The sequence below is a fragment of the Azospirillum isscasi genome (assembly GCF_030849505.1).
Taxonomy (GTDB): Bacteria; Pseudomonadota; Alphaproteobacteria; order Azospirillales; family Azospirillaceae; genus Azospirillum; species Azospirillum isscasi.
Genome location: NZ_JAUJFI010000036.1, coordinates 1 through 40,829 on the forward strand (window position 1 = coordinate 1; position 40,829 = coordinate 40,829).

Below are 40,829 nucleotides of genomic sequence, written 5' to 3' on the forward strand. Positions count from 1 at the left end.
CGACAGCTCCTGCCCGGCTTCATTGGCGAGCTGTTTCAGGCGGATGGCCGCGCTCAGGCCCGACGGGCCGGCACCGATGATCAGAACATCAAACTCCAGGCTTTCGCGTCCGCTCATCAGTAATCCTCATGGGTGGGGCTCGGAAAATCGGGCGATTGTCTCGATCGTCGCCAGACATCGAGTGGCGCCCTTCTGAAAAAAGAGCCGGGCGTTGTACGCCCGGCGCAAGTGCCGCACTCCATAGGGAGGAAATACAGAGCACGGGGGAAGTTGTGGATCGAGTCAGCGGTCCCGGGTGCTGTGTCCCCAAATCAATCCGCCAGAACGAGCATCAGGTAAAGCCCCGCACGACAAGGTATCGCCGTCGCCTATACCCCCTCGCAGGCCAAGGAACTGTCGAGCGGTTGATGATTTCCCGGCGGTATTTCAAAATACATCCGTGGGTGCGAAGCCCTCGCTTGAACGGCCATCAGAGGACCGGCAGGTCAGCGGCACGGACCTCCGCCCCGGACGATCCGGTGCCGGCCCGCGGGTGTCGCGGCCAAGCCCCTTCCGTCGGAGCATTGAACTGGAAAAGACGCCCCACAAACGGTCGCTTCTGCACGACCCGACGTTTCGCAATCCCTGGCTTGCGGTCGAATTCTCGTTCCTCGGGATGTTCATTCATGTGGTTGCGGGAAGCTGGCTGATGGCCGAACTGACCGGTTCGGCGCTGTTCGTCTCGCTGATCCAGACGGCCTATGCCCTGCCGATCGTGCTGTTCTCGATCATCGCCGGAGTCCTGGCCGATACGGTGGACCGCCGGTCGAGCATGGTGTGGTCGCTGCTGGTCTGCCTGCTGGCCTCGATCCTGCTGGCCGCCACGGCGGAGCTGGACCTGCTGAGGCCCTGGGGAATATTGGCTCTCATCGTCATCGTCGGGTGCGGCGTCGCGCTGTTCACCCCACCCTGGCAGGCGGCCCTGGGCGACATCGCGCCACGCGACCAGTTGGTCGAGGCGGTTTCGTTGCACGCCATCGGCGCCAACGCGATGCGCACCATCGGGCCGTCGCTGGGCGGACTCCTGGTCTCGATGACCGGGGCGACGGTGGCCTTCGCCGCGGGGGCGCTGACCTACCTGCCAGCACTCCTCCTCATGCTCTTCCGGCCCCCGAAGCTCACGGAAATCACCGACCGGGAACGGTTCGGTTCCGCGCTCGTCCTGGGAATGCGCTATCTGACGGTGGCGCCCAACCTCGAACTTCTGCTGCTGCGCGCCTTCTTCTTTTCCTTCGCGGCCATGTGCGTCATGGCGATGCTGCCGCTCGTCGCACAGGCGCAGTACGGTCTCGGCGCCGGCGCCTACGGTTTCCTGTATGGCGGTTACGGCCTGGGGGCGATACTCGGCGGCATAGGCTTGAAACGCCTTCGCAGGCATTTCTCAATGGACCGGATCGTCGGTGCATCCTTTCTGCTCACCGGCGCCGCGATGCTGGCCTTGGCATTGAGCCGCCAACTTTGGCAGGGGCTGATCTGCACGGTGCTGGCCGGGGCGGCCTGGCTTATCGTGCATTCGCTGCACAACAGCGCGTTGCAGCTTTCGACCCCGCGTTGGATCGCCGGGCGGATCGTGGCGACGTTCATGACCTCGGTCTATCTCGGTCTGGCGATCGGCGGCTGGGTTTGGGGGGCGCTTGCCGGATGGCTGGGCGTCGATGGTGCCTTGATCGCGGCGGCGGTCGCGGCGCTGATCCCCTTCGCGCTGGCGCTGCGTTTTCCGCTGCCCGGCGCCCCCGCCCATGACCTGGAGCCGCTGGCCGGCTCGGTCATCGCCACGGACGAACAAGGGAACGGACTGAAAGGCGGACCGCTTTACATCGTCATCGAGCACGACATCGACCCGGTGAACAGCCCGTCCTTCCTTGCGCTGATGGCTCAGAGGCGGCGGCATCTGACGCAGCTGGGCGCCAGTCACTGGATGGTCCTGCGCGACATCCGCAATTCCGGGCGCTGGACGGAATCCTTCTACACCGCAAGCTGGTCGGATTACCGGCGCATGATGGCAAGACACAGCGCCGAGACGGCTTTCCTGCGCAAGTCCGCGGCCGAGTTGCAGCGGAACGGCAAGGAACCGTGCGCCCGCCTGATGCTTTACGAGCCGGTCACCCGCTCGCTGTCGGCACCGATCCTCAGAACCTGACCGCTCTATGGCACCGGCGCTCTTGCCAGAATGCGGGCCGCCCGCGCCTTGACCGGGGCGTCCACCATTTCGCCATCCACGACGGCCACCCCGTCCCCCGCGGCCATCACCCGCCTTGCCCAGGCAAGCTGGGCCTGGGACGGCAGGAACGCCTCGCCGATCTCGGCGATCTGGGCGGGGTGAACGGCGAGCTTGCCGCCCATGCCCAAGGAGCGCGCGTGCTCGGCATCGGCGCGGGCGGCGCCCGGAGTCCGCACGTCCGCCGTCACCCCGTCGATGGGGGCGGCGATGCCGGCGAGCCTCGCGGCAAGAACCAGTTCCATCCGCATCGGATCGAGCACCGGCCGGATGTGGTCCGCGCCCACATCGACACAGAAATCCAGCGTCCCGAAGGCAAGCCCCACCACCGCGGGGTGCGCGGCCAGGAGGCGCGCGGTGGCGATGCCCCGCGCCGTCTCGACCAGGGCGATGATCGGCACGCCCGGCACGCCGGCGGCGAAAGCGTCGAAGGCGGGTCCGGCCTCGGCCTTGGGCAGCATCACGGCGTCCGGGCGCATGCGCTCCAGAAGCCGCACATCCTCGGCATGGGCGCCCGATCCGATCGCGTTGATCCGCCAGACGCAGGGAATGCCGGCGAGGCCGGAAACGATCGCCGTCCGCGCCGCGGCCTTGTCCGCAGGGGCCACCGCATCCTCAAGATCGAGGATCACCGCCGAGGCGCCGGACGCCGCCGCCTTGGCAAACCGCTCGGGGCGGTTCGCCGGCACGAACAGCATCGAGACCGGACCGCGCCGCAGGACATCCGCATTGTTTTCCACCGACATGACCGCACCTCCTCACGCCACCGCGACCAGACCCTGATCGACCAGCCGGCCGATCTCACCGGAACCGAGCCCCAGATGCTCGGCCAGGACACGCTCGGTATCGGCACCAAGCCGCGCCGCCGGTTTCGGCGGCTGCCGCGTGAGGCCCTCGAACCGCGCCAGTGCACCGGGCACGGGAGCGACGGCGCCGCTGACCTGACGGATCTCGGCGAAGATCGCGTTGTCGCGGACCAGCCGCGGGTCTTCGGCCACCGCCTCGCGCAAGGTTCGATAGGGTTCCCAGCAAACCCCGCCCCGTTCGAGCAAGGCCGCCAGATCATCATAGTCCAACCGGGCGCAGCCGAGGGCGAACAGCGCGCCAAGCGCCTCGCGATGAATGAAACGCTGGCCCTCATCGACCGCGAAGCTGACGTCGAGCCGGTCCTCCAGCGCCGCGACGTCCGCAGCCACCCCCAGGGCATCGACGAGACCCCGCCATTGCTTCGGCGTGATCGCCACGATCATCACCTGGCGGCCGTCCTTTGCGGCGAAGTTGCGCCCGAAGGCGCCGTAAAGCGCATTTCCGAAGCGGCCCCGGTCGCCGCCCTGCAACACTTCGGCCACCTGCCCCAGATGGGCGAGCGAACCGATGGCGATGTCGCTCAGCGCCACGCGGATTTCGCCGCCCTCGCCCGTCCGGCGCCGCCGCCGCTCAGCGCACATCAGCGCGAACGCGCCGTAGGCACCGGCCAGAAGGTCCCAGGCGGGCACGGTGGAATTCACCGGGTCGGCACCGTTCTGACGGTCGTCACCCGTCATGTAAGGGACACCGACCGCGGCGTTCACCGTGTAGTCCACACCGTTGCGGCCGTCCGGCCAGCCTTGCACGCGCAGCGTGATCAGATCAGGCCGATGGACGGCCAGGTTTTCATGCGAGAGAAAGCCCTTGCGCGGATAGTTCGTGACGAAAAGCCCCCTGCCCTCCCCCGGCGCTGTGACGATTCGGATGGCCAGCTCACGCCCCTCGGGGCGGGCGAGGTCGATCGCAACGGACAGTTTGCCTTTGTTCAGGCTTTCCCAGTAAAGCGAATCCCCGGACGGGCCTTGCGGCCATCGCTTGTGGTCCGGCCCGCCGCCAATCGCGTCGAAGCGGATGACGGTGGCGCCGAACTGTTGCAGATGCAGCGCGCAGGAAGGGCCGGCGATGAAGGACGCCCCTTCGACCACCACCAGATCCTTCAGAATATCGTACATCGCATGAACCTCCCTCGTGGACCGGGCCGCCTGCACGCGCCGCGGAAAGGGGCACGGGTCGCTTGAAAAGGTAAAAACGCACGGTGTCCCGGCAGGCGAAGGCCCTCCGGGACACCGTTCTTCGAGCCCTTGGACCCGATCAGTCCGCCGCGGAACGCGGGATGAACACCTTGAAGGTTGCCGACGCCTTGGCCACCAGAGTTCCAGCCTCGTCCCTCACCGAAGCCTCCAGGAAGCGGATGCTCCTGCCGCGGCGCTGCCAGCCGGAGGTGCAGGTCAGCCGTCCGCGCGCCGCGGCGAGATAGCTGACGTTCAGCATCAGCGTGGAGCTGGATGTGCCCGGCGGGTCTCCCTCGGTCGCGGCGAAGCCCAGGGTCGTGTCGATCAAGGTCGCCGCGGCGCCGCCGTGGACATCGCCCTTGCGGTTCTGGAAGCGCGGCTTGTCCGGCAGAACCATGACCACCCTTTCCGCGCTGCGCTCAAGGATCTCAAGCCCAAGGTCGTTGACGAAAGGGGCAATGTCACGATGAACCAGCAGACTTTCCGCCATGGCGTCCTCCTTGCGTGTTCGCCGGGCCGGCATGGCCTCACACCGGCGGCGCCTGAACGCTTCCATCGAGCGCCGCCGCTCGTATCAGTGGGTCGGATTGATGCCCATGGCGGTGACGACGGATTTGCCGTCCTTGCCCACCCGCGCCATTTCATTGAACCACTCCGTGACGACATGCTGGACCTTGGCCGTCCACGCCGCCGATTGCTCGGGCGTCAGCGTGATCATCTCCATCTTGAACTCCTCGACGAAGCGCTTGTGCAGTTCGGCGTCGTGCCGGTCCAACCAGGCGCAGAGCCGATTCTGCGTCTCCACGCCGATGTCGGTCAGGGCCTTCTGCGCCGTGGGGGAAAGCTTCTTGAAGGAACGCTCGCTGATCGTCATGACCGCGCCCGCCGAACCCATGTGCAGGCCGGTCAGCACATGCTTCAGATGGGTTTCCAGCGAATAGGGCAGGATGCCCGACGCTGGGAAATACATGCCGTCGATCGTGCCCCGGCTCACCGCGTCGTAGCTTTCGGACGATGCGAGCGACACCGGCACCGCGCCGAGGCTGCGCAGGCTTTTCGAGATGGCCGCTCCGTTGCCGCGCAACTTCAGTCCCCGGATGTCCTCGGGCGTGACAACCTTCCTGCTGGTCGTGAACACGTCGTAGGGCGCCATCATGCCGATGTAGAGCACCCGATAGCCCTGCGGCGCGTATTCCTGCTTGTCGAGCACGCCGCCCGGCTGCAGGATCGTCCACAGCCTCTGAGTGCCGTCGCAGGAGGAACGGAAGAGCGTCGGCAGTTCCATCACCGAGGAGAGCGGGAATTTCTCGGCTTCAAGGGACGGCACGATATAGGCCAGATCGACCAGCTTGCTCTTGATCAGTGCGCTTTGCCCCTTTCCAAGCTGCGATGCGGGAAAGATATCGATCGACACCTCGCCGTTGGTGCGCTTCTTCACCTCTTCGGCAAAAGGCTTGATGCCTTCGACCGACAGGTAATGGGTGTCCGGGTAGGTGTGAGACAACTTCAACGTGACAGACTCGGCACGCGCCGGCAGCGCCGCGAATGCAAGAAGCGAAGTTGCAAGCACAGTCGTCGCAGTACGGAAACGGGTCTTCATAAATCACCTCCCCAGGGCACGACCCGCCATTTCCTTAGGGCCGCACCGTTTGATGTTATAGGCTGTCCGCCTCTATTCTCCCCGCTGAAGGCCCGGAGATCGCAACTCTGAGGCCAGCGCTGGGCAATTGACAAGCAAGGAACTGGCTTAAGGTCCGACAGGATGCGCCTATGGCAGAGCCGTTCAGGCGCCGCATCCCGAGGCACGGTCACGCCGTCCCCCGTTGCACGAAGGCGCCGGAGGCCAAGCCCTCTTCGATCTCCACGGGAGCGAACCCCCAGTCCGCCAGAACCGCGCGGGTGTCGGCACCATCGGGCACCGGCGGCGAAGAGATCCGCGGTCGGCTGCGTGAAAAGCGCGGTGCCGGCGCGGGGTGGCGGATGCCGGCCAGTTCCACCACGGATCGGCGCGCCTGGTTGTGCGGATGCGACGGGGCCTCGGCCAAGGACAGGACCGGCGTCACGCAGGCGTCGCTGCCCTCGAACACCACTTCCCATTCGGCGCGGTTCCGGCTCGCGATCCGCAGGGCGATGATCCGGCGCAGTTCCGGCCAGGACGCGCGGTCGTTCTGAGGTGGCAGCGTCGCGGGATCGAGGCCCAGCCCTTCCAGGAACAGACCATAGAACCTCGGTTCGATGCAGCCGACCGCCAGATGAAGCCCGTCCGCCGTCTCGTAGGTGGTGTAATAGGGCGCGCCACCATCGAGGATGTTCTCACCCCGCCCGGGCCGGAGCCGGCCCGCCGCCAGAAAGCCATGGAAGACCGCAAGCAGGCTGTTCACGCCGTCCAGCATGGCCGCATCGACCATCTGGCCCTGGCCGGAGCGCAGAGCCTCGACATGTGCGCACAGGACGCCGAAGGCCAGATACATCGCCCCGCCGCCATAATCCCCCACAAGGTTGAGCGGCGGAACGGGCGCCCCGCCGGCCGGACCGATCATGCCCAGCGCCCCGGACAGCGCGATGTAGTTGATGTCGTGACCCGCGGTCATGGCGAGCGGCCCGTCCAGCCCCCAGCCGGTGGCCTTGCCATAGACGATGCGGGGCTGGGCTCGGCGGCAATGCTCGTATCCGATGCCGAGCCGTTCCGCGACACCGGGGCGCCAGCCTTCCAGCACGACATCGGCTTGCGCCACCATCCGCAGAAAGGCGGTGCGGCCTGCCGGGGACTTCAGGTCCATCGCCACCGAGCGTTTGTTGCGGCCCCGCAGTTCGAACTCGATGGGCCGTTCGATTCCCAGGTCCGCCGTGGTCACGCGGTCGATGCGGATCACCTCGGCCCCCATGTCGGCCAGCATCATCCCCGCGAAGGGCACCGGCCCCATCGCGGCGATCTCAAGAACCTTCAAACCGGCCAGCGGACCCATCTTTTCCTCCCGATGAGATCGTCGGGGAGCGTCGGCGAGGCCCCCGTCTCCAAAAGCGGTGTCAGAGCGTGGTGGCGAAGCCGCCATCGACCGGGATCACCGCACCGGTGACATAGGCGCCGGCCATCGACGCCAGATAGATCGCGGCACCGGCCATATCGCTCGCCCCGGTCAGGCGCTTCAGGGGGATCGGCGCGGTCAGAGCCTCCTCGCCCTTGGACTCCAAGGTGCCGGCCAGCATCTTCGACGGGAAAAGCCCCGGCGCGATCACGTTGACGGTGATGTGTTCGGGGGCCAGCCGATAGGCCAGATGCGCCGAAAGCTGGTGCACCGCCGCCTTGGACGAGGAATAGGCGAAGGTCTCGTGCTTGGGCACATGGAAGGCGTCGATCGAGCCCACGTTGATCACCCGCGCCGGCGCGCCATGCCGCCCCGCGGCCTTCAGCATCGGCACCAGATCGCGGATGAAGAAGAAAAGCCCCTTCACATTCAGATCGAACACCTTGTCCCAGCCGTCTTCGGGATATTCGGCAAGCGGAGCGGCCCAGATGGTGCCGGCGTTGTTGATCAGAACGTCGAGCTGGCTTTCATGCTGCTGCAACGCCGCGATGAAGGCGTCGCGGCCAGCCTCGGTCGACAGATCCGCCGGGATGCCGCGACAGGTTCCAAAGGCCGACAGCCGCGCTGCCGTCTTCTCGACTTCGGCAGCGCGGCGGGCGCAGATGTAGACCCGCGCGCCCGCCCTGACGAAGGTTTCGGCGATCGCCTCGCCGATGCCCCGGCTGCCGCCGGTTATCACCACGCTCTTGCCGCCGACTCCGAACAAGTCCTCAATCACGGACATGCCTTTCCTCCCGATGATGTCATGTTGGTTGCGGTGCGGGGCGCTCTACTCCGCCGCCTCGGGTGCGGGCTCGTACGACCGCAGCACGCCCGCCCCGATCAGCGCTTCGATCTCTTCGGCGTTCAGGAAATCGCGCATGACCGTGCGCGTGTCGGCGCCGAGTTCGGGAGCCGGTTTCCGCCGGCGCGCCCTTTCGCCACCAAAACGCCATGGCGGGCGGACCAGCGTCTGGCCGTTGCTCTCGGGCTCGAACAAATCCAACCACTGTGTCTGGGGATGGCGGATCGCCTCTTCCACGGTCAGGACCGGCGCGAAAGGCACGTCGGCGGCATCGAGGATCGCCTCCCATTCCGCGCGGCTGCGCTTCAGGAACTCGGCCTCGACGATGGACTTGAGCAGCGCATAATGCGCTTCGCGGTCCGGGAAGCGCGCGAATTCCGGGCGTTCCAGCAGATCCGCCCGGCCGATCGCCGCGGCGAAGGTCTGCCAGAACTTCTCGGACGAGGACAGGTGCAGCGTGATCGAGCCCCCCTCCTTCGTCAGCAGGCAGAAATTCTGCGCCTGGGGATGGCGGCTTGACCGTGTCGGGCTGATCCCGTCGTCGCTGTGCTGGGTGATCGCGTCGATGGTCAACGCCGACATCGCTTCCAGAAGCGACGTCTCGACCAGCCGCGCGCCGCGCCCCGCGCCAAGCCCGCGCCCGACCAGCGCCGCCAGGATGCCCGTCGCCGAGATCACCGCCGTCATCAGATCGGCGACGCAGGTGCCCGACAGCCGCGCGTTTCCTTCGTCGTTCATGATCGAATAGAAACCGCTCATGCTTTGCCCGATGGAATCGTAGGCCGCCCGATCCCGGCAGGGTCCGCCCTCGCCGAAGCCCGAGACCGTGGAATAGATCAGGTCGGGGTTGATCGCCTCCAGCGCCTCGCGGCCAAGGCCGATCGCCGCCATCTTGCCGGGGCGCAGATTCTCCATGAACACGTCGAAGTGCGGGACCATCCTCTTGACCAGCGCCACACCCTCGGGGCGCTTCAGGTCGATGACCACGCTGCGTTTTCCGGCGTTGTACTGGCAGAAATACTTCGATCCGGTGCCCACGTTGCGCCGGAAGGCATCGCCCGAAGGCGGCTCGATCTTCACCACGTCTGCCCCCAGGGCGGCGAGCAGCGACGAGGCGTAGGGGCCCGAGATGTAGGCCGTCACATCCAGAATTCTCAACCCTTTGAGCGGCAGGCTCATGACGGGTCTCCCTTGTTCGTCGGGCCTTCGTTCATTGGCCCCTTGTTTGTTTGCCTTGTTTATTTGCCGCCGGCCTGTTCCAGCAGGCGGCGCGCGATCACCTGGGCCTGGATCTCGCCCGCGCCCTCGAAGATGTTCAGGATGCGCGCGTCGGCGAGCAGCCGCGAGATGACGTACTCCTGCGCGAAGCCGTTGCCGCCGTGGATCTGAAGCGCGTTGTCGGCGACTGTCCAGGCCACCCGCGCCGCCAGCAGCTTGGCCATGCCGGCCTCCAGGTCGCAGCGTTCGCCGCTGTCCTTGCGCCGCGCCGAAAAATAGGTGAGCTGCCGGGCCAGCATGATCTCCGCGGCGGCGATGGCCACCTTGCCCGACACGCGCTGGAAGGCGCCCAACGGGCGGCCGAACTGCTTGCGCTCCTGGCTGTAGCGCAGCCCCTGCTCCAGCGCGGCCTGGGCGACGCCGACCGCGCGGGCGGCGGTCTGGATGCGCGCGCTTTCGAAGGTCTGCATCAGCTGCTTGAACCCCTGCCCGGTCACACCGCCCAGCAGATTCTCTCCCTTGACCCGGAACCGGTCGAAGGACAGTTCGTATTCCTTCATGCCGCGGTAGCCGATCACCGGGATTTCGCCCCCCTGGATGCCGGGCGACGGGAAATCCTCGCCCTCGCGCATCGGCTCCTTTTCGGCCAGCAACATCGACAGGCCGCGATGGTCGCGGCTTTGCGGATCGGTGCGCACCAGAAGCGTCATCAGCGAGGCCCGCGCGGCGTGGGTGATCCAGGTCTTGTTGCCGGTCACCAGCCAGTCGCCGTCCGCGTCCGGCTCGGCCCGCGTGCGCAGGCTGCCCAGGTCCGAGCCGGTGTCGGGCTCGGTGAAGACGGCCGTCGGCAGCACCGCGCCCGAAGCCAGGAGCGGCAGCCATTTCGCCTTCTGCTCCTCGGTGCCGCCGCCGATGATCAGCTCGGCGGCGATCTCGGCGCGGGTGCCGAGACTGCCCACGCCGATGTAGCCGCGCGACAGCTCCTCCGAGACGACGACCATGGATTCCTTCGACATCCCCATGCCGCCATGCTCTTCCGGGATGGTGAGGGCGAAGACCCCCATCCCGGCGAGATCGGACAGGATGTCCGCCGGGATCAGCGCGTCCTTCAGGTGCCAGTCGTGCGCGAAGGGCACCACCTTGTCCTCGGCGTAGCGGCGGAAGGTTTCGCGGATCAGGTCCAGCTCTTCGGATTGCCGGGTCGCACCGAAACAGGACACCGGCCCCGCCACGGCGACGCTGTCATACAGGGCCTGACGGGTTTGCGGGGTCGAGCCGTGCGCCAGGAACCAAGCCGCCTCGTCCGAAGGCTGCCAGTCCACGCCCAGATCCGGCAGGCGGGCGTATTCGCCCTGCCACATCGGAATGCCGCCACGGACATGATGCAGGCTTTCCCCGAAGGACACGGCGAAGATCTGCGCCTCGACCGGTCCGGCCTTGCCGTCGGCGACGAGTCCGCCGGCCCACTCCCGCATCTGGCCAAGCGCGGTGACGTAGGTCACGAGCCAGGCCAGCGCATGGGCCGCGTGCTGGTTCGCATCCAGCCTTTGGCCATCCACACGCCCATCGACCGCGACCACGGCCCTGAGAGCCGCCGTGGCGGCCTCGGCCAGCCGTTCGAGTTCCGCAACGACGGGAACCGCCCGCGCGACGAGCTGGCTCAGATCGAATTCGGTGGCTTTCAGGTCCGTCACCGCGGCGCTCCTTCTCAGATCGGGTCCCAGGGAAAGATGTCGGCGGAGACGTCCATGCGCGTGAAGCTGCCGCGCAGGGCGGGCAACGCATGGTCCAGCACCGCGTCCTCGGTCCAGCCGTCCCCCCGATGCACGGACCGCAGCGGGCGTATGTGGTTCATCAGGAAGATCTCGTTGTTGCGCACCGAGAAGACCTGACCGGTCACATCCGCCGCCGCGTCCGAGATCAGCGCGTTGACCAGGGGCGCGATCTTCTCCGGCTTCATCCGCTTCAGCCGGCTGACCCGCTCCTCCTGCTCGGGCGTGTCGACCTTGATGTTGGAAATCATCCGGCTCCACGCGAAGGGCGCGATGCAGTTCGAGCGCACGTTCCAGCGCGCCAGATCCAGCGCGATGGATTTCGACAGCGCCACCATCCCCAGCTTTGCCGCCGAGTAGTTGGCTTGCGCCAGATTGCCGATCAGCCCCGAGGTCGAGGTCATGTGCACGATCGCGCCGGAATTCTGCGCGCGGAACACGTCCGCCGCCGCCCGGCTCATGTTGAACGATCCGTAGAGGTGGACCTTGATGACCGCATCGAAATCGGCCAGCGTCATCTTGTGAAAGAAGCCGTCGCGCAGGATGCCGGCGTTGTTCACCAAGCCGTCGAGCCGGCCGAAGCGGTCCACCGCCGTCTGCACCGACGCGGTGGCCTCCTCGGGATCGGTGACCGAACCGGTGGTGGCGATCGCCTCGCCCCCGGCGGCGATGATCTCGTCCGCCACCCGCTGCGCCGCGCCGCGGTCGTCGCGCTCGCCCTGCAGGCTCGCACCGATGTCGTTGACCACGACCTTGGCGCCCGCCGCCGCCGCACCGAGCGCAAGGGCCCGGCCGATGCCGCCCCCGGCGCCCGTGATCAGAACCACCTTCCCATCGAGCATTTTGTCTTCCTGATGTCGTGCGCCGGGGGCGCGTCTTCTCTGTGCGCTCAAGGCGCGTCCTGGGGGCGGCGCCTTACAGGGCGCCGGTCATCTCGGGCACGGCCTCGAACAGATCGGCGACGAGGCCGTAGTCGGCGACCTTGAAGATCGGGGCCTCTTCGTCCTTGTTGATGGCGACAATGATCTTGCTGTCCTTCATGCCGGCCAGATGCTGGATGGCGCCCGAGATCCCCACGGCGACATAGAGGTCCGGCGCAACGTTCTTCCCGGTCTGCCCCACCTGCCAGTCGTTGGGCGCAAAGCCCGAGTCCACCGCCGCGCGGGACGCACCCACCGCCGCGCCCAGCTTGTCGGCCAGCCCTTCGATCAGCGCGAAATTCTCCTTGGAGCCAAGCGCCCGACCGCCCGAGACGACGATCTTCGCCGCCGTCAGTTCCGGGCGTTCGGAGACGGCGATGCGGTCCTCCACCCAGGCCGAACTGGCCGACGCCTTGGCCGCGACCGGAACCGGCACCACCTCGGCGCCGCCGCCCGCGCCCGCGGCGGTGAATTTGGCGGTGCGCAGGGTGAAGATCTTCACCGCGTCCGTGCTCTTCACGGTTTCGACCGCGTTGCCGGCATAGATCGGGCGCGCGAAGGTGTCGGCATCGACCACCTGGATGACGTTGGTCAGAACCATCACGTCCAGCATGCCGGCAAGGCGCGGCAGGATGTTCTGGGCCGAGGCCGTCGCGGGCGCGGCGACATGGCTGTAGCCCGTGGCGAGAACGGCCAGCAAATCCGCCACCGGCTCGGCCAGTTGGCGGGCGTAGGCCGGATCGTCGGCGACCAGGACCTTGGACACCCCCTGCAGCGCGGCGGCCTCCGCCGCCGCGGCGGCGACGCCATCGCCGGCGACCAGCACATCCACGTCGCCGAGACCGGCCAGGGCCGATAGCGCCCTGGCGGTCGCATCGCGGCCCAGCGCCGCGCCGTTCACGTCGGCAACCAGAAGAACGCCCATCAGATCACCCCCGCTTCGTCCTTGAGTTTCGTCACCAGCTCGGCCACCGAGCCGACCCGGATGCCGGCCTTGCGCGCCGCGGGCTCGGCAACCCGCAGCGTCCGCAGCCGCGGCGCGGCATCCACCCCGAGATCCGCCGCGGTCCTGGTCTCAAGCGGCTTCTTCTTTGCCTTCATGATGCTGGGCAACGAGGCGTAGCGCGGCTCGTTCAGGCGCAGATCGGCGGAAATCACGGCGGGCAGCGCCACCGACAGGATCTGAAGCCCGCCGTCCACCTCGCGCGTGACCCGCACCCGCTCGCCCTCGATCACCACCTCCGAGGCGAAGGTCGCCTGGGGCCAGCCCAGAAGGCCGGCCAGCATCTGCGCGGTCGCACCCAGGTCGTTGTCGATGGCCTGCTTGCCCGCGATGACCAGCCCCGGCGCCTCGGCCCGCACCACCGCCGCCAGCACCTTCGCCACGGCCAGGGGTTCGATGTCGCCCTCTCGGCCCGGATCGACGAGGATCGCGCGGTCGGCCCCGATGGCCAAGGCCGCGCGCAGCGTCTCCTGGGCCGCCGCCGGGCCGACCGAAACCACGATCACCTCGGTTGCCTGCCCTTTTTCCTTCAAGCGGACCGCTTCTTCGACGGCAATCTCGTCGAAGGGATTGATCGACATCTTGACGTTCTGCAGATCGACACCCGATCCGTCGGGCTTCACGCGGGCCTTCACGTTGTAGTCGATCACCCGTTTCACAGGGACGATGATCTTCATCGGTTGTTTCCTGTTTTCTGATTTTCGGACGCCATGGCCCCTGGGATCAGGTCGCCTGCGCTTGCATGCAGATTTTTCCGAACTGGCGGCTTGTCACGGTGACGCCACCCCCGGCGTCCGGTTCGGCCACGAAGGACAGCGGGCGCCCCGCGAAGGCGGGGGCCTGACCGCGGTAGCGGAAGCTGTGCAGGGGGCGGCCGAGCGCCACCGCCGCCCGGGCGGCCAGAAGCGTGGCCTGCAACGGCCCATGCACCACCAGGGCGGGATAATTCTCTTCGTCCCGGGCATAGGGCAGATCGTAATGAATCCGGTGGCTGTTGAAGGTCAGCGCCGAATAGCGGAACAGCAGCCGGCTGTCGGGCAGGATCCGGTCCCCGCCCGCCGCAGGCGCTTCGGCATCGGGAAGACCGGCGGGCGGTGGCGCCGTGGGATCGGCGGAGCGGTAGACGATGTCCTGCCGCTCGCGGATGGCGGGATGGCCCTCGGCCCAGATCTCATGCGCCACGGTCACGAAGACCAGCGCACCGCTCTTGCCGGCCTTTTCGCTGACGTCCGCGATGGTCGAGCGGCGCTCGATCTCCTGCCCCACCGCAAGCGGCCGCAGCAGCTCAAGACTGCCGCCCGCCCACATGCGGCGCGGCAGTGGAACCGGCGGCAGGAAGCCGCCCTTCGGCGGGTGGCCGTCCGGCCCGAGCGCCAGGGTGGGAACGGTCTCGACGCCCACGCACCAGTGGATGCCAAGAGGCAGCGCGGCGGGATCGACGGCCACGCCCGCATCGCCGAGCGTGGCGGCGAAGCGCGCGACGAGGTCGGAGTCCAGCCGTGCCTTTGCGCCGGTCTCACGCCCGATATGATCGTGCCATGACGACATCTGGTTCATTTTCCTTTACCCCGCCAACCCGCGGCAAAGTCCTGGCGGCGCGCCCGAAGGCACGTGAGCAGACGCTTTGAAACCGGGGTCGTTCGGGTGTCCTCCCGCAGGGTGCTTCCCGCACCTTGTGATCGAAGTCTAGCGGCCCGGCCCCTCGATTGACCAATAGGCTGTGCCGATACCGCGGCCTGCGGTTGCCTATCGCCGGTCGTCACGCGTCGCGCACAGCCGCGCACGCATCGCATAGAACGGATCATCGGAATCACGCCGGCCAAGCTGACCGGCCATGGCGGGTTCATCCCCCGCGGCCCAGGATGTCCGGGTCAGGTCGTAGACCACTTCGCGCGCCGCCACCGCCCAGCGTCCGCCACGCCGTTCGAAATGGTCGAGATAGCGCCCGATCACCGTGTCGTCGCGGGCCCTGCCGCCGCTGTCCTCGGGGTCGGCCTCGCGCTTCATCGCGATGAAATAGGTTTCGACGAGGACGCTGTGGGGGGAAAGCCAGTCGAAATGCACATTACCCAGGAAATGCACGGAGCGCCGCGTCTCCGCGTGGCGTGCGCGGACCCAGTCGATGAAGCCGTCCCGTCCACCGCGGTAGGCGCCGTGCCAGTCCTCGGCATCGGGAAAATAGCAGTCGCGCACCGCCTCCCAGTCGCGGCGGTCGACCGAACGCGCGTAGCGCGCCAGTTGCCCGCGGATCTCGGCCTCGGCCAGAAGCCGCGCAACGGCGGCCTGTTCATCCCCGGTCATGCCCCCTCCCTTTCGGTATGAAAAAAGAAAAGGCGCATCCGAAGATGCGCCTGTCACAGTTCAGGGGACCTCATTGACGCCCGGGGGCCTTCAGACCGAAGCGCGCCACATGGGCCAGTGCCCTCACCCCTCTCGCGGGATCGGTGTAGCAGGGCACGCCCGCGGCGAGCAGAGCCTGCCGCGGACGGCCCGAGCCTCCCGTCCAGACGACGGCGAAGGGCTTTTCGGTGGCGCGGAACCCTTGCAGAATCCCTTCGACGATGGCCTCCGACCCGCGGTCGGCGTTGCCCAGGACGACAAGGATCATGTCGGTTTCCCGGCTGGCGACCAGCCGGTCCATCGCGCGGGCCATCAGCGTCGGGTCGGTCAGCAGCGCCCCGGTCAGATCCAGCGGATTCAGCGACGACCCGAAGGCCGGCAACAGATCCGCCAGCCGCTCCCGCGCCTCGTCCGACCAGCGGTTCACATCCAGCCCGTCGCGCGTCGCGGCGTCCGCCGCGAGGGAGGACGCCCCGCCCGACGAGGTGACGATCGACAGCCGCCGTCCCCCGGCGCGCCGTCCGGTGCGGAAGGCCAGCGCGGCGTCGGTCATCTCCTCCATCCGCTCCATGCGGATCGCGCCGCCCTCGGCAAGAACGGCGTCGAACCGCGCCGCGTCGCCGGGGTCCGAGGCCGTGTGCGCTCCGACCGACCGGCGGCCCGCCTCGGTGTCGCCGGCCTTCAGCAGCAGGAGCGGCTTGCCCGCCTGCCGTGCCGCCGTCACCGCCTGGCGCAGCGGAGCCTCCTCGACGAAATCCTCCATGTAACCGAGCAGAACCTCGACATCGTCGAAGGCGGCCAGGGCGGTGAGGATCTCGGCAACGGAAATGTCGGACTGGTTGCCGGTGTTGGCGTAATAGCGTGCGCCCAACCCCTGCCCCAGCAGGGCCGAATACATGAAGGTGCCGACCGCGCCCGACTGGCTGACGATCGCCACCGGATCGCTGCGCAGGTTATCCTCCTCGTCGAAGGCCGAGGAAAAGGTCGCCATGGCGCGGGCCGGGATGGCGAAGCTGCCCAGGCAGTTCGGCCCCAGAAGACGGATGCCCGTGCGCTTCGCGGCCTCGGCCAGCGCCTCCTGCAACGCGATGCCAGCACCCCCCGCCATCTCGGAAAAGCCCGAGGCGAAGATGATCGCCGCCCTCACCCCCGCCTTGCCGCAATCCTCCACCGCCTGCACGACGGCGCCGGCCGGAACGACGACGATCGCCAGATCCGCCGGTTCGGGCAGATCCTCGATCCGGGGCCACGCCCTGATGCCCTGAACCTCGTCACGCTTGGGGTTCACCGGATAAAGCGCACCCTGATAGCCATGCCGGATCAGGAAATCGAGCGGCCGGCCCGAAAGCTTCACCGTGTCGTTCGAAGCCCCGACGATGGCGATCGAGCGCGGGCGGAACAGCGTCTCGGCGATGGAGCGCGTCACCGGATCAGCCCTCCTTCACGAAGACGGGCGGGCGCTTCTCGCGGTGCGAATTCACGCCTTCCAGCACGTCGGGACCCGAAACGCCGAGGAATTCGTAACCCAGCGACGTTTCGAAGATCCCGGCGTTCTGGCGATACCACATGTTCATCGAATGCTTGGTGAAGGCGATGGATTCCTGGGCGCCGAAGGACAGCTTCCGGGCGATCTCGCGCGCCTTGGGCAGCAGGTCCGCCTCCTCGACCGACATCGACACCAGCCCGAGGTCATCGGCCTCCTGTCCGGTGATCTTCTCGCAGGTGAACAGCAGGTGCTTTGCCTTGGCCATGCCGCACAGCAGCGGCCAGACCATGGCGGCGTGATCGCCCGCCGCGATGCCCAGCCGGGTGTGGCCATCCACGATCTTCGCGTTCTTCGCCGCGATCGAGATGTCGGCCATCAGCGCCACGACGAGCCCGGCCCCCACCGCCGCGCCATGGATGGCCGAGATGATCGGCTTGTTGCAGTTGATCATGTTGTAGAACAGGTCGCGGCTTTCGCGCAGGACCTTATGGCGGATGCGGTAGTCGTGATACTGCGCCTCGATCAGCGCGAAATCGCCGCCGGCCGAAAAGGCCTTGCCCTCGCCCCGGACCAGAGCCACACGAACCGCCGGGTCACGGTCGATGTCGCGCCAGATCTCGGGGATGTCCTCATGCAGCTTCCCATCGACCGCGTTGAGGTTGGGACCACTGAAGATGATTTCCAGGACGCCGGGAACGTTCTCCTCGAACTTCATGGCGTGGGCGTATTTCTCACGGTACTTCTCGATCATGTCTTCCTCCCGATTTTGTCAGTTGGCGCGTTCGAAGATCGCGGTCAGGCCCTGGCCGCCGCCGATGCACATGGTCTCCAGCGCGTAGCGCCCGCCGCGGCGGTCGAGCTCGCGCAGCATCGTGCCGAGAATCCGCACCCCCGTGGCGCCGACCGGGTGACCCAGGGAAATGCCCGAACCGTTCACGTTGAGGCGGGTGAAATCATCCTTGCCGAGGCCCCAGGCGCGGGTGCAGGCCAGGACCTGGGCGGCGAAGGCCTCGTTCAGCTCGATCAGGTCCATGTCCTTGAACGAAAGCCCGGCGCGCGCCAGCGCCTTGTGCGAGGACGGCACCGGGCCGATGCCCATGCGGGAAGGCTCGACCCCCGCGGCGGCCCAGGTGACCAGCTTCGCCAGCGGGCGCAAGCCCAGCGCGCGGGCCTTTTCCAGGGTGGTGACGATGCAGACCGCCGCCGCGTCGTTCTGGCCCGAGGCGTTGCCCGCGGTCACCGTCGCCCCGGGGTCCTGCTTCAGCATCACCGGTTTCAACGCCGCCAGACTTTCCGCCGTCGTGTCGGCGCGGGGGTGTTCGTCCCGGTCGAACCGGATGACGCCCTTGCGGCCCTTGACCTCGACCGGCACGATCTCGTCGGCGAAGCGGCCGGATTCGATGGCGGCGACCGCCTTGGCGTGGGAGTTGGCGGCGAATTCGTCCTGTTCGCCGCGCGGGATCGCGTATTCCCGGCGCAGGTTCTCCGCGGTTTCCAGCATGCCGCCCGGCACGGGGTGGAACCTGCCGCCCGCCGTGATGCGCCCGCGCGCGATCCGGTCCCAGAAGGGCTGGGAATCGCCCTTCACGCCCCATCGGGCGTTCAGCACATAATGCTCGGCCTGGCTCATGCTTTCGGCGCCGCCCGCCAGGACCAGATCGGCAATGCCCGTCTGCACCCGCATCGCGGCGTCGATCACCGCCTGCAGGCCCGACCCGCAGCGGCGGTCCAGTTGCAGGCCCGGCACGGAGATCTCCAGCCCGGCATCCAGAGCGGCCACCCGGCCGATCGCCGGGGCCTCGCCGTTGGGATAGCACTGACCGAAGATCACGTCGTCAACGTCCTGCGAGGTGATGCCGGTCCGCCGGACAAGCTCGCGCACCACGGTCGCGGCCAGATCGGCGGTCGGCACGTCCTTGAGGGTGCCGCCATAGCGTCCGACGGGCGTGCGGAGAGGTTCACAAATATAGGCGTCGCGCATGGTCGCACCGCGGTCAGTCAAAAGGAAAACAGGGGGCCGGCGCCGCAAATCGTTGCAGGCAGCCGGCCCGCGCCGATGATCAGCAGGGCTTCGATCAGTAGGACTTGGGCAGCCCGAGGATCTTGGTGGCGATGAAGTTCAGCACCATGGTCTGCGAAATGGGCGCGATCTTGAGCAGCCGCGCCTCGCGCCAATAGCGCTCGACATGGTATTCCGTGGCGTAGCAGTAACCGCCGAGGGTCTGCATCGCGCGGTCGCACGCGTCGAACCCGGCTTCGGTGCCGAGGAACTTGGCCGCGTTGGCTTCCGCGCCGCATTCCTGGCCCGCGTCGAACAGCTGGGCGGCCTTCATGGCCACCATCTCCGCCGCCTGCAGGCGGATCCAGCTGTCCGCCAGCGGATGGGCGATCGACTGGTTCTGGCCGATCGGACGGTCGAAGATGATGCGCTCGTTGGCGTAGGTCACCGCGCGGTTCAGCGCGGCGCGGCCCAGACCGATCTGTTCGAAAGCCACCACGATGCGCTCGGGGTTCAGACCGTCGAGGAGATAGTAGAAACCCTTGCCGACCTCACCCACCACGTCCTCGTCGCGGGCTTCGAGGTTCTCGATCAGGAGTTCGTTGGTGTCGATGGCGTTGCGGGCCATCTTGTCGATCGGCGTGACTTCGACCCGGCTCCGGTCGAGGTCGGTGAAGAACAGGGTCATCCCCGAAAAGGGCTTCTTGTCGTCGCGCGGCGAGGTGCGGGCCAGGACGAGGATCTTCTGCGCGTTGCCCGCGTTGGTGATCCAGACCTTGCGGCCGTTGATCAGCCACTTGCCGCCTTCCTTTTTGGCGAAGGTCTTGATGCGCGACGTGTCGGTTCCCGCGTCGGGCTCGGTCACGCCGAAGCACATCAGCAGTTCGCCGGAGGCGATCTTCGGCAGGAAGGCCCGCTTCATCTCCTCCGAACCGTGGCGGATGATCGGACCCGGCGGGAAGATGTAGAAATGGATGGCCGAAGCCGCGTTGGCGCCGCCGCCCGACGCCGCGACCTCGTGCAGCATGATGGCGGCCTCGGTCAGGCCGAGGCCCATGCCGCCGTACTCCTCGGGGATCATCGAACCCAGCCAGCCGTTCTCGGCGAAGGCCTTGATGAAGTCCCAGGGATAGATCTTGTTCTTGTCGCAGTTCGACCAGTAGGAATCGCCGAACTTGTCGGCCAGCGCGCGGGCGGACTGGCGGATCAGGTTGTAGTGTTCCTGTTTTTCATCCGCAGCCCCAATCGAGGCCGAAGTGACAGTCACGGTCATCGAGGTCTCCATCCCTAAAGGCGGGTCAAAGTCGGAATCAGGTCGAGCGGGGTCTGCGCATCCAGCGCCGAGAGGTCGCCCGCCGGTTCGCCCAGATAGCGGGCGCGAATGGCACGGCGCATGATCTTGCCGTTCTTGGTCTTGGGCAGGAGCTTCACGGCGAGGATCGCCGAGGGGGCCATGGCTTTGCCCACCGCGTGCGCCACGCTTTGCGCAACGCCCTTTTCGTCGAGCGGGGCGACGCCGGGCTTCAGCGTGACGAAGGCGACGATTCTCTGCCCACGGTCGGGGTCGGGCACGCCGATGACGGCGGCTTCGGCGATCTGCGGATGGCCCACCAGCGCGCTTTCGATCTCGGCGGGTCCGATGCGCCGTCCCGAGACCTTGATCGTGTCGTCCGAACGGCCATGGATGTGCCAGTGGCCATCGGCATCGACCGAACACAGGTCGCCATGAACCCAGGTGTCGGGCACCTGCGTCCAATAGGTGCGGAAATAGCGATCCTCGTCGTCCCAGAAGCCGTGGGTCATGCCCGGCCAGCCGTTGTGGACGCTCAGCTCGCCGATGCCCTCGGCACGGGTGCCGTCCGGCGCCAGCACGTCGGCATCCTGCCCGGGCAGCGGACCGGCAAAGCTGCCCGGCGCGATGGGGGCGATGGTGTAGCCCGAGAGGATTCCGCCGCCCGTCTCCGTCCCGCCGGTGTAATTGAGGATCGGCAGCCGCTTCTGGCCGATCACCTCGAACAGCCAATGCCAAGTGGGAATGTCCCAGGCTTCGCCGGTCGAGATGAAGCCGCGCAACGAGGACAGATCCTCGCCCGGCCCCTCGGCGGGCGTGATCGTCTTCAGGCCGCGCGCCGCCGTGGGGGCGATGCCCAGGATCGTGGCGCGGTGGCGTTCGACCACGCGCCAGAAGCGGTTCGGCTCGGGATGGTCCGGCAGGCCCTCCATGCAGATGGCGGTCGCGCCGAACTGCAGGATGCCGTACAGCATCAGGGGTCCCAGCATCCAGCCCAGATCGGCGATCCAGGCGATGCGGTCGTCGTCCTGGACGTCGAAGGCGTAGCCGAAGTCGATGCCGGGCTTGAGCAGATAGCCCAGATGCGAATGGACGATGCCCTTGGGCTGGCCGGTCGTGCCCGAGGTGAAGATGATCAGCAGCGGATCGTTCGATTCCATCTCCGCCACGGGAACGGGGGCATCCGACCCCGTGCCGATTTCGCCCCAGTCATGGTCGCGGCCCTGGAGCAACCGGACCGGATGGCCGGAATGGCGGATCACCACCAGGCTCTCAACGGTCGGCGCCAGATCCAGCGCCAGATCGGCGATGTCCTTCATCGGAACGGTCTTGCCGCGCCGCGACGTGGCATCCACCGTGACCAGCAGCTTTGCCCCGCAGGCGTTCAGCCGGGCCGCCAGGGGTTCGTGCCCGTAGCCCGAAAAGGCCGGAACGGCGATGGCGCCGAGCCTTGCGACGGCCAGGAGCGTCGCCATCGCCTCGGGCGAGACCGGGGCGAAGACCCCCACCCGGTCGCCGCGGCGGATTCCCAGATCGCGCAGGCCCCGCGCAACCCGGACCACCTGGGCCAGCAGATCGCGGTAGGTCAGGCTGCGGCTTTCTCCACCGTCGCCCTCGAAGATCAGGGCCGGCTTGTCGGCCAGGGCGGGGTTGGCGGCATGGCGGTCGACGCAATGCCAGGAGGCGTTCAGCCGGCCCCCCGTGAACCAGCGCGGAAAGGCCTTGCCGCGGCTGTCGTCGCACACCTGCCTCCAGGGCGCGGTGAAGGTGATGCCCAGATCCTTCGCCGCCGCCGCCCAGAACCGTGCGGGGTCCCGGACCGTGGCGCGGTGGAAGTCCTCAAGCCCGTCATGCCCCCACTCCGCCATCGCGCGCCGCAGGCGGCTGCGCGCCAGTGTGGCCGCATCGGGATGCCAGACGGCGCTGTCCTTGCGCCCAAATGTCGAAATGCCTTTCATTCCCATCCTCGCCAAGAAATCCCGCGTGCGCTGGCAAGACGGTCCCCTCCGCATCCGGAGATGTCCCGGATGCGCTGAAAATCGTCGGTGATGGTGCGAATGCCTCCGCTGGGCGGATCAGGAGGCTTTCTTGCGCGTCAGCAGCTCGTAAAGCGCCACGACGTCGCGGGCGGTCTTGATGTGCGCGTAATCGATGTGCATGCCTTCATAGACGATGGCGGCAAGCCCCTGCTTTTCCGCCGCGTCGAAGGCGTCGATCATGCCCTGGTAGAAGACCACGTCCTGTTCGGACGGCGTGAAGATCTCGTTGGCCACGTCGATGTGCGACGGGTGGATCAGCACCATGCCGCGGTAGCCGAGCTGGCGGTTCTTCCGGGCGAAGTTGCGGGCGCCGTCCGGATCCTGCAAATCCTGCCAGACGCCGACCAGCGGGTGGTTCTTCCCCGCCGCCCGGCAGGCCAGCACCGCACGGGAACGGAGGTAGAGCGTCTCTTCGCCGCCCGGCGTGAACTCGAAGCCGATCGAGCGCGAAACGTCGGCGTCGCGGGCGGTGCCGGCGAACAGCGTCTGCACCCGCGGCGAGGCTTCCAGCATGTTCTCGCAGTCGGCGTAGGCTTGGGCGGTTTCCAGCGGAATGATGATCCCGGTCTTGCCCGCGGAAACGCCGTTCCTGCGCTCGAAATGGGTGATCAGCGCGTCGAGGCCGACGATGTCGTTGGCGCCGAAGGACTTCGGCAGCAGAACGCCGTCCAGTCCGTCGATCACCACCGCCTCGACATCGTCGCCGGTCAGCCCGGTTTCGAAGGCGTTCAGGCGCACATAGACGCCCAGATCGGGATGGCTGTCCTTCAGCGCGGCGATCGATCGGGCGGCGACCTGACGGCCCTCGTCCTTCAGGTGGACGGGCACCGAATCCTCGAGATCGATGATGACCCCGTCGGCGCCCTTGTTCGCGGCCTTGGCCGCCCATCCTTCCCGATGTGCCGGAACGAACAGCACGGAGCGCATGGGTTTCATTGGATTTTTCCTCCCCGGCGAACGTCTTGATGCCCTCAATCAGTCCGTCAGAACGGGCTTCACGTAAAGCGCCGCGCTGTGGGGTATCGACGACGCCTATACCTCCCCGAAGAAAACCCGAAGCCCCCAAGGCGATGTCCGAAGCGGCCGGCCGTTCATCCTTCGTCCTGGCCCACATGCATCCGGGCCGAAAAGCGGTAACGGCTGAGCATCTCGTGGGCGATCATGACGATTGAATTCTGCACCTCCAGAACGGCGCGCGAGATCGGACGGGACCGCTTGCGCACGAGGAACGCGGTGCGCTCGATCTTGACTCCCTCGATGGGCACCATCGCAAGGCGGCCGGCGTTGACGTGTTCCATCACCGCGGCTTCGGACAGAATCGAATAGGCCGAGGCGCGGCAGACCATCTCGGTGATGTGGGGCAGCGCGTCGATCTCCATGGCGATGTTGAGCTTCACGTTGTGCCCGCGCACCTGCCGCTCGATCAACGTCCGCGCACCGTGGGAATTGTTGGGCATCACCAGGGGCAGACCTTCCAATTCGGTCACGGTGATCGGGCGCACGGCCCGACCGTCCGGGCCGATGGGTTCCGGCCAATTGTCGGGCGCGGTCACGAGGAACATCTCTTCGGTGTAGAGGGGCTGGGCCACGAAGATCGAGGCATCCGGCACGTCATAGACGCAGCCAAGATGGACGACCTCGTTTTCGATCCGTTCCAGGATGGCACGCGACATGCCTTCGGAGACATGCAACCGCACCTCGGGCAATTCCGATTGCACCGTCTCCGCCAGCGGGACGGCAAGGACGAGGCCGATCGAGGGCGGGAGACCGACGGCGACGTGCCCCGCCGCGGCCCCGCCGACCGCCTGCACGGCCTCGATCAGGCTTTGCGACATCTGCAGAAGCTGCCGCCCCCGCACGGCAAAGGCCCGGCCCGCCTCGGTCAATTCGACTCCGCGTGCGCTGCGCAGAGCGAGCTTCACATTCAGGCGCCGCTCCAGTTTGGCGACGTTTTCCGACAAGGACGGCTGCGCCATGCCGAGCGCTTCCGCAGCCGCCGAGATCGACCCATGATCCGCAAGCGCGAGGAAATAGTACAGCTGGCGAAGCTCCAGCGCCGGCATCATATCGACGGATTTCATCGTGATCCTCCCCAAGCCATTCCGTTGCCGCGGTTGCCGGACCCGTAAGGACCAAACCCACCGCCGGCTGCGCCCGATGCGGGAAACGCCGCGTTGCCGACAGCCTATCGCAGCCACAGGCGCGGCGCCCCCATAGGCAAAACCTGCCACCTGTTTATCCGTTGCCTATGCCCCCTTCGTCACCCGGACATACACGTTGCGGCAATCGCGGCCCTGGCACTAGCTTTGTTGGATGGCACCGCAATCTGGTGCCACTCCAAAATCCGAGACGTTCAGGCCCCCTCGTTCGCGCTGTCCCGATGGGAGAGGCCGTCCACTGCCGCATCTCCGGCACAAAGTGGGCACGAGCATGGCCTGAAGCACCCAATCTTTTGCGGGAGATGAAACCCCATGGTCGTGAACTATGAAGAACTTGCCACCGGTAAGTATTACGAAGACCTTGAGCCAGGAAAAATCTATAAACACGCCATCACGCGCACGGTGACGGAAACCGACAACCTTCTGTTTTCGGCTTTGGCTTACAACTGCGCCTGGCTGCACATGGATGAGGAATACTGCAAGAATTCGATTTACGGGAAACGCATCGTCAACTCGCTGTTCACCCTGACCCTGGTCTGCGGCGTCGGCGTCAACGAGATGACGCTCGGCACCACCCTGGCCAACCTCGGCTTCACCGATGTGAAGTTCCCCAAGCCGGTCTTTTTCGGTGACACGATCTACAGCGAGACCGAAGTCATCTCGAAGCGGGAATCCCAGTCGCGCCCCGGCACCGGCATCGTGGAATTCGAACTGCGCGGCATCAACCAGCGGGAAGAGCTGGTGGTCTCTCTGCGCCGCACCGGCCTGATGCTCAAGCGCCCGGTCAAGGCCGCCGCGGAATGAGCGCCGGCCCTGTCGGACAGCATTGATCGGCTTGCCCCGCGCCACGGCGCGGGGCGTCGATACCGATGCTCCACCACATAGGAAAGAGCTATAGCAGCCATAGGCACAAGCCAAGCCGGTGTGAATTGACCGGCAGCCTGCCATTCGAGAAGAGTATGCTCAAAGAGCGGTGATGCTGCAATCGAACCTCAGCATCATGTCGCGAGGGAGGCCAAATGACGACCATGGTCGGGCTCGTTGCCACGAGTTGCCGCTCGCTTGCGCGCAAGCTGCGAATGCAGGCGATGCTATCGATCTACGGCGTTTTCACAACCGCTCGTCCGGCTATTACTTTTCCCTACACGCGGAAATCCTATGGATCGGAGCGGTCGACCACCGTTCGGCAGGGTGCGTCGGCATCCGCATCCTTCACGCAAGCCGGCTGGGCAAGGATCACGCCAATCTTCTTCGCTGCGGGCTTGCCGCCCGCGCGGATCGCATTTTGGTCAAGGCGGCACGAACGCCGCCGGACGGCGTCGTGGCGAGCGAAAGAACGTGGCGTGACCTGCCGGATGATCCGTATCGGGCCAAACTGGAAGCCGGCCACGACCCGGCTGGCGCCCGGCGGACCGGCAAAGCCGTGGGCACTGTCGATGAATGGATCGGCCTTATGAAAACCCGGCGGAAGACCGGAGAGCTGAATTTTGCCGCGCCCGGCGCGGTTCTGTCCGGGCCTGGAAAATGCCCGGAGAAATGGGAGGACGCGTGAATACCCTGCTCAAGCGGACGGAGCTTGCCCTCTCGGGCCTGTCTGTCCTGGCGATAATCGCGATCATGCTGATCGTCACCGCCGACACCTTCATGCGCTATGTGCTGCATGCCCCCTTTTCCTGGTCCTTCGAGCTGATCTCCTACTATCTGCTGATTGCGGCCATCCATTTCGCGATCTCGGACACGTTCCGCGAAGGCGACCACATCGGCGTCGATCTGCTTCCGCAGTCGATACCGCGGAAACTGCAAACAGCGATGGAAATAATGTGGGTCACTGCCGCGGCAGTGGTCTTCGGCATCATATCCTGGGGCGCCTTCGACAATCTGCATTACGCCTATGTCGACAACGAATTCATCCCTGGCGTCGTCGCCTGGCCGGTCTGGCTGTCCTATCTGCCGATCGCCACTGGTTCCGCCGTGATGACCCTGCGCCTGTTCCTGCACCTCCTTAGCCTCATCGCGCTGGGCGCCGATCCTGAAGTCCTGACCCATGGAGACGTCCTCGAATGACCGCCGCTCTGATCACCCTTCTGTTGCTTGTTCTGCTGTTCATTCGCTGCCCGGTCGGCTTCGCCCTGGCGATTTCCGGCGCGGTCGGCCTGTTCTTCGCCGGCGGGTTCCAGGCCATGTTCGGCGTCCTTTCGACCCTGCCCAAGGACACCGCGGCTTCCTACGAATTCCTGACCATTCCGATGTTCCTGTTGATGGCGGAATTCGTTCTGCGCTCGGGCGTGGCTGACGATCTTTTCAAATGCGCCTCGGCATGGTTCGGCCGCGTTTCGGGCGGGCTTGGCATCGCGACGGCTCTGGCCGGCGCCGGTTTCGGCGCGATCTGCGGATCGTCCACTGCGGCGGCCGCGACGCTTTCCTCGACCTCACTCAAGGCGATGCTCGATCAGGGCTATGAACCGCGCATGGCCTCGGGTGCCGTGGCGATCTCGGGGACGCTGTCGATGCTGATCCCTCCCTCGATCGCGATGGTCATCTATGGACTCCTGGCCGATGTCGGCGTGGCGAAGCTTCTGGTCGCGGGGATCGTGCCGGGCCTGATCGTCACCCTGACCATCGCGCTGACCGTCTATGTGCTGGCCCGGCTCAACCCGGAACATGCGCCGAAGACGCCGAAGATTCCGCTGCGCGAGAAGATCGCCATGCTGAGCGGCGTGGGTCCGATGCTGGTCCTTCTGATGTCGGTGAGCGGGGTGATCTACACCGGAATCGCCACGCCGACCGAAGCTTCGGCCCTTGGCGCCTTTTTCGCCGGGGTTCTCTACTTCCTGCGCCGCGGTTTCGACCGGGTCGAGCTGCCGCAGCTTCTGTGCCGCGCCGTGCGCACCTCCTGCATGATCGGCATCATCCTGCTGGGCGCGCACATCTTCTCGACCTTCTTCGTCCTGACCCAAACCACGCAGAGCCTTGTCGCCTGGGTCGGCGCCCTGGAGGTGAACCGCTGGGTCATCATGCTGGCGCTGGTGGTGATCTACCTGATCCTCGGCTGCTTCCTCGACCAGATGGCGATTCTCGTGCTGACGGTTCCGATCGTCGCGCCGCTGGTCGCTTCGCTCGGCTTCGATCTGGTTTGGTTCGGCATCATCGTCATCGTGATCGCCGAACTTGGGCTGGTGACTCCACCCATGGGCTTGAACGCCTTCGTCGTCTCGAAATACTCGAACACGCCGGTGACTGACGTGTTCCGGGGCATAGTCCCTCATGTGGTCAGTCACCTTGCCGTGATCGCACTGTTTCTAGCCTTCCCGGCGATCATTCTTTGGCTCCCTGCCCACATGTAATTTCCCAAATGCCGGTGAAAAACCGAAGAGGCTACATCAGGGAGGCGGTGACGGGCATGACGACAATCGGTCTGGATCCGGCGGGAATTGCTTTCCAGGTTCATACATCGCCGCCGACGGAAATTTCTCATCCGTCGGCAGTTATGACAGGGCGAGGTGCTGAAGGTCTTTCAAGGCCTGCCGGCGTGCCTGCTGGGGATGGTAGCGTGTGGAACGGCGCATCACGGGGCACAGGAAATCGCGGTCATGGGGCAAGCGGTGAAACTGATGCCGAAGCGATCTGCGAAGCGGCGACCCGACCAAGGATGCGTTTCGTGGCGGCCAAGTCCGTCGTTCAGCCGGCCGCCATAGCAGGACGCGGAAAAGGGCTGTTCCGCGACGGGGTGTCGTGATTCTCCCTCTTGGCACCGGATGCGGGCGGAGAGAAGGATGCGGGCTCTGCTGCTTCAGGCCTTCTACTCGGTGCGCTCGGAACGCCAACTGATGGAACAGCTCAATTACAACCTGCTGTTCCGCTGGTTCGTGAGCCTGTCGATGGACGCCCTGGTGTGGGACGTGACGGTCTTCACCAAGAACCGGGAGCGCCTGCTGGCCGGCGACGTGGCGGCCACGTTCCTGGCCACCGTGCTGGCCAGCCGAAGGTCAAGACGCTGCTGTCGGACGAGCACTTCTCGGTGGACGGCACGCTGATCGAAGCCTGGGCCAGCGTGAAGAGCTTCCGGCCCAAGGATGGCAGTGGCGAGCCGCCGGGGCCGGGGCGCAACGGCGACCGTGACTTTCACGGCGAGAAGCGGTCCAACGAGACCCATGCCTCGACCAGCGATCCCGAGGCCCGGCTGTACCGCAAGGGCAACGGGCAGCCGGCGAAGCTGGCCTTCACGGGCCACGCCCTGATGGAGAACCGAAACGCCCTGGTGGTCAATGTCCGGACCACCCGGCACCCCGGCTACGCCGTCAGTCAGCGGGTGCGCAAGCGGATTGAAGAGGTTTTCGGCTGGATCAAGGGAGACGGCTTGTGCAAAACGCGCCATCGCGGCACGGCCCGGGTCGGCTGGATGTTCACGCTGACCGCTGCCACCTACAACCTGATCCGCCTGCCCAAGCTGCTGGCGGCGGCATAATCACGCCCGAAATCCGCCTGAACGGCGGCTCCGGGAACCTCAGAGCGAGGGATAACACTCCATCCCGACCAAAACGGGCGTCGGATACATCGCTTTCAAGCCTCAGCGGAGGTGAGGGTGCGGCACAGGCCCGTTTTCCCGCGTCCTGTTAATGGTGTGGACGACCGCTGCCCCTCGCCATCTGAGTGCCATAAGGTGGTCGGTGTCGAATCGACACATGCGGGAGGGCCGTCCACATGAGCATTGTCTCCGTCGCTCTCGATCTCGCCAAGCAGGTCTTCCAGATTCATGGTGCCGACCACCCCGCCGGCCAATGGAGCCGCCGAGAAACGGCGCGGTGTAAGGTGCCGGACGCGGAACGGCCGATAGCCCCTCAGCCGCGGCAACTCATGCCGAAATCCGTGTGCCTCCAGAGAATGCGCAAGACAGCCTTCCCTGAGGGGTTGTCAAAGAAAGCCCTGCGCTCCGCCTCCCGCATGGAGCGGAGTTCCGCAGCAAACGTTGGGGCCACCTTCTTCAGTTCGCCAAAAAAATGTTCCCATGTTTCAAAGCTGAACCGAGCGACGGCATGGGAGAGGCCGCCTTGGTGCCCTTGCGGTTCTTTCATATCCAAAAGCGGCATTTCACCCATGGCGCAAGGGCAATCCTCCGAAGATGGCCCGATATGAAGCTCGATCCTGACCATGAGCCTCCCTCCCACGCACGCTGGAGGACATGCCGCATCCGAACGACAGACGCTCATTCCCTCATTCCCAGGACACGCGCTCTCCGGTTCTCCGCGCCGGCCGACTGGGGCCTGCACGGTCCAAGCCGGGCAAGACGGGCGACGGCTTCCCGAACAAGTAGCCCTGCCCATAGCGGACCCCGAGCTTGCGCAGGTATCGAAGCTGCTCCTCGGTTTCGATCTGCTCCGCAACGAGGTCGGTGCCGAGATGGCGGGCAATCTCGACGATGGACCGCAGAATGGTCAGATCACGGCTGTTGGTCAGCGCCCCTTGCACGATCCGGCCGTCCAGCTTGGCGTAATCCACGCGCAGTTCGTTGAGCGACATGAACGATGTCGTGCCACTGCCGACATCGTCCAGGCAGATCCGCAGGCCGAGCTTGCGCAAGTGTCCCAGAACCCGGTTCAAACCTTGGAAGTCGTTGACCGTGGCCGTCTCGGTCACCTCGACCAGCAGCTTGCGGGTGAGCCCCTGGTGGGGCCGGAGCAGCGCCTGCAGCTGCTCGATGATCAGCGGGCTGGCCAGGGACACGGCCGAAAGGTTGATGGCGATGTCCGGAACGGCACGCCCCTGGTCCTCGGCCTGCTTCAGCACGTCGAGGGCGGCTTGGCAGACCAGAAGGTCCAGATCGCAGATCAGCCCGATCCGTTCGGCGAAGGCGATGAACTCGGCGGGGGAGCCGCAATCGCCGACCCGGATCAGGGCTTCGACATGGTGCAGCTTTCCTGTCGCCAGGCTCACGATGGGCTGAAACGCCAGATGGAAGTCACGCTGCTCCAGAATGCGCCGGACCTGGGCAACCCGGCCGACCGTGTTGTGGAGCATGTCCACCACCGCCTCGTTGATGTCGGCGATGCCGAAAGCACCGGGTTCCTCGGCGGCGAACTTATGCAGAGTGTAGGACAGTGCCCGCGCGACATCAGACATCGGCATTTCGCCGCCCTGCACGGGGATTTGCCAGACATGCAGGGCGTCGCGCAGCTCGTCCGCACCGTGCCGGGCCAGCAGGCGGCCGATGTCGAGAATGATCTCCTCACGCGTCAGGTCGTCGCGGTGGAGAACAGCGTAGCGCTCGTCGTTGAGACGGACCGCCGCGTCCCCGTCCGTCGAAACGGAAAGCAGATAAGCCTCCAGGGAGTTGCGCATTTCAGGAGCGTTGTCCCGATCGGCAAGCCCGACGATGTCCAGCAGGGACAACCGCTGGCCCCGCTCGGTCGCGCCCGCCGCGCACAGACGGCTTTCCAGACTCTCGGCAAAGGATTTCAGGTCGGACAGGCAGCGGCCGACGGTCCGCCCCGACACCCGCGCGGCAATCGAGAAACCCAGAAAGCAGCGGTCCGCATAATTCGGCAGGCGGCATCCGCCCATCAGCATCGCAAAGGGTTGCCCGGAGACGGTCTTCAGGAAGACATGAGTGGGATCGAGCTTTCCGGAGTCGATCAGCCGCGTCAGCAGCATGCGGAAGAAGGTGTGCTCCCCGGGCGGCAAAAGGTCGAACAGGGAACGGCCAACCAGATCCTCCGCGCGCCGGTCCGTCAGTCCGCATCGCGCGCCCGCCGCAAAGACGATGCGGCCGTCGTTGTCGGTCTCCAACAGGAGATGGGCCGACGCGAAGGCAAAGGCCACGAAGCGGTCGCGGCCGAGTACGGTCTGGGCGTCGGATGGTTTCTGAGTTTGGTCTGCCATGATCATGCCCTTCAACCGCTGCGGCGGACACCCGCCGCGGGATCGCAGGCGACGGCGCGGGCGCCGCCGGTTGTCGTCGCCGTCCTCGGAGTCATGTGGAGCGCACCGCCGTCAGGAACGTATCGACTTCCCGGCGCAAGGCGCAGGATTCGGTGCGCATGCGATCCGCCGCGTCGAGCACCGCGCCGGCTTTGCGTTCCGTGTCGGTGGCGGCCATCGCGATCCCGGACACCTGCGACACGGCCGCGTCCGCTGTGGAGACCGCGTCCGCCAGCATTGTGGACACATGGCTCAACCCTTCCTTCTGGGTCCGCATCTCGGTCGCCGTGGACCTGGCCAACCCGTCCAGGCTTCCAACCATCGTGATGATGCCTTGAATGGCTGCGACAGCGGCGGCCGTGGCTTGCTGCATGTGCGCGATCTCCCTGGTGATCTCACCGGTGGCCTCGGCCGTACGGTTGGCGAGGTGCTTGACCTCGCCGGCAACGACCGCGAAGCCTTTTCCGGCCTCACCGGCGCGGGCCGCTTCGATGGTGGCGTTCAGCGCCAGCAGGTTGGTCTGCTTGGCCACCGTCTCGATGACGACGATGACGTCGTCGATGCGGTGGGCCGCCGTCGCCAGCGTGTTCACGCGCTCATCCGTTTCGCGGGCCTGCGCGACCGTCCGCGCGATCTGCGCCGCGGACACGCCGGACTGGCGCTCGACCTCCGTTGCCCGTTCAACGAAAGCCGACAGGGTTTCCAGCGCCCGGCGAACCACATCGGACGTGGCCCGGCCGGCGGCGCCGACGTCCGACACGATCGCCACGGTTCCTTCGGAGCTTTCGGCCAGAATGGCCGCGTCCGCGCGCAGCGACGCCGCCGCGTCGGCCACCGTCGTGGCGATGGCCTGCGTGCGGTTCTCGAAATCGGCGGTCCTGCGCTCCAGATCGGCCATCCGGGCGGCCATGTGCGCGGAGGAGCGGTTGATCGCCCCGGCCGCCCGCGCGAAGGCGCCGTGCAGGCCGGTTTCGACCAGACAACGGCTGAACTCGCCCCTGGCGACGGCGTCCAGGGACGCGGTCGCCTCACGGACGAACGCATCCACCGGATCGAGGAGGTCGTTGATGGCATCGAACAAGGCCCCGACCTCCCCGCTCTCGCGCATGCGGACGAGGCGGGCCTCGAACCGTCCGGAGGCCCCCTGGCGGCACACCTCGGTCGCCCTCTTGATCGCCTCGCCCACCCGCCACTGGAAGAAGAAGGCCGCGAGCGTGGCCGCCCCCGCCGGCAGCGTGACCACGGCCATCGGCAGCGTCGCTCCGCCCGTCGTGGCTTCCCATAAGGCCGAACCCAACAGCAGGGTGGCCGAGCCGGCGGTGAGGATGCCGGACCTATAAAGCGAAGATAAATTTATCATAGGTTGTGCCATTCCGCTTGAGGAGGTCGCTCAACAGAGCGGTGGAGGCGACCATGGCGGCCTTGGGGTTTGCGTGGCGTCGCTCCTCGGCCAGGAGTTGCGCGTACAGCGGCCGGATCGTTTCGACGGCGTCACGGCGAGGAACGCGCCGGTTCGAGTGATACCCGATGGCCGTGCCGTTCTCGTCGAAGCTCGGCGTCACGTGGGCGAACACCCAGTAATGGTCACCGCTCTTGGCGCGGTTGTTGACGTAGGCGAAGATTTCCCGGCCGTCACCGATGGTGTCCCACAAAAGCTTGAACACGCAGGCCGGCATGTCCGGGTGGCGCAGGATGTTGTGCGGCGCCCCGATCACTTCATGTTCGTCATACCCGGACAGGCGCAGGAAAACCCGGTTTGCGTAAATGATCCGGCCCTTCAGATCGGTTTTCGTGACGATCAACTCTCCGGGGTCGAAGGTGCGTTCAAACCCGGTCAGCGGATGATGCCTGTTTGCCATCGGGCCATATCCTTGTTTGCTGTGTCCTTGCTCACGCTGCCTCGCTCAGGCGATTCGACTGGCGAACCTCGCTCAGGAAGTCCTCGACCTGCTGTTCCAGGGCTTCGGACTGCCGGACCAGCTCGTCCGCCGCCAGGGTAACGATGTGGGCGGCCTGCAATGTTCCCTGCGCGCCCGCCGAGACGTCGGCGATGTGCCGGTTGATGTCCGCGGTTCCGGCCGCGGTCTGCTGGACGTTGCGGCTGATCTCCGCGATGGCGGCGTGCTGCTCATGGATGGCCGCGGCGATGGACGAGGAGGTCTCATGAACCTCCTGGATGGTGCCGACGATGTTCTCGATGGCTGCCACGGCCTTTTCGGTCGCGTCCTGCACCACCGCGATCTGCTGGGCGATCTCGTCGGTGGAGCGGGCGGTCTGGCTGGACAGGTTCTTCACCTCGTGCGCCACCACGGCGAAGCCCTTGCCGGCCTCGCCGGCGCGGGCCGCTTCGATGGTCGCGTTCAGCGCGAGCAGGTTCGTCTGGCTGGCGATCTGGCGGATGATGTCCACCACCTCGCCGATCCGCCCGGCGGCGTGCGCCAGCCCCTGGACGATCTGATCGGTGCGGCGGGACCGGTCCGCCGCCAGACGGGCGACATCGGTCGACCGCTCGATCTGTTGGCTGATTTCATGGCTGGCCGCGTTCAGCTCTTCGGTGGCCGAGGCGACGGTCTGCACGTTGGCCGAGGCCTGCTGCGAGGCGCTGGAAACAGCCGCGCTCTGGGCGCTGGTCTGCTGCGCCTCGGCGGACATGGCGCCGGACGCCATGTGCAGGCTATCGATCTGCCGGCGGATGGCGGCGATCATGCCCTTCACCCGCTGCTCCATGGCGTCGGCCATCGCGAGCATCGAGCGCTTCCGCTCCATGACGACCTGCTGCTCATGCTCCTCCTGCTCGACCCGCAGCCGCTCCACCCGCACGAGGTTGTCGCGGAACATTTCGATCGTACGAGCCATGTCGCCAAGTTCATCGCCGCGCTCGCGGCATGGAATGACGCCCTCGGTGCGGCCTTCGGAGATGTCCAGCATGATCCGGCGCAAGGCATCGAAGGGCCGGAAGGTAAACTTCATTGCCACAAGGACGCCGACGGCAAAGATCACCGTCGCCACCAGAATGACGAGGACGACCTCTTGGATCAGCTCGTCGATGACGGCGAAAAACTGGCTCTTCTCCACCGCGACCACTAGGATGCCGACCACTTTGCCCGAGGCATCACGGATCGGGTCGTAGGCCGTCATGTAGATCTTTCCCAACGCCAACGCTTCCCCACGATACGGCTGCCCCCGTTCCAACACGGCTTCGTAAACCGGACCATGGGCCAGCCGCGATCCAACCGCGCGCTTGCCTTCGGCAATGATTGTGGTGGCGACCCGAACTTCACCGTGGAAGAGAGAGGCCACTCCACCGACGGCTGTGACCAAGCGATCAAGCGTGTCGTTGTCGCCGTCCAGCTTGCTCTCGCCGATCCACAGAGCACCAGCTTCCGAACGAAACGCATCACCTTTGGACAGCAACAGCTCGTGCGCCACCCTGGCGTTCTCGTTCAGGCGCTCGTTGGCCTGCCTGGTGACATGCTCTCCGACTTTTCTCGCCGCCAGAGTTACGGTCAACGCCGACAGGAGAAGAAGACTGAGGATCGTGGTGGCGGTGACGCGCGTGGCGAGGCGGGTTCTTCGAAAAACGTTCAGCATGGATGGGGTCCTGAAACGAGGAAAAGAGCCTTATGCGGTGCGAATACCGGAAAGGAAGCGATCGACCTCTTCGCGGAGGACTTTTGCCTGCCGGTCGAGATCATCAACGACGGCCTGCAGGGTATGGCCGACCTCTTCGACTTTATGGATGCTTGACCCGACGATACGGATGTTGTCCGTCACGGTCTCGGTGCCTTCCGCGGCTTGCCGGCTGTTGGCCGCAATCTCGCGCGTGGCGGCGTCCTGCTGCTCCACGGACTCCGCGATCGTCACCAGAGCGCCGTCGATGGAATCAATGGTGGCCGCAACCGTCCGCACGGCCTGAACGGCTTCGGCGGTGCTTTCGGTGATGGCGCCGACGCGCTCCATGATCTCGCGCGTCGCCCCCATGGTCTGCGCGGCGAGCGCCTTGACCTCGGAGGCCACCACCGCGAACCCGCGCCCGGCGGCACCGGCCCGCGACGCCTCGATGGTCGCGTTGAGAGCGAGAAGGTTGGTCTGCGCGGCGATGCTGGAGATGAGATCGACGATGCCGGCGACCTGCCGCGCCGTTTCCTCCAACGCGCGGACCCGCTCCGTCGAACGCACCACCGAAGCGATGGCGTCCTTCGACACCTGGGTCGAGCGCGATACCTCGCCGCCGATGGCGTGGATGGAACTTGTCAGCTGATCCGCCGCCGCGAACACCGATTGCACGCTGCCGCACGCCGTTCCGGCCGCCTCCGCGGTCCGCTCGGAGGTGTGTGTGGCGGCGTAGGCCGTCTCGGTCATGCTGCGCGCCGTGCCGACCAGTCGTTCGGTGGACGAGGAGAGATTGCCGAGGACCTGGGCGATTGTGCCTTCGAAATGGTGGACCAGCGTTTCGATGTGATGCATGCGCCGCTCCCGTTCCGCCATCTGGGCCGCTTGGCTGGCTTCGAGTTCGGCCCGCTTCTCCGCATTGCCGCGGAACACCGCCAAGGCGCGGGTCATGGCGCCGACCTCGTCGCGGCGTTCCACGCCCGTGATATCGACCTCCCAATCCCCGGCGGCCATGCGCTCCATCGAGTGGGTGATGGTGGCGACCGGGCCGGTGACGCGCTTCACCAAGGCCCAGCGGACCACCAACATGCTGGCCGCGGTCAGCAGCACGCCGCAGCCGAGCAGTTTCAGCAGAATGCCGCGCAGGCGGCTTTGCTCCGCGCCGACGTCGAGCTGGCTGGACAGCACGGCGATGACGTCGCCCTTCCGCAGTCCCATCGCACCGTGACAGGTAAAGCAGACCTCCTGGTCGGCCCCCGGCGTTTCACCCAGAACAATGGGCAGCGTCATCCGGTAGGTGTCGCTGACATACCGGCCGACCGGCTTGCCTGAACGGAGCGCTTCCCGGTCGATGTCGTCGCGCGGCTCCTTGGGCGGGGTGCTCGGGAAGCCCTCGGCCATGTGGCTGGCAACCGACGGCGACCAAGCGCTCCAGATCTGACCGGGATAGTCGGTGTTTCGCTGGCGGAACCAATCGTTGAACACCCCGATCCCGACATCCTCGGCGTCGGTCGGGCGTTTGGCCATCACGCTCACGATGAGCGCGTGAAGCGAGTCCAGTTCATTGCGGCTGAACTCTTCAATGTTGTGCTCCATCTGGTCCGCCTGGAGCCAGGCGACGCCAAACAGGCAAACAGCCGATAGCAACGACAAGCCGATCCCGATCAGGGCCATGAACTGCCGCTGCAAGGACATTGAAGCAAATGGCGTTTTCCGAGTCATTCTGACGGGCTCAAACAACAATCTTTACGGATGACGGAGAATGGGTTCAAAACCCAGACTCCACACAAACATACTCCATATACACCACGAGTCAACAATGCACGGCGTTCAATCAAAGATTCACTGCAAAGGTGATGAATGTTTGTTAACCATGAACATATACTTGCTTGGTTAAAATATTTAAACTTATCTTCACCATTGCTTTCGCGTTCCTAAGATAATTTACTCTATCCCTTTCGAATGATGGCGCACCCTTGGCGACACACATCGCAAGTTGAGCGGCAGCTTCGGCTTTGATGATGGCGTGGTGACTGGAGCTGATGGGTGGAAGCAGGCGCTCCGCTTAGGCGCCCTGAACAGTTGAAAAGGAGCGCGAATTCTATGCACTTAAGCTTGTATTGCGGCGTTTGCAGGACCGGCAGGATTGGGCAAACTCAACCGGACCGGCTTTCCGAGGGCCACTTGGCTTGGATCAGGCCATCAAGGCAACGCCCTCTGCTTAAGCGTGACAGCGCGCTTGCGGCTTCAACGAGCGGAATGTCGTCGATCGGCTTGTGCAGATGCCGGGGATTGAACCAGCGTTCCCACTCCAGTGCGGCGGGTTGCGCAGTCGAAGGAGCCTTCTGCCCCGCCCGGAGCCGGCGCCCCGATCCGCCACGCAACGGCAGAGGCGCCCGCATGGAGGAAGCCTTAAGGAGTCAACGGAGAAAGGAAATGGAAGAGCCGGGCAACGGACGGTCAGCCACGCTTCCGCCCGGACGCGTCCTGCGGCACAGCGGGCATGTCTTCCGGCTGATCGACCAGCATGACGCCGAGGCCGCGGGCCGACGACAGGAAGATGACGCCATGCTCCTCCAACGCCTTGCGCACGGCGTTGCGCGTCGTGTCCCGCACTTCAAGGCGGTCCGATTCAAGGCGCTTCAGGGCGGTCAAGGCGACCAGAGCCGTGTCCGCCAGCGTCTCCTGCGTCCAGCCGAGGAGCGCCCGCGCCGCCCGTATTTGCCTGGGTGTGATCATCGATGATCACATTCCCGATGCGCGCGTCCGGCGCTACGAAAACGACTATTATAGTCGTATCAGAATACCGATGGAAATACACTCCTAAGTTGCAGTGGTCCACTGCCCTTTCCCAGCCGCAGGGCGGTTATGGAGGGACCACACTCTTACCCCGCCACCGGCATCATCCAGGCGCACGTGGCGGCAAACGTTTGGAAAGGAACCGACAACGGCATGGAGAACACAATCGTTCTGGATTGAAGAAAAGCGGTGATCGTCGGCGCGCGCCCGGTACGAACCGGCGCATCCTGAGGGCCAATGAGGACATCAGCCATGACCAAGGACACACCCATCCATGTGCTTGTCGCCGAGGACGACGTGCTGGTCGCCCGGGCGCTGCGCGCCATCCTGGAGGAGGCCGGTTACCACGTCACGCTCGCCCACGACGGGGTGCAGGCGCTCGCTTTCCAGGCCCAGGGCCCCACCGACGTGTTGATGACCGATTTCCAGATGCCCCGCCTCGACGGGCGGGAACTGATCCGGCGGTTGCGGGCAGCGTGCCCCGCGCTGCCGGTGGTCCTGATGACCGGCGTCCCGGACGACCCCGCTCTCGACGAACTGCGCGGCGCAACGGAAGCCGGTATCGTCATTCTGACCAAACCGCTGAGTCCCTCGCCGATCATCGCGGCCATCCGGACCGTGCTTGGTTCTTCCTGACCGCGCTCAAGCGCGTGGGCGGAAGCGGCCGTTGCGCCCAGCAACGTCACGAAGGGGTCAAAAAGCCATTTCAGGAATATGGATTTTGACCGACCAACAGCCGCCGCACACAACGGTACGCAACATCAACGTCGGGTGTTCTGTGCAATGACCAATGTTCTCGAGCAAACTGCCAGGATCGTGGCCGCCTACGTCCGAAACCACCGTGTCGGTGTCGAGGAAGTGCCCCCGCTGATCGCGGCCGTACGGCAGGCCCTGACCACCCTTGGCACCCCCGCTGAACCGCCTGACCTCGTACGGGAGCCGGCGGTGCCGATCCGTCGCTCGGTGACTCCCGACTATATCGTCTGCCTCGAAGACGGTCGGAAGCTGAAGATGCTGAAACGCCACCTACGTATTGTTTATGGGTTGTCGCCGGAGGAGTACCGGGCGCGCTGGCAGCTGCCGGACAACTACCCGATGACCGCTCCAAACCACGCGGCATCCTGCTCCGCGCTCGCCAAGGCGCGGGGGCTCGGTCGAACCGGGCGGAGATTACGGAACGCACCGTAAGGGCCGCCGCCCGCTTGTCGGCTCTCCGTCTCGGGTTCCGCCCTGATCCGCACAGCCCCATCGGGCATCTCCCGCCCCAGGAAGAGTGGGCGGCGATCGCTCGATGTCGTCATGGCGCTGAACACTCAAAATGCTGACTTCTGCTCCCGACGCCGGTCCAGAGCGACATCGAACTGGCGCAGCAGGCGGCTCAACGTCTCGAAATCGACGTGGCGGGATGGCAGGCTCTTCATGCAACGGTTGTCCAGATGCACCACGCTGATCAGCGCCGACACGCAATAGCCCAGAAGCCAGTAATGTGCATGGATCGTGCGCAGGAACTCGCGGAACAGTGACGGGGACCCATCCATCAGCGCCCTGAAGCTCTTCTCGTACTCGCCCAGAATGTGGCGGATATCCAGCAGAGTGGCGTTGAGCATATGACCCACCCGGTCGATGTGCATCAGCAAATGCTCATCGTAGGGACGGTGCATTTTCAAGTCGGCCGGCACGCATTCCCGGGATCTCAACCATGTGATGATGGTGCGGACCCGCGGAGCGATGCGGCGGAGTTGGTATTCATAGAAAGTAATCCCCTTCCAGGCGCTGAAGATTGCGTCGGCTTCGGAGTGATCGATGCCGAAGGCCGATACGAAATGCCCGGCCTCTTCCATGTCGGGATTCCAGATGGCGTCGAGAAACCGACCAACGATTGCCTCGCTGCCGATGCCATCGTTGACGGCCTTGCGCACGATTGGCTCCACCCGCCGGCTGATCAGCCGACGCAACTGGGCCTCCTCCTCTGCGGCAATCTGCCAATAACGTTGATCGAGCCGAACTTTCTTCGCTTCGAAGTAAGTCTTCAGCAGAAAGGCGTCCAGAGATGGAATGTTGTCGATCAGGGATAAAAGGCTAAGGTCATTATGGACACTTTCCTGCTCCACCGCTTCAGGACCGAAGTGCTCTTCCAACAGAACAGTGCTATTGCGGGACCTTAGATAGATGGCAACCCCACCGGCCTCCCATTGACGGTCGTCATGAGGGATGTAAATGCCGGTTTCAACCGGACGCTTGCTGAGCGCGTTCCCAGCGTCACAATTCAGGAAATCGTGCCCGTCGCCCTGGCTTTCGTCGAAATTCGGGTACTTGAACAGGATGACATGGTTCAGAGCATGCGTCCGGAAGAGATGGGCCTCTTCCGGCAGGCTTTGGGTAATGGACAGCAGGTTCAGCGATACGCTGGAACCTCCGTATAAGATTTGTTCCAGGATCGGTGAGATTGCTTCAAAGTGACGTCGCATATGCACAAGGCTCCTCTTTCGCACTCGCCAGAGGGCACAGGCTTTCGCTCGGGACGGGCAAGTTACTCATCCATTTGTTTCCGTCAAAACGGACAACACCCGCCTTGGACAGAAAGAAAAATGACGTTCACTTTCTATCCGATCAGAAACCATCAAGGGAACTGATGATTTCATTGGGAATTTAATTTTCTCTATAAAGATCCTTCCGCCCTCCCCCGTCGCGGTTTGCCAGCTCCATTTGCAAACATTAAACATCAACAACCGTTAATATACATTTTACTGCCAACCGGTAGCGGACGGGCATTTTGACGCAGCGGCACCGCACGCGAGAAATGTTCTTTGCGTTCCGTGTGTTATCTTGATTGCGCAATTCGGGCTGCGCCTTCGGGCGATCACGGTGACGACAACCGCCCATCCGACCAGCACGGCAGCGAGGCCTTCTCTGTTCACCGTCACATGATCCCGACTCTTGCGCCCGACCATGATTCCTGCGTTTGCGGGGCTTGGCGATGCTCTCCTGGCAGTCACCCACCCAAAGCATGGAAAGAGGCACGAGCCACGCTAACAGGTCGCGGAAAAACGAACATATTTCGGCTTTTTGCCTCTGCTGAGGCTTGGAAATGGCGTTTCCGCCGCCCGTTT

Annotated in this window: 36 protein-coding genes and 1 pseudogene; 8 read left to right on the top strand and 29 right to left on the bottom strand. The window is 65.5% G+C overall.

The genetic code is table 11. From position 1 onward, the window contains the following. Nucleotides 1–117: FAD-binding protein (locus QSG27_RS09920; RefSeq protein WP_306705697.1), on the bottom strand; the 117-nt coding region annotated here is incomplete at its 3' end. A gap of 415 nt (nt 118–532) precedes the next feature. On the opposite strand from QSG27_RS09920, the gene QSG27_RS09925 reads away from it, so the two are divergent. After that, nucleotides 533–2,179 carry an MFS transporter gene (locus QSG27_RS09925; RefSeq protein WP_306705699.1) on the top strand — a complete coding sequence of 549 codons (1,647 nt, stop codon included), beginning with the start codon at nt 533–535 and terminating at the stop codon, nt 2,177–2,179. 5 nt (nt 2,180–2,184) lie between these two features. Here the strand turns inward: QSG27_RS09925 and QSG27_RS09930 are convergent, their stop codons facing one another. The 20 genes from QSG27_RS09930 to QSG27_RS10025 all read right to left on the bottom strand — a co-directional run bounded on the left by QSG27_RS09930 (nt 2,185) and on the right by QSG27_RS10025 (nt 24,300). Further along, nucleotides 2,185–3,003, bottom strand: a complete 819-nt coding sequence (locus QSG27_RS09930) for an HpcH/HpaI aldolase/citrate lyase family protein (RefSeq protein WP_306705640.1) — start codon at nt 3,001–3,003, stop codon at nt 2,185–2,187. 12 nt (nt 3,004–3,015) lie between these two features. Further along, nucleotides 3,016–4,236 carry a CoA transferase gene (locus QSG27_RS09935; protein WP_306705642.1) on the bottom strand — a complete coding sequence of 407 codons (1,221 nt, stop codon included), beginning with the start codon at nt 4,234–4,236 and terminating at the stop codon, nt 3,016–3,018. 139 nt (nt 4,237–4,375) lie between these two features. After that, entirely contained in the window at nt 4,376–4,786 is a 411-nt protein-coding gene (locus QSG27_RS09940; RefSeq protein WP_306705645.1) for a PaaI family thioesterase, read from the bottom strand. A gap of 84 nt (nt 4,787–4,870) precedes the next feature. Further along, on the bottom strand, nt 4,871–5,896 hold the full coding sequence (locus QSG27_RS09945) for a TRAP transporter substrate-binding protein (RefSeq protein ID WP_306705647.1): 1,026 nt from the start codon (nt 5,894–5,896) through the stop codon (nt 4,871–4,873). 208 nt (nt 5,897–6,104) lie between these two features. Next, nucleotides 6,105–7,262, bottom strand: a complete 1,158-nt coding sequence (locus tag QSG27_RS09950) for a CaiB/BaiF CoA transferase family protein (protein WP_306705649.1) — start codon at nt 7,260–7,262, stop codon at nt 6,105–6,107. A 61-nt stretch (nt 7,263–7,323) separates the two neighbouring features. Next, on the bottom strand, nt 7,324–8,106 hold the full coding sequence (locus tag QSG27_RS09955) for an SDR family oxidoreductase (protein WP_306705651.1): 783 nt from the start codon (nt 8,104–8,106) through the stop codon (nt 7,324–7,326). Between the two features lie 45 nt (nt 8,107–8,151). Further along, nucleotides 8,152–9,345 carry a CaiB/BaiF CoA transferase family protein gene (locus tag QSG27_RS09960; protein ID WP_306705653.1) on the bottom strand — a complete coding sequence of 398 codons (1,194 nt, stop codon included), beginning with the start codon at nt 9,343–9,345 and terminating at the stop codon, nt 8,152–8,154. Nucleotides 9,346–9,404: 59 nt separating this feature from the next. Then, the gene (locus QSG27_RS09965) at nt 9,405–11,078 is read right to left on the bottom strand and encodes an acyl-CoA dehydrogenase family protein (protein ID WP_407653200.1); all 1,674 of its coding nucleotides are present in this window, start codon (nt 11,076–11,078) and stop codon (nt 9,405–9,407) included. A 14-nt stretch (nt 11,079–11,092) separates the two neighbouring features. After that, nucleotides 11,093–11,998, bottom strand: coding sequence for an SDR family NAD(P)-dependent oxidoreductase (locus QSG27_RS09970; RefSeq protein ID WP_306705655.1), 906 nt, complete (start codon nt 11,996–11,998; stop codon nt 11,093–11,095). Nucleotides 11,999–12,071: 73 nt separating this feature from the next. Then, on the bottom strand, nt 12,072–13,001 hold the full coding sequence (locus QSG27_RS09975) for an electron transfer flavoprotein subunit alpha/FixB family protein (RefSeq protein ID WP_306705657.1): 930 nt from the start codon (nt 12,999–13,001) through the stop codon (nt 12,072–12,074). Continuing rightward, the gene (locus QSG27_RS09980) at nt 13,001–13,756 is read right to left on the bottom strand and encodes an electron transfer flavoprotein subunit beta/FixA family protein (RefSeq protein WP_306705660.1); all 756 of its coding nucleotides are present in this window, start codon (nt 13,754–13,756) and stop codon (nt 13,001–13,003) included. The genes QSG27_RS09975 and QSG27_RS09980 overlap by 1 nt, the downstream gene beginning before the upstream one ends. A gap of 46 nt (nt 13,757–13,802) precedes the next feature. Beyond that, nucleotides 13,803–14,627 carry an FAS1-like dehydratase domain-containing protein gene (locus QSG27_RS09985; protein ID WP_306705662.1) on the bottom strand — a complete coding sequence of 275 codons (825 nt, stop codon included), beginning with the start codon at nt 14,625–14,627 and terminating at the stop codon, nt 13,803–13,805. A gap of 198 nt (nt 14,628–14,825) precedes the next feature. Continuing rightward, complete coding sequence (locus tag QSG27_RS09990) at nt 14,826–15,380, bottom strand: nuclear transport factor 2 family protein (RefSeq protein WP_306705663.1); 555 nt, start codon at nt 15,378–15,380, stop codon at nt 14,826–14,828. Nucleotides 15,381–15,450: 70 nt separating this feature from the next. Further along, nucleotides 15,451–16,845, bottom strand: coding sequence for an acetate--CoA ligase family protein (locus tag QSG27_RS09995; RefSeq protein WP_306705664.1), 1,395 nt, complete (start codon nt 16,843–16,845; stop codon nt 15,451–15,453). A 4-nt stretch (nt 16,846–16,849) separates the two neighbouring features. Then, complete coding sequence (locus tag QSG27_RS10000) at nt 16,850–17,656, bottom strand: enoyl-CoA hydratase/isomerase family protein (protein ID WP_306705665.1); 807 nt, start codon at nt 17,654–17,656, stop codon at nt 16,850–16,852. Between the two features lie 18 nt (nt 17,657–17,674). Further along, on the bottom strand, nt 17,675–18,886 hold the full coding sequence (locus QSG27_RS10005; RefSeq protein WP_306705666.1) for an acetyl-CoA C-acetyltransferase: 1,212 nt from the start codon (nt 18,884–18,886) through the stop codon (nt 17,675–17,677). Between the two features lie 94 nt (nt 18,887–18,980). Then, nucleotides 18,981–20,177, bottom strand: a complete 1,197-nt coding sequence (locus tag QSG27_RS10010; RefSeq protein WP_306705667.1) for an acyl-CoA dehydrogenase family protein — start codon at nt 20,175–20,177, stop codon at nt 18,981–18,983. A 14-nt stretch (nt 20,178–20,191) separates the two neighbouring features. Further along, nucleotides 20,192–22,153: an AMP-binding protein gene (locus QSG27_RS10015; protein ID WP_306705668.1), complete on the bottom strand. Its 1,962-nt coding sequence runs from the start codon at nt 22,151–22,153 to the stop codon at nt 20,192–20,194. A gap of 117 nt (nt 22,154–22,270) precedes the next feature. After that, nucleotides 22,271–23,170: an HpcH/HpaI aldolase/citrate lyase family protein gene (locus QSG27_RS10020; RefSeq protein ID WP_306705669.1), complete on the bottom strand. Its 900-nt coding sequence runs from the start codon at nt 23,168–23,170 to the stop codon at nt 22,271–22,273. Between the two features lie 155 nt (nt 23,171–23,325). Further along, on the bottom strand, nt 23,326–24,300 hold the full coding sequence (locus QSG27_RS10025; RefSeq protein WP_306705670.1) for a LysR family transcriptional regulator: 975 nt from the start codon (nt 24,298–24,300) through the stop codon (nt 23,326–23,328). Nucleotides 24,301–24,705: 405 nt separating this feature from the next. Between QSG27_RS10025 and QSG27_RS10030 the strand changes: the two genes are divergently transcribed. From QSG27_RS10030 to QSG27_RS10055, 5 genes and pseudogenes are all read left to right on the top strand, one after another. Continuing rightward, a complete protein-coding gene (locus tag QSG27_RS10030) occupies nt 24,706–25,197 on the top strand; it encodes a MaoC family dehydratase (protein ID WP_306705671.1) in 492 nt (163 codons plus the stop codon). 172 nt (nt 25,198–25,369) lie between these two features. Beyond that, the gene (locus QSG27_RS10035) at nt 25,370–25,945 is read left to right on the top strand and encodes a hypothetical protein (RefSeq protein ID WP_306705673.1); all 576 of its coding nucleotides are present in this window, start codon (nt 25,370–25,372) and stop codon (nt 25,943–25,945) included. Then, nucleotides 25,942–26,457 carry a TRAP transporter small permease gene (locus QSG27_RS10040; RefSeq protein ID WP_306705674.1) on the top strand — a complete coding sequence of 172 codons (516 nt, stop codon included), beginning with the start codon at nt 25,942–25,944 and terminating at the stop codon, nt 26,455–26,457. The genes QSG27_RS10035 and QSG27_RS10040 overlap by 4 nt, the downstream gene beginning before the upstream one ends. Beyond that, nucleotides 26,454–27,737, top strand: a complete 1,284-nt coding sequence (locus QSG27_RS10045; RefSeq protein WP_306705677.1) for a TRAP transporter large permease — start codon at nt 26,454–26,456, stop codon at nt 27,735–27,737. The genes QSG27_RS10040 and QSG27_RS10045 overlap by 4 nt, the downstream gene beginning before the upstream one ends. Before the next feature lie 420 nt (nt 27,738–28,157). Beyond that, a pseudogene (locus QSG27_RS10055) lies at nt 28,158–28,858 on the top strand (transposase); the annotation flags it as partial. Nucleotides 28,859–29,231: 373 nt separating this feature from the next. Here the strand turns inward: QSG27_RS10055 and QSG27_RS10060 are convergent. From QSG27_RS10060 to QSG27_RS10090, 7 genes are all read right to left on the bottom strand, one after another. Then, nucleotides 29,232–29,543, bottom strand: a complete 312-nt coding sequence (locus QSG27_RS10060) for a hypothetical protein (RefSeq protein ID WP_306705679.1) — start codon at nt 29,541–29,543, stop codon at nt 29,232–29,234. 61 nt (nt 29,544–29,604) lie between these two features. Next, nucleotides 29,605–31,275, bottom strand: coding sequence for a sensor domain-containing phosphodiesterase (locus QSG27_RS10065; protein ID WP_306705681.1), 1,671 nt, complete (start codon nt 31,273–31,275; stop codon nt 29,605–29,607). Between the two features lie 85 nt (nt 31,276–31,360). Beyond that, on the bottom strand, nt 31,361–32,557 hold the full coding sequence (locus tag QSG27_RS10070; protein WP_306705683.1) for a methyl-accepting chemotaxis protein: 1,197 nt from the start codon (nt 32,555–32,557) through the stop codon (nt 31,361–31,363). Between the two features lie 85 nt (nt 32,558–32,642). Beyond that, nucleotides 32,643–33,167, bottom strand: a complete 525-nt coding sequence (locus QSG27_RS10075; RefSeq protein WP_306705685.1) for a PAS domain-containing protein — start codon at nt 33,165–33,167, stop codon at nt 32,643–32,645. A 31-nt stretch (nt 33,168–33,198) separates the two neighbouring features. Continuing rightward, entirely contained in the window at nt 33,199–34,899 is a 1,701-nt protein-coding gene (locus QSG27_RS10080) for a methyl-accepting chemotaxis protein (RefSeq protein WP_306705687.1), read from the bottom strand. 30 nt (nt 34,900–34,929) lie between these two features. After that, the gene (locus QSG27_RS10085; protein ID WP_306705688.1) at nt 34,930–36,594 is read right to left on the bottom strand and encodes a methyl-accepting chemotaxis protein; all 1,665 of its coding nucleotides are present in this window, start codon (nt 36,592–36,594) and stop codon (nt 34,930–34,932) included. A 786-nt stretch (nt 36,595–37,380) separates the two neighbouring features. Continuing rightward, the gene (locus QSG27_RS10090) at nt 37,381–37,659 is read right to left on the bottom strand and encodes a helix-turn-helix domain-containing protein (protein WP_306705690.1); all 279 of its coding nucleotides are present in this window, start codon (nt 37,657–37,659) and stop codon (nt 37,381–37,383) included. A gap of 312 nt (nt 37,660–37,971) precedes the next feature. Between QSG27_RS10090 and QSG27_RS10095 the strand changes: the two genes are divergently transcribed. After that, nucleotides 37,972–38,355: a response regulator gene (locus QSG27_RS10095; RefSeq protein ID WP_306705692.1), complete on the top strand. Its 384-nt coding sequence runs from the start codon at nt 37,972–37,974 to the stop codon at nt 38,353–38,355. Between the two features lie 147 nt (nt 38,356–38,502). Then, a complete protein-coding gene (locus QSG27_RS10100) occupies nt 38,503–38,907 on the top strand; it encodes a MucR family transcriptional regulator (RefSeq protein WP_306705693.1) in 405 nt (134 codons plus the stop codon). Between the two features lie 125 nt (nt 38,908–39,032). On the opposite strand, the gene QSG27_RS10105 is transcribed toward QSG27_RS10100, so the two are convergent. After that, entirely contained in the window at nt 39,033–40,187 is a 1,155-nt protein-coding gene (locus tag QSG27_RS10105; protein WP_306705695.1) for a hypothetical protein, read from the bottom strand. Between the last annotated feature and the right edge of the window lie 642 nt (nt 40,188–40,829).

Coding starts and splice junctions, on each gene's coding strand:
- QSG27_RS09930 (WP_306705640.1), bottom strand. CDS start 3,003: ATGTCGGTGGAAAACAATGCGGATGTCCTGCGGCGCGGTCCGGTCTCG.
- QSG27_RS09935 (WP_306705642.1), bottom strand. CDS start 4,236: ATGTACGATATTCTGAAGGATCTGGTGGTGGTCGAAGGGGCGTCCTTC.
- QSG27_RS09940 (WP_306705645.1), bottom strand. CDS start 4,786: ATGGCGGAAAGTCTGCTGGTTCATCGTGACATTGCCCCTTTCGTCAAC.
- QSG27_RS09945 (WP_306705647.1), bottom strand. CDS start 5,896: ATGAAGACCCGTTTCCGTACTGCGACGACTGTGCTTGCAACTTCGCTT.
- QSG27_RS09950 (WP_306705649.1), bottom strand. CDS start 7,262: ATGGGTCCGCTGGCCGGTTTGAAGGTTCTTGAGATCGCCGCGATGGGG.
- QSG27_RS09955 (WP_306705651.1), bottom strand. CDS start 8,106: ATGTCCGTGATTGAGGACTTGTTCGGAGTCGGCGGCAAGAGCGTGGTG.
- QSG27_RS09960 (WP_306705653.1), bottom strand. CDS start 9,345: ATGAGCCTGCCGCTCAAAGGGTTGAGAATTCTGGATGTGACGGCCTAC.
- QSG27_RS09970 (WP_306705655.1), bottom strand. CDS start 11,998: ATGCTCGATGGGAAGGTGGTTCTGATCACGGGCGCCGGGGGCGGCATC.
- QSG27_RS09975 (WP_306705657.1), bottom strand. CDS start 13,001: ATGGGCGTTCTTCTGGTTGCCGACGTGAACGGCGCGGCGCTGGGCCGC.
- QSG27_RS09980 (WP_306705660.1), bottom strand. CDS start 13,756: ATGAAGATCATCGTCCCTGTGAAACGGGTGATCGACTACAACGTGAAG.
- QSG27_RS09985 (WP_306705662.1), bottom strand. CDS start 14,627: ATGTCGTCATGGCACGATCATATCGGGCGTGAGACCGGCGCAAAGGCA.
- QSG27_RS09990 (WP_306705663.1), bottom strand. CDS start 15,380: ATGACCGGGGATGAACAGGCCGCCGTTGCGCGGCTTCTGGCCGAGGCC.
- QSG27_RS10000 (WP_306705665.1), bottom strand. CDS start 17,656: ATGATCGAGAAGTACCGTGAGAAATACGCCCACGCCATGAAGTTCGAG.
- QSG27_RS10005 (WP_306705666.1), bottom strand. CDS start 18,886: ATGCGCGACGCCTATATTTGTGAACCTCTCCGCACGCCCGTCGGACGC.
- QSG27_RS10010 (WP_306705667.1), bottom strand. CDS start 20,177: ATGACCGTGACTGTCACTTCGGCCTCGATTGGGGCTGCGGATGAAAAA.
- QSG27_RS10015 (WP_306705668.1), bottom strand. CDS start 22,153: ATGAAAGGCATTTCGACATTTGGGCGCAAGGACAGCGCCGTCTGGCAT.
- QSG27_RS10020 (WP_306705669.1), bottom strand. CDS start 23,170: ATGAAACCCATGCGCTCCGTGCTGTTCGTTCCGGCACATCGGGAAGGA.
- QSG27_RS10025 (WP_306705670.1), bottom strand. CDS start 24,300: ATGATGCCGGCGCTGGAGCTTCGCCAGCTGTACTATTTCCTCGCGCTT.
- QSG27_RS10030 (WP_306705671.1), top strand. CDS start 24,706: ATGGTCGTGAACTATGAAGAACTTGCCACCGGTAAGTATTACGAAGAC.
- QSG27_RS10035 (WP_306705673.1), top strand. CDS start 25,370: ATGCTGCAATCGAACCTCAGCATCATGTCGCGAGGGAGGCCAAATGAC.
- QSG27_RS10045 (WP_306705677.1), top strand. CDS start 26,454: ATGACCGCCGCTCTGATCACCCTTCTGTTGCTTGTTCTGCTGTTCATT.
- QSG27_RS10060 (WP_306705679.1), bottom strand. CDS start 29,543: ATGGTCAGGATCGAGCTTCATATCGGGCCATCTTCGGAGGATTGCCCT.
- QSG27_RS10065 (WP_306705681.1), bottom strand. CDS start 31,275: ATGATCATGGCAGACCAAACTCAGAAACCATCCGACGCCCAGACCGTA.
- QSG27_RS10070 (WP_306705683.1), bottom strand. CDS start 32,557: ATGGCCGTGGTCACGCTGCCGGCGGGGGCGGCCACGCTCGCGGCCTTC.
- QSG27_RS10075 (WP_306705685.1), bottom strand. CDS start 33,167: ATGGCAAACAGGCATCATCCGCTGACCGGGTTTGAACGCACCTTCGAC.
- QSG27_RS10080 (WP_306705687.1), bottom strand. CDS start 34,899: ATGCTGAACGTTTTTCGAAGAACCCGCCTCGCCACGCGCGTCACCGCC.
- QSG27_RS10085 (WP_306705688.1), bottom strand. CDS start 36,594: ATGGCCCTGATCGGGATCGGCTTGTCGTTGCTATCGGCTGTTTGCCTG.
- QSG27_RS10090 (WP_306705690.1), bottom strand. CDS start 37,659: ATGATCACACCCAGGCAAATACGGGCGGCGCGGGCGCTCCTCGGCTGG.
- QSG27_RS10095 (WP_306705692.1), top strand. CDS start 37,972: ATGACCAAGGACACACCCATCCATGTGCTTGTCGCCGAGGACGACGTG.
- QSG27_RS10100 (WP_306705693.1), top strand. CDS start 38,503: ATGACCAATGTTCTCGAGCAAACTGCCAGGATCGTGGCCGCCTACGTC.
- QSG27_RS10105 (WP_306705695.1), bottom strand. CDS start 40,187: ATGCGACGTCACTTTGAAGCAATCTCACCGATCCTGGAACAAATCTTA.